Source organism: Gardnerella vaginalis (genome assembly GCF_001546485.1).
In the GTDB taxonomy this organism is placed as follows: Bacteria; Actinomycetota; Actinomycetes; order Actinomycetales; family Bifidobacteriaceae; genus Bifidobacterium; species Bifidobacterium vaginale_D.
Genome location: NZ_KQ956830.1, coordinates 120366 through 178036, shown reverse-complemented (window position 1 = coordinate 178036; position 57671 = coordinate 120366). Strand labels below are relative to the sequence as shown.

Annotated in this window: 46 protein-coding genes and 2 tRNA genes (1 of these 48 only partly in view); 12 read left to right on the top strand and 36 right to left on the bottom strand. The window is 43.0% G+C overall.

Annotated elements, in window-relative coordinates; genetic code table 11:
- From fbaA to HMPREF3208_RS00995, 3 genes are all read right to left on the bottom strand, one after another.
- Positions 1-283, bottom strand: partial view of a class II fructose-bisphosphate aldolase gene (gene fbaA / locus HMPREF3208_RS01005; RefSeq protein ID WP_032814715.1) — the 5' portion only. Its footprint begins 773 nt before the window's first position; the window shows 283 of its 1056 coding nt (coding positions 1-283); it begins with the start codon at positions 281-283; its stop codon lies beyond the left edge, outside the window.
- Positions 284-420: 137 nt separating this feature from the next.
- On the bottom strand, positions 421-765 hold the full coding sequence (locus HMPREF3208_RS01000) for a chorismate mutase (RefSeq protein WP_064346778.1): 345 nt from the start codon (positions 763-765) through the stop codon (positions 421-423).
- 7 nt (positions 766-772) lie between these two features.
- The gene (locus HMPREF3208_RS00995; RefSeq protein WP_016636503.1) at positions 773-1234 is read right to left on the bottom strand and encodes an Lrp/AsnC family transcriptional regulator; all 462 of its coding nucleotides are present in this window, start codon (positions 1232-1234) and stop codon (positions 773-775) included.
- Positions 1235-1788: 554 nt separating this feature from the next.
- Here HMPREF3208_RS00995 and HMPREF3208_RS00990 point away from each other — a divergent pair.
- Positions 1789-3003: a pyridoxal phosphate-dependent aminotransferase gene (locus HMPREF3208_RS00990; RefSeq protein ID WP_064346777.1), complete on the top strand. Its 1215-nt coding sequence runs from the start codon at positions 1789-1791 to the stop codon at positions 3001-3003.
- Between the two features lie 82 nt (positions 3004-3085).
- On the opposite strand, the gene rho is transcribed toward HMPREF3208_RS00990, so the two are convergent.
- The 7 genes from rho to gatC all read right to left on the bottom strand — a co-directional run bounded on the left by rho (position 3086) and on the right by gatC (position 11837).
- Positions 3086-4984: a transcription termination factor Rho gene (rho, locus tag HMPREF3208_RS00985; protein ID WP_064346776.1), complete on the bottom strand. Its 1899-nt coding sequence runs from the start codon at positions 4982-4984 to the stop codon at positions 3086-3088.
- Positions 4985-5300: 316 nt separating this feature from the next.
- A complete protein-coding gene (locus tag HMPREF3208_RS00980; protein WP_064346775.1) occupies positions 5301-6920 on the bottom strand; it encodes an NAD(P)/FAD-dependent oxidoreductase in 1620 nt (539 codons plus the stop codon).
- 91 nt (positions 6921-7011) lie between these two features.
- On the bottom strand, positions 7012-7326 hold the full coding sequence (locus HMPREF3208_RS00975; protein ID WP_004105898.1) for a DUF2469 domain-containing protein: 315 nt from the start codon (positions 7324-7326) through the stop codon (positions 7012-7014).
- The gene (locus tag HMPREF3208_RS00970; RefSeq protein ID WP_064346774.1) at positions 7323-8240 is read right to left on the bottom strand and encodes a GNAT family N-acetyltransferase; all 918 of its coding nucleotides are present in this window, start codon (positions 8238-8240) and stop codon (positions 7323-7325) included. The genes HMPREF3208_RS00975 and HMPREF3208_RS00970 overlap by 4 nt, the downstream gene beginning before the upstream one ends.
- 220 nt (positions 8241-8460) lie before the next feature.
- Positions 8461-9960, bottom strand: a complete 1500-nt coding sequence (gene gatB, locus HMPREF3208_RS00960; RefSeq protein WP_064346771.1) for an Asp-tRNA(Asn)/Glu-tRNA(Gln) amidotransferase subunit GatB — start codon at positions 9958-9960, stop codon at positions 8461-8463.
- Positions 9961-9992: 32 nt separating this feature from the next.
- Positions 9993-11534 carry an Asp-tRNA(Asn)/Glu-tRNA(Gln) amidotransferase subunit GatA gene (gene gatA, locus HMPREF3208_RS00955; RefSeq protein WP_016636496.1) on the bottom strand — a complete coding sequence of 514 codons (1542 nt, stop codon included), beginning with the start codon at positions 11532-11534 and terminating at the stop codon, positions 9993-9995.
- Between the two features lie 6 nt (positions 11535-11540).
- Complete coding sequence (gene gatC / locus HMPREF3208_RS00950; protein WP_004126322.1) at positions 11541-11837, bottom strand: Asp-tRNA(Asn)/Glu-tRNA(Gln) amidotransferase subunit GatC; 297 nt, start codon at positions 11835-11837, stop codon at positions 11541-11543.
- 522 nt (positions 11838-12359) lie between these two features.
- On the opposite strand from gatC, the gene HMPREF3208_RS00945 reads away from it, so the two are divergent.
- A complete protein-coding gene (locus HMPREF3208_RS00945) occupies positions 12360-13910 on the top strand; it encodes a thiol-activated cytolysin family protein (protein ID WP_064346770.1) in 1551 nt (516 codons plus the stop codon).
- Between the two features lie 148 nt (positions 13911-14058).
- On the opposite strand, the gene HMPREF3208_RS00940 is transcribed toward HMPREF3208_RS00945, so the two are convergent.
- From HMPREF3208_RS00940 to clpB, 10 genes are all read right to left on the bottom strand, one after another.
- Positions 14059-15048 (bottom strand): ABC transporter permease subunit, encoded by a 990-nt coding sequence (locus HMPREF3208_RS00940; RefSeq protein WP_064346768.1) that lies wholly within the window; start codon positions 15046-15048, stop codon positions 14059-14061.
- Positions 15045-16064 carry an ATP-binding cassette domain-containing protein gene (locus HMPREF3208_RS00935; RefSeq protein ID WP_064346766.1) on the bottom strand — a complete coding sequence of 340 codons (1020 nt, stop codon included), beginning with the start codon at positions 16062-16064 and terminating at the stop codon, positions 15045-15047. The genes HMPREF3208_RS00940 and HMPREF3208_RS00935 overlap by 4 nt, the downstream gene beginning before the upstream one ends.
- Positions 16065-16210: 146 nt before the next feature.
- Positions 16211-17017, bottom strand: coding sequence for a TrmH family RNA methyltransferase (locus HMPREF3208_RS00930; RefSeq protein ID WP_064346763.1), 807 nt, complete (start codon positions 17015-17017; stop codon positions 16211-16213).
- 56 nt (positions 17018-17073) lie between these two features.
- Entirely contained in the window at positions 17074-17922 is an 849-nt protein-coding gene (locus HMPREF3208_RS00925) for a type I phosphoribosyltransferase (RefSeq protein ID WP_064346762.1), read from the bottom strand.
- A gap of 58 nt (positions 17923-17980) precedes the next feature.
- Positions 17981-19321, bottom strand: coding sequence for a DNA recombination protein RmuC (gene rmuC / locus HMPREF3208_RS00920; RefSeq protein WP_016636774.1), 1341 nt, complete (start codon positions 19319-19321; stop codon positions 17981-17983).
- A gap of 54 nt (positions 19322-19375) precedes the next feature.
- Positions 19376-20107 (bottom strand): hypothetical protein, encoded by a 732-nt coding sequence (locus HMPREF3208_RS00915; protein WP_004136512.1) that lies wholly within the window; start codon positions 20105-20107, stop codon positions 19376-19378.
- On the bottom strand, positions 20097-21191 hold the full coding sequence (locus HMPREF3208_RS00910; protein WP_064346814.1) for a hypothetical protein: 1095 nt from the start codon (positions 21189-21191) through the stop codon (positions 20097-20099). The genes HMPREF3208_RS00915 and HMPREF3208_RS00910 overlap by 11 nt, the downstream gene beginning before the upstream one ends.
- A 533-nt stretch (positions 21192-21724) precedes the next feature.
- Positions 21725-22492 (bottom strand): ABC transporter ATP-binding protein, encoded by a 768-nt coding sequence (locus HMPREF3208_RS00905; RefSeq protein ID WP_064346759.1) that lies wholly within the window; start codon positions 22490-22492, stop codon positions 21725-21727.
- A 47-nt stretch (positions 22493-22539) separates the two neighbouring features.
- Complete coding sequence (locus HMPREF3208_RS06945; protein ID WP_269146675.1) at positions 22540-22668, bottom strand: hypothetical protein; 129 nt, start codon at positions 22666-22668, stop codon at positions 22540-22542.
- A gap of 293 nt (positions 22669-22961) precedes the next feature.
- Positions 22962-25556 carry an ATP-dependent chaperone ClpB gene (gene clpB, locus HMPREF3208_RS00900; RefSeq protein ID WP_016636778.1) on the bottom strand — a complete coding sequence of 865 codons (2595 nt, stop codon included), beginning with the start codon at positions 25554-25556 and terminating at the stop codon, positions 22962-22964.
- Between the two features lie 339 nt (positions 25557-25895).
- Here clpB and HMPREF3208_RS00895 point away from each other — a divergent pair, with 339 nt between their 5' ends.
- Entirely contained in the window at positions 25896-26711 is an 816-nt protein-coding gene (locus HMPREF3208_RS00895) for a fumarylacetoacetate hydrolase family protein (RefSeq protein WP_064346757.1), read from the top strand.
- Positions 26712-26760: 49 nt separating this feature from the next.
- On the opposite strand, the gene HMPREF3208_RS00890 is transcribed toward HMPREF3208_RS00895, so the two are convergent.
- The 4 genes from HMPREF3208_RS00890 to HMPREF3208_RS00875 all read right to left on the bottom strand — a co-directional run bounded on the left by HMPREF3208_RS00890 (position 26761) and on the right by HMPREF3208_RS00875 (position 29906).
- A complete protein-coding gene (locus HMPREF3208_RS00890; RefSeq protein WP_064346755.1) occupies positions 26761-27561 on the bottom strand; it encodes a YggS family pyridoxal phosphate-dependent enzyme in 801 nt (266 codons plus the stop codon).
- Between the two features lie 33 nt (positions 27562-27594).
- Positions 27595-27903, bottom strand: a complete 309-nt coding sequence (locus HMPREF3208_RS00885) for a hypothetical protein (RefSeq protein WP_032814559.1) — start codon at positions 27901-27903, stop codon at positions 27595-27597.
- A gap of 35 nt (positions 27904-27938) precedes the next feature.
- On the bottom strand, positions 27939-28988 hold the full coding sequence (locus tag HMPREF3208_RS00880; RefSeq protein WP_064346812.1) for a glutamyl-Q tRNA(Asp) synthetase: 1050 nt from the start codon (positions 28986-28988) through the stop codon (positions 27939-27941).
- Positions 28989-29174: 186 nt separating this feature from the next.
- On the bottom strand, positions 29175-29906 hold the full coding sequence (locus HMPREF3208_RS00875) for an MIP/aquaporin family protein (RefSeq protein ID WP_032814561.1): 732 nt from the start codon (positions 29904-29906) through the stop codon (positions 29175-29177).
- Between the two features lie 802 nt (positions 29907-30708).
- Here HMPREF3208_RS00875 and HMPREF3208_RS00870 point away from each other — a divergent pair.
- Entirely contained in the window at positions 30709-32946 is a 2238-nt protein-coding gene (locus HMPREF3208_RS00870) for an RNA degradosome polyphosphate kinase (protein ID WP_016636786.1), read from the top strand.
- 88 nt (positions 32947-33034) lie between these two features.
- Here the strand turns inward: HMPREF3208_RS00870 and HMPREF3208_RS00865 are convergent, their stop codons facing one another.
- Positions 33035-34402, bottom strand: a complete 1368-nt coding sequence (locus tag HMPREF3208_RS00865; RefSeq protein WP_064346753.1) for an ATP-binding protein — start codon at positions 34400-34402, stop codon at positions 33035-33037.
- Between the two features lie 510 nt (positions 34403-34912).
- Here HMPREF3208_RS00865 and HMPREF3208_RS00860 point away from each other — a divergent pair.
- The 3 genes from HMPREF3208_RS00860 (at position 34913) to upp (ending at position 37726) form a co-directional block, all read left to right on the top strand.
- Positions 34913-36082, top strand: coding sequence for an NUDIX hydrolase (locus HMPREF3208_RS00860; protein WP_064346752.1), 1170 nt, complete (start codon positions 34913-34915; stop codon positions 36080-36082).
- Between the two features lie 46 nt (positions 36083-36128).
- The gene (locus HMPREF3208_RS00855) at positions 36129-36782 is read left to right on the top strand and encodes a hypothetical protein (RefSeq protein ID WP_016636790.1); all 654 of its coding nucleotides are present in this window, start codon (positions 36129-36131) and stop codon (positions 36780-36782) included.
- A 305-nt stretch (positions 36783-37087) separates the two neighbouring features.
- On the top strand, positions 37088-37726 hold the full coding sequence (gene upp / locus HMPREF3208_RS00850; RefSeq protein WP_004114100.1) for a uracil phosphoribosyltransferase: 639 nt from the start codon (positions 37088-37090) through the stop codon (positions 37724-37726).
- Between the two features lie 154 nt (positions 37727-37880).
- Here the strand turns inward: upp and HMPREF3208_RS00845 are convergent, their stop codons facing one another.
- The 7 genes from HMPREF3208_RS00845 to ftsY all read right to left on the bottom strand — a co-directional run bounded on the left by HMPREF3208_RS00845 (position 37881) and on the right by ftsY (position 48407).
- On the bottom strand, positions 37881-39230 hold the full coding sequence (locus tag HMPREF3208_RS00845; protein ID WP_064346750.1) for an ATP-binding protein: 1350 nt from the start codon (positions 39228-39230) through the stop codon (positions 37881-37883).
- 279 nt (positions 39231-39509) lie between these two features.
- The gene (locus HMPREF3208_RS00840; protein WP_064346748.1) at positions 39510-40307 is read right to left on the bottom strand and encodes a type 1 glutamine amidotransferase; all 798 of its coding nucleotides are present in this window, start codon (positions 40305-40307) and stop codon (positions 39510-39512) included.
- Between the two features lie 5 nt (positions 40308-40312).
- Complete coding sequence (locus HMPREF3208_RS00835) at positions 40313-41731, bottom strand: Mur ligase family protein (protein WP_064346746.1); 1419 nt, start codon at positions 41729-41731, stop codon at positions 40313-40315.
- A 6-nt stretch (positions 41732-41737) separates the two neighbouring features.
- Complete coding sequence (dnaB, locus tag HMPREF3208_RS00830; protein WP_016636794.1) at positions 41738-43210, bottom strand: replicative DNA helicase; 1473 nt, start codon at positions 43208-43210, stop codon at positions 41738-41740.
- A gap of 100 nt (positions 43211-43310) precedes the next feature.
- On the bottom strand, positions 43311-44675 hold the full coding sequence (locus tag HMPREF3208_RS00825; RefSeq protein WP_064346810.1) for an MATE family efflux transporter: 1365 nt from the start codon (positions 44673-44675) through the stop codon (positions 43311-43313).
- A gap of 508 nt (positions 44676-45183) precedes the next feature.
- Positions 45184-47025 carry an ammonium transporter gene (locus tag HMPREF3208_RS00820; protein ID WP_016636796.1) on the bottom strand — a complete coding sequence of 614 codons (1842 nt, stop codon included), beginning with the start codon at positions 47023-47025 and terminating at the stop codon, positions 45184-45186.
- A 179-nt stretch (positions 47026-47204) separates the two neighbouring features.
- Entirely contained in the window at positions 47205-48407 is a 1203-nt protein-coding gene (gene ftsY, locus HMPREF3208_RS00815; RefSeq protein ID WP_155639942.1) for a signal recognition particle-docking protein FtsY, read from the bottom strand.
- A 178-nt stretch (positions 48408-48585) separates the two neighbouring features.
- On the opposite strand from ftsY, the gene HMPREF3208_RS00810 reads away from it, so the two are divergent.
- Positions 48586-48846, top strand: a complete 261-nt coding sequence (locus tag HMPREF3208_RS00810; RefSeq protein ID WP_016636798.1) for a mycoredoxin — start codon at positions 48586-48588, stop codon at positions 48844-48846.
- Between the two features lie 71 nt (positions 48847-48917).
- Positions 48918-48990, top strand: a tRNA-Lys gene (locus HMPREF3208_RS00805).
- Between the two features lie 250 nt (positions 48991-49240).
- On the opposite strand, the gene HMPREF3208_RS00800 is transcribed toward HMPREF3208_RS00805, so the two are convergent.
- Entirely contained in the window at positions 49241-50656 is a 1416-nt protein-coding gene (locus HMPREF3208_RS00800; protein WP_032814303.1) for a DUF4032 domain-containing protein, read from the bottom strand.
- Positions 50657-50910: 254 nt separating this feature from the next.
- Positions 50911-52038: an ABC transporter ATP-binding protein gene (locus HMPREF3208_RS00795; RefSeq protein WP_032814294.1), complete on the bottom strand. Its 1128-nt coding sequence runs from the start codon at positions 52036-52038 to the stop codon at positions 50911-50913.
- A 240-nt stretch (positions 52039-52278) separates the two neighbouring features.
- On the opposite strand from HMPREF3208_RS00795, the gene HMPREF3208_RS00790 reads away from it, so the two are divergent.
- On the top strand, positions 52279-53193 hold the full coding sequence (locus tag HMPREF3208_RS00790) for a DsbA family protein (protein WP_032814291.1): 915 nt from the start codon (positions 52279-52281) through the stop codon (positions 53191-53193).
- 95 nt (positions 53194-53288) lie between these two features.
- On the opposite strand, the gene HMPREF3208_RS00785 is transcribed toward HMPREF3208_RS00790, so the two are convergent.
- Positions 53289-54275: a DsbA family protein gene (locus HMPREF3208_RS00785; RefSeq protein WP_016637551.1), complete on the bottom strand. Its 987-nt coding sequence runs from the start codon at positions 54273-54275 to the stop codon at positions 53289-53291.
- A gap of 129 nt (positions 54276-54404) precedes the next feature.
- The gene (locus HMPREF3208_RS00780; protein WP_016637552.1) at positions 54405-56153 is read right to left on the bottom strand and encodes a serine/threonine-protein kinase; all 1749 of its coding nucleotides are present in this window, start codon (positions 56151-56153) and stop codon (positions 54405-54407) included.
- Between the two features lie 163 nt (positions 56154-56316).
- On the opposite strand from HMPREF3208_RS00780, the gene HMPREF3208_RS00775 reads away from it, so the two are divergent.
- Positions 56317-56393, top strand: a tRNA-Thr gene (locus HMPREF3208_RS00775).
- Between the two features lie 522 nt (positions 56394-56915).
- A partial coding sequence (locus HMPREF3208_RS00770) for a ubiquitin-like domain-containing protein (protein WP_155639944.1) occupies positions 56916-57671 on the top strand: 756 nt, incomplete at its 3' end.

Here is a 57671-nt window from a genome sequence, read left to right as displayed (position 1 = left end):
TGTGAAGAGCAATAGTTATATTTGGATATTGTGCTGCAACTTCATGCGCAAAAGCAGCAAAAGCAAGAGAGCCTATTACGCGATTATTCACAGATTGCCCAGAAAAATAAGCAGAACCACCAACAGATACTTGAATAATGCCGTCAGACTCAGCCTCTGCAAATCCCTGTAGAGCTGCATTCAGCGTTTGGGTGCTCGTAACATTAATAGCTGGGTATGCGTAGCCGCCTCGACTTGCGGCATCAAGCATATGCGCATAACGTTCAACAGTTGCAATAGTCATACTTGTATTATCCGCCTTTATGCTCCACAGTGCCAATATATGCACAAAAACGTTACATATACGTAGCGCACACGCACAGCGCATGCACAAATATACGACACAACATAAGCTACAGCGATATGCGCGCCACAGTAAGTCTAATTTTGATTCAACAGCTTATGACGTTTTTTGGCTTCTGTAACGACAAATTCGTGATATTGCACGGCAATCGAAGCATCTAATCCGGCTGTTTTTGCAAGGTCTAGCAGCCGATTCACCTGCGTATGCTCACGGCGAGTATCCGCAGGAGCAAAACCAGCTTGAGCTTTAATCTCACCAATGCGTTGGGTAATTTTAAAGCGCTCAGCTAACAGTGCAACAACAGCACCATCAATATTATCAATCGATTGACGCAACGCAATAATCTTTTCTGCAGCATCTTTGCAGCATGTATTTGACGAATTATCGCGAGCGTCAATCGTTGTTTCAGAAAAATCACACATATTATAATTAATCGAAATACGTTTGCAAGACCATAGTAGTTTCGGTACTCACTGGCACAATACGGTGAATTGTGTTAATAAGTTCTTCTAGCTTACTTGGAGTTGCTACACGCACTACCAACATAAAACTCGGACTACCAGTAATCGAATAACATGCTTCAATCCCCGGTATGTCACGCAGTTTTGTAGGAATCGTTGCCTCTTGACCAAAATCAAGCGGCGTAACTGACACAAAAGCACTTACCGGTAAACCACGACGCTCGTAATCAATCAATGCACGATAACCAGTGATAATACCTTTACGCTCAAGCTTCTGCACACGCGATTGTACCGCGGAAACAGACAGACCTGATGCTTTTGCTAAACGCGTTAATGTTGCACGACCATCATGTTCGAGAATATCTACGATAATTCCGTCAGTTGAATCCATCACCATGTTAACTTCAGATTTATGAGGATTTCCGGTCATACGTCCTCCATTCTCCCATCGACGCTGAATTGAGAATCTATAAATGAATCTAAGCTAGCGCCACCTTGCAGTCACTCCCATAGTACCGTATTTTTTACAGAAAAAGAACAAAGTTATACAAAAAATAAAGTTTCTACGACAAATAACGAACACATGAAACAATAAATTTGTGAAGATTTTACCCTATTTTTCCAGGTTTGCACAGGAAATATAGTTTCTTCATAAGAAAGATTGAGAAAAATTGTGCGATATACAAGAAAATTTTCACATTCTATTTTATTAAGATTTTTGCAAAAATAATCACTATTGAAACTTCGTATACAGAAAATATTGTTCCTTAATGCTTGATTGCTTGACTCTTGTTGCCTACCTAGTATTTGCAAACAATCATTTTTAATTATGTATGATTAGCATATGAGCATACTCTTGTAAGCAGTACTGGTATTATATTTCATAATCAACATAAAAGATGCAAACAAAGCCTATAATACCAACAATTAACTGTAATCATCTTCATAAAAATCAACAATTAACTATTACAGAAGGAGCACAATATGGTTGCCGTAGCAAAACACGCAACCTCGATACCTCGCTCAGGTATTCGAGACGTATTTGACCGCGTAGAACAAATACCTGATGCCATTTCGTTATGTCTAGGCGAACCAGGGGAAACTGCTTCTTCACACATTGTTGACGCAGCATGCGAATCTCTGCGTGCAGGCAAAACAAAATATACAGACGTGTTAGGAATACCGGAATTTCGTAATGCTGCTGCCTGCTATACACAACGCGTAAAAGGTTTAACGTATGACGCAAATTCTGAAATCCAAGCCGTTGATGGCGCAACCATTGGTTTATATTTAGCTATTAAAGCTGTAGTGGATCCAGGCGATGAAGTTATTATTCCATCACCATATTTCACTTCTTACGACGCAGAAGTATTAATGTGCGACGCTACACCTGTCACAGTTGCCTTACAACCAGAGCATGGCATGCATATTAATGCAAACGAAATTCGCAAGGCAATTACCCCACATACTCGCGCAATCATTATCAACTCACCATGCAACCCAACAGGCGCTGTTACTAGTGCAGAAGAACTCGCAGAAGTAGCAAAAGTATGCCAAGAATTTGATTTGTGGGTAATTTCCGACGAAGTTTATCATCCGTTTGTATTCGCAAGCAGCCCCGAATCCGAACCAATTGGCGAAGCGGTAGCACCCTCTATTGCAGCTGTCGAAGGTATGAAAAATCGCACTATTATTGTAGAGAGTTTATCAAAAACTTATGCAATGACTGGTTGGCGCATTGGCTATCTGCTAGCACCAAGCAATATTATTGAGCAAACCAGCAAAATTGCAGAAATGATGCACTCATCTGTAAACTCCACTGCACAATACGGCGCAATTGCAGCGCTCACTGGACCGCAAAATCATGTGCGCGAAATGCGCGAAGAATATCGTACAAAGCGCAGTTTAGTTTTGGAAGTACTGGCAGATTGTAAAGCTGTGCGCCTTATTGAACCACAAGGAGCATTTTATGTTTTTGTTGACATACGACCTACTGGATTAACTTCTGAAGAATTTAGTAGAAAACTTTTGGAAGAAGAAAAAGTTGCTGTTGTTCCTGGTGAAGCATTTGGCGCAGAAGGAAGCGGATTTGTGCGACTCTCTTACGCAGGCAAAGCAGAAGAATTACGCGAAGGAGTAGAAAGAATGCGGCGTTTTGCTGAAGTGCACCAAGCAGCCCAAGCCGCAAATAGTAATTAGTAACTCAATAATTTGTATTACGTTGTATTACACAAATAATTGCCCCCAACGCACGCACTGGGGGCAATTATTTACTCATTCACTAAGCAATAGTTGATGATGAAGTATTAGCAGCACCATTAGTTTGTTGAATTATTGCAGCTAAGAAATCACGATTTGAAGCAGTTTTCTTCAATCGTGGAATCAAAGTCTGATATGCTTGCTCTGCTTCAAGACCACCAAAGAGGCGACGCAAACGATAAATAACCGGCAAATCAGCAGCTGGCGTAATTAATTCTTCACGACGAGTACCCGAAGCATTAATATCCACCGCTGGGAAGAGACGCTTATCAGCCAAATCACGACTCAAACGCAGTTCCATATTGCCAGTGCCCTTAAATTCTTCAAAGATTACTTCATCCATCTTGGAACCAGTTTCTACCAATGCTGAAGAAATAATCGTCAAAGAACCACCATCTTCAATATTTCGAGCAGCTCCGAAGAACTTCTTCGGAGGATACAATGCTTGAGCATCCACACCACCAGAAAGAATACGGCCGGAAGTAGGCGCAGCAATGTTATAGGCACGCGCCAAACGGGTCATCGAATCCAGTAAGACAACAACATCCTGTCCAAGTTCTACCAAACGCTTGGCACGCTCTATAGCAAGCTCAGCAACCGTAGTATGGTCAGAAGCTGGGCGATCAAAAGTAGAAGAAATAACTTCACCCTGCACAGTACGTTCCATATCAGTAACTTCTTCTGGACGCTCGTCTACCAGAACTACCATAAGATGCACTTCAGGATTGTTAGTTGTAATAGCGTTAGCAATATTTTGCAGTGTAATCGTCTTACCGGCTTTCGGCGGCGACACAATCAAACCACGCTGACCCTTACCGATTGGAGCAATCAAATCAATCACACGGCCTAACATGCGATTAGCAGTAGTTTCTTGCTTCAATCGTTCTTGCGGATATAGTGGCGTCAATTTTGCAAATTGAGGGCGAGACTGCGATTCCTCTACGCTCATGCCATTAATGCTGTCAATTGCTTGCAAAGGCACGAATTTTTGACGCTGATTTCTACGATCTCCCTCACGAGGAGCACGAATGGAACCTTGTACAGCATCACCTTTACGCAAGCCATATTTTTTAATTTGACTCATTGAAACATAGACATCATTAGGACCAGGCAAGTAGCCGGACGTGCGAATAAATGCATATGATTCTAATACGTCAACAATACCTGCTACTGGAACTAATTCTTCCTGAATTTCTTCACGTCGTGATTCTCTCGAATCGCGTTCTTCGCGACTCATACGCTCATTACGCTCACTACAATCTGTACGACGTTCATCTCGCTCGTCACGGCTCATACGGTCAGTACGCTCAGCATAATCTGCACGCGTATCATCATAATCACGAGAACGACCACGCATACGACGTTGGAAACGATCTGCGCGATTGGCTTGATCTTCGTGATCATAATCACGGGAAGAGCCACGTTGACGACGCGACTCAGTATCAGCACGAGCCTCATCACCTGGCAAAGTTGCTAAAATCTGATCTAAATTACGCGAATCCATGCTTTCTTGTCGACGATCACGATTATCACGTTCATCTGCATTATGACGACGCTGGAATGTATTGCCGCGATTGTTGTCACGTCTATAATTTTTTGCACCAAAATCTGCTTCATCACGATAGCGACGCTCCGAAGTAGCATTTGGAACTAACGTCTCCAAAGCTTCTAAGTCCTCATCGTTCGATGCCTGAACGTCTTCATTTTCCACAAGCACATCTGCAGCTTTATTAGTATTCGCGCTATTGCGAGGAATACGAACACTCACTCCAGCAGGCGCTTCTCCCCCATTGCGCGCAGCTGTTAATGTAGCTAACAATTCAGGTTTGCGCATCGTCGACGTACCGCGCAAACCCATTTGCTTTGCAAGATCCTTCAATTCTGAAAGCTTCATTTTTTCAAGATTCTGGCCTGTTGCCACAATTTTACCTTTCCTTAACTCGCGCGGAATAGAATACCGGCAAGCCTTTACATGGAAGATTACGGAAAAATCCGTCACGAACTCGTCATTATTACATAACAATGTACATAACAACAAACAGTATGTATGCTACTACAGCTCAACGACGCTATACGACACGACGCGCCATAAGTTTAATATTTTTTAGATTATAAGTTAAATATTTAAATAAATAGCGTCAATAATGATGAACAATGCCACCATTATTGACGCCTTCTTACTTAATGCTACAAATTATGCGCTCATTTAAACAAAAGTTAGCGCATATAAATACTTACTATTTCTTTTCGTGATAAGACTTTTCAGTATTCACAGACCACACATTATCTTTAGAAGTTTCACCAGTACGAATGTCTTCCACCGCTTCGATTGCGGTTGCCATGGAATGATCTTGATTATTGTAACGATGCTGACCATTACGACCAACACAATACAAATTACCAAAACTATCTAAATACTTAATAAGTTCAGGCATTTGTGCATATGTATCAAAGTACGCTGGATAGGCTTTTGGCACTCGCTCACGATGCGCATCCAAAACATCGGACTCACCATCGATAACTTGCATACGAGTCAATTCATCAATTGCCATCTTGCGGGCTTCTTCATCACTCATATTCCAGAAGTCGTCGCCCTCTTCACAGAAGTACTCAAGACCAATCCAAACAGTGTTGTCAACATCCTTAACAAGATATGGGCTCCAGTTGTTGAAAATTTGTAAACGACCAACCTTATAGCCCGGATCTTGCACATAAATCCAACAATCCGGAACGATTGGTGGATTACCAAGTGTTGGAATAGTTGTAGTATTACGCAAACGCATACGTTTAACGAGCAAACCAACTGTAACAAAGTCACGATAAGGCAAACCTTGAGCCACACGCTGCATTTCAGCTGGAACCTCAACATTTGCGTCACCATCAGCGCCTTGTTCAAGGGCAGCAACTAAATCCTTAATTGGCATAGAAGATATGAATTGATCAGCATGCAACTCAGAACGTTCACCATGAACATCCTCGATAATAACGCTGGCAATTTTACCTTCAGCTTGCTTAATAGCAACTACTTTAGTTCCCACGCACACAGTTGCACCATTTTCACGGCAGCGACGCTCAACCGTTTCCCACAACTGTCCTGGACCAAGTTTTGGATACCAGAATTCCTCAATTAAAGAAGTCTCTACTTCCTTCTTCTTACCATTCTTCTTAGGCATCAACTTAGAAAATGCATTCTTCAGCACTTCTACAATGCTTAAACCTTTAACACGTTGAGCACCCCAATCAGCAGAAATCTGACTTGGATGGCGACCCCAAAGCTTTTCAGTGTACCCCTCAAAGAACATAGAATACAATTTCTTGCCGAAACGATTAATATAGAAGTTTTCAAGATTCGTTTCTGGAAGCTTATGAATCATTGACCATAAATAACTAAAGCCAACTTTCATGGTCAACATAAAGCCCATAGATCGCAAGGTTGCTGCAGAAAGAGAAATCGGGTAATCAAAGAAATGATGATTCCAGAAAATACGCGAGACACGGTGACGCTTCAACATCACCTCGTCTTCAACTTCAGGATCAGGACCGCCAGCTTCTAAATCGTGATGACGCCCAAGCTTTTTGTCATCATAAGAAGGCGCACCTTGCAATGGGAGCATATCTCGCCACCACTGCATAATACGATCATCTTTCGAGAAGAAGCGGTGACCGCCAATATCCATACGATTACCGTTATACCTCACTGTACGTGAGATTCCACCAAATTCACGTGTAGCCTCAAGCACTGTTACGTCATAGTGCTCAGATCCGCCATTTTTAACGAGTTCCCAGGCCGCCGTCAACCCTGCCGGACCGCCACCAATAATTACCACAGATTCCTTTGGGGATTGTGTATCCGTCACTTGTCCTCCATATTTTCATACATCAATTTTTACTAAAACACTTTGCAATGTTAAGTAAAATCTCTATATATCCTTACTAAGCATACGCGCATCACGCGATAGACTCAGGAATATCAATATCTGTTTTCTGCACTTCTTCAACATTGACATCCTTAAAAGTTACAATGCGAACATTTTTAACAAAACGCGAAGGTCTATACACATCCCAGACCCAAGCGTCAGTAAGCTGCACATCAAAATACACATCTTGACCTGCAGAACGAACATTAAAATCAACTTTATTAGCTAGATAAAATCGTCGTTCTGTTTCTACAACGTACGTAAAAAGTTTAATAACATCACGATATTCTTTATATAACGCAAGTTCGGCATCAGTTTCATAGTTGTCGAGATCTTCGGCGCTCATTGCTTCCCTTCCGTATTAACATTACGTTTGCGACCGCGTCCTATAATACGCCACCACGCTCGCTTTGAAGAAGTTCCTTCCGCAGTACTCGTATTATATGGCCACGCATCATCAAGATTATCACGGCGCACAGGTATAGCCACCGAATGTTCATGAGCACTCAATGCTTCAACAACACCAGGATTTTCTTCAATCACGTGTAATCCAAAAGCATCGAGTGAACGGATGGCATCATACTCATCGACAAGCGTATCCATAACTACAAAATCTTGGTATTTCTGGTTTTGAGCATCCCATAAAGCATCGCGCGCAGTGCCAGTTTTCATAAAACCAAGAGACTGGTATACAGAAAGTGAACGCGTATTAGTCGCAGGAACACCAACCCAAATACGATGTAATCCAAGACCTGCTGGCTCTGATGCAAAGCCATAAGTCATTACTCTAGGCATAGCGTCCCTAGAATATCCACGTCCTCGATAATCCTTACCAAGCACAACTTGAATACGCGCAGAACGCGACCATCCATCAATATCAATCAAAAAAATCATGCCAATAATGGCACCAAAAGTATTCTCAACATCATCTAACATGTCTGGCACAATTGCCCAGGCAATGGTAGGACGAGATTGCACATCACCAGCAAAACGACATAATTCAGATAATTTACTGTCGCTAAAACCATCATGAGACCATTGAACTGAACGCTCAACCCAAGCATGCACCATTGCTCGCTCTGACTGAGAATCTTTACCGGTAATAACCGATGCTTTATCGAAGGCACACAGTTCATCCATTCGTTGCAAATCATCGCAAGTTGCAGGACGCAGCTTTGCCATTTCACCACGAATTGGAGGAATTATTATCGATTTTGGTAACTCACGAGAGTTGTTCACACCGTCACTGGTTTGTTGCATACTCACCTACTTGCATTGCGCCTTTGGGCACCAAACCCACTCGCATAATATATGGTAATCTACAAAGGAGAAGGCACACAGAAGTGCCATTCAAAAGTAAATTCTGCGCACCTGCCGCATAACAAACTCAATTTGCTCTTGCAGCAAGCACGCAGCACTTACTTTTATGCATCAATCGCATCTTTTGTGCATAGCAACAACACTTTTGATGCTATTGTTTTCAGTTTTTAATTTTTGCCATTACGATCTTGGTAACAGCCTTAGCATCAGCCTGACCTCTAGTTGCGCGCATAACAGCACCAATAATTGCACCCATCGGCTTCATATTGCCTGCCTTAAGCTTTTCTGCAACTTCAGGATCAGCTGCAAGAGCAGCGTCAACAGCGGCTTCCAAAGCGCCATCGTCGTTCATAACCTTGAATCCGTGCTTATTAACAACTTCATCAGGCTTGCCCTCACCAGCCAAAACGCAAGCAACAGTTTGCTTAGCAAGTTTATCGTTAAGCTTACCGTCTGCAATGAGCTTTTCAACTTCAGCCACGTCTTGCGGAGTAATAGGCAGTTCTTCCAAAGTCACACCACGAGTGTTTGCTTCGCGAGCAAGCTCACCAAGCCACCACTTCTTAGCACCAGCAGCACTTGCACCAGCCTTAACGGTTTCTTCAACTAAATCGAGAGCATCCGCGTTCAAAATATCACGCATTTCAAGATCGCTAATACCCCATTCGCTTTGCAAACGGTTACGACGCTCGCGAGGCATTTCTGGCATCTCTGCCTTCATGCGCTCAATATGCTCTTTCGTGATATGAAGCATAACCAAATCTGGATCTGGGAAGTAGCGGTAATCGTCAGCATCCGACTTCACACGACCGCCAGCAGTGGTTTGAGTTGCTTCATCCCAGTGACGAGTTTCCTGCAAAATCTCGCCGCCTTCGCTCAAAATAGCAGCCTGACGACGAATCTCATATTGCAGCGTCTTTTCAATACCGCGGAATGTGTTCACATTCTTAGTTTCGGAACGCGTACCAAATGGATCGGTTGGCTTGCGACGAAGCGAAACGTTTACGTCAGCGCGCATATTGCCCTGCTCCATGCGAGCGTGGGAAATATTAAGAGCGCGAACAATATCGCGAATAGCACGCATATAAGCACCAGCAATTTCTGGAGCACGCGAACCTGCACCTTCGATTGGCTTAGTTACAATCTCAATAAGCGGCACACCTGCACGATTGTAATCAACCAAAGAATGGTTCGCACCCTCAATACGACCGTCAGCACCGCCAACGTGCGTATTCTTACCAGCATCATCCTCAATATGAGCGCGCTCAATCGGCACACGGAACACGGTGCCATCTTCGAGCTCAACATCCAAGTAACCATTGCCATTAGTAGGCTTATCGTACTGGGAAATCTGGTAATCGCGAGGCATATCCGGGTAGAAGTAGTTCTTACGAGCGAACTGGCTCCACTCGGCAATCTCGCAATGTAATGCCAAACCGAGCTTAATAGCGTAATCAACTGCAGTCTTATTCACAACTGGCAAAGAGCCTGGCAAACCAAGACTTACAGGAGTTAGCTGAGTATTTGGCTCGCCACCAAACGACACTTCTGCTGGGCAGAACAGCTTAGTGCGAGTGCAAAGCTCAACGTGAGTTTCCAAACCGAATACTGGATCAAACTGCTCCACAGCATCGGCATATTTCATAAGTTTTTCAGCCATGAGAATCCTTCTTACTTAAGCTTTACTTAACCTTACTTAGCCAATGAATCGAGCCAGCCGGCTTTAAGTGACTTCCAAATTGGACCGCCCCACTGCTCTTCGAGCGCTGCTTCCAACGCTGCTGCAGGCTTGTACATCTTTTCATCATGGCATTGCGGAGCAATAATCTGAATACCAACAGGCAGGCCATCGTCGCTTAAGCCAGCTGGAAGGCTCAAAGCTGGAACGCCAGCCATGTTTGCAGGAATCGTAGCAATATCATTCATGTACATGGAAAGCGGATCGTTCATCTTTTCGCCAAACTTAAATGCTGTTGTAGGGCTTGTTGGAGAAACGAGAACATCTACCTTCTTAAACGCTTCTTCGAAATCGCGAATAATAAGCGTACGAACCTTTTGAGCAGAACCGTACCATGCATCGTAATAACCTGCGGAAAGTGCGTAAGTGCCGAGAATAATACGACGCTTTACTTCGTCGCCGAAGCCAGCTTCACGAGTTGCAGCCATCATATTCGCAGCTGTCTGAGGCTTATCGGCTGGTGGCATTACGCGCAAACCGTAACGCATACCATCGTAACGAGCCAAGTTGGAGCTTACTTCTGAAGGCATAATAATGTAGTATGCAGCCAAAGAGTACGGGAAATGAGGACAGGAAACTTCTGTAACCTCTGCACCCATATCCTTAAGCAGCTGCACAGCCTCATTAAAGCGTGCTTCAACGCCTGGCTGGAATCCGTCGCCACTAAGCTCCTTAACTAAACCAACTTTCAAGCCCTTCAAATCACGGCGAGATCCTTCGCGAGCCGCTTGAGCCATTGGAGGAACTGGAGCTGGAATAGAAGTGGAATCGCGCTCATCATGACCACCAATAATTTCCTGCAATAAAGCAGAATCAAGAACAGTGCGAGAAACAGGACCAATCTGATCCAAGGAGCTTGCCATAGCAATTGCACCAAAACGGCTAACGCCGCCGTAAGTTGGCTTTGCGCCAACGGTACCAGTTAGAGCACCTGGCTGGCGAATAGAACCGCCCGTATCTGTACCCAAAGCAATAGGAGCTTCGAATGCGGCAACAGCAGCTGCTGAACCGCCACCTGAGCCGCCTGGAACGCGCTCAGTATCCCAAGGGTTGCAAGTCGTCTGATAAGCAGAATGTTCAGTGGAAGAACCCTGAGCAAACTCATCCAAATTAGTCTTGCCGAGAATTGGCATACCAGCTGCCTTAAGTTTTTCAATAACAGTAGCATCGTAAGGCGGAACCCAGCCTTCAAGAATCTTAGATGCTGCAGTAGTAGGAATGCCCTTAGTGACAATCATGTCCTTGATTGCAATTGGCACACCAGCTAACTCAGGCAAACCTTCAGTTTCACCCTTAGCATTCTTGGCATCAAACGCATCTGCCTGCTCAAGAGCCTGATCTGCAGACACCTGCAAGAACGCCTTAATTTCTGGTTCTGCAGATTCAATGACCGACAAGTGAGCTTCAACAAGTTCGCGACTAGAAACTTCTTTAGCTTTGACTGCTGCAGCCATTTGAGCAGCAGAAAGCTTCACTAAATCTTGAGTATTAGTCATGTTATTTTATTCCTCCCCCAAAATGCGAGGCGCTACAAACATGCCAGACTCGCTCTTAGGAGCGCCAGAAAGCGCTTCCTCCTGAGTTAATGGCGTAGCAGGCACATCAGGGCGCAAATACGCTTCAAGAGGCACAGGATTTGCAGTAGGTGGCACATCTTCGCCAGCAACTTCCTGTACTTTATTAATAGATTCTGCAATGACGTTCAATTCGCCCTGCAAGCGACTAATTTCTTCGTCGCTAAGCGCAATCTGGGAAAGAACTCCCAGATGCTCAATTTCTTCGCGTGTGAATGTAGGCATAACCTCAACTATATGTGTGATGCGTGACCTTCGCATAACAGAAAAAGTAATGTGGATAAAAGCTTTACACACATTATTGCAGCAATATTTTCCTGAAATGCGCACTAGATTATTGATCCATCTTTTCAAGAGAACATTGTATGACGATATTTAAAAAGAGAGTCGGTTATCACGCAGATATTGATTATTGCATACATTTACATATATTTTCACAAAATTATCACGTATAAAAATGGCGAAATTTGCAGTTCATTCTATCCCAACACGCCGTAAGCTCAAAAATGGCGTAATGGAAGAATGTTGGTATTTCAGCAATATTTAAGCATTTGTTTAAAGTATGAAAATTTATTTTAGCTCTCTATCGCATAAATAAAAAAGTATGTAATAATCAGGTGATGTGAGATGCTAAAACTAATGCAGAGAAGCATATCATGCACAGAAGCAAATAAATTACAGCCTCTCACAAGAACAATAATCTGAAAAATAATAATCGAAAATATTTTAAAAAATAGAAGGAAATATATGAAGAAGATAAAGTTCTACCGTAATGCAGCAATGTTGTTGCTTGCCGGCGCAACTATTCTCCCACAAGGTTTGGCAGCGCCAGCAATGGCTGCTCCTGCACCAAAAGCCCCAGAACCAACCCCATCCTGCGCAGCTAGCAAGGATGCTCTGAACAATTATTTGTGGGATTTGCAATACGATAAAACAAATATTCTCGCACGTCATGGCGAAACCATTGACAACAAATTCTCAAGCGACAGCTTCAACAATGGCAGCGAATTCGTTGTTGTTGAGCATCAGAAGAAGAACATCACAAACACAACTTCAAACTTGTCGGTTACTTCCGCCAACGATGATCGCGTATACCCAGGTGCTCTTTTCCGTGCTGATAAGAATTTGATGGACAATATGCCAAGCCTGATTTCTGCAAACCGCGCTCCAATCACGTTGAGCGTTGATTTGCCAGGATTCCACGGCGGCGAAAGTGCTGTAACTGTTCAGCGCCCAACCAAGAGCTCTGTAACTTCCGCTGTGAACGGCTTAGTTTCCAAGTGGAATGCACAATATGCTGCAAGCCATCATGTGGCTGCTCGCATGCAGTACGATTCTGCAAGCGCACAAAGCATGAATCAGCTCAAGGCTAAGTTCGGTGCTGATTTTGCGAAGATTGGCGTTCCGCTGAAGATTGATTTCGACGCTGTGCACAAGGGTGAGAAGCAGACTCAAATTGTGAACTTCAAACAAACTTACTACACAGTAAGCGTTGACGCTCCAGATAGCCCAGCTGACTTCTTCGCACCATGCACTACAGCAGAAAACTTGAAGAGCCGCGGCATTGATAGCAAGCGCCCTCCAGTATATGTTTCAAACGTATCCTACGGTCGCTCTATGTATGTGAAGTTTGATACCCGCAGCAAGAGCACTGATTTCCAGGCTGCTGTGGAAGCCGCTATTAAGGGTGTTGAAATTAAGCCAAATACCGAGTTCCACCGCATTTTGCAGAATACTTCTGTAACCGCTGTAATCCTCGGCGGTAGCGCTAACGGTGCAGCTAAAGTTATTACTGGCGATATCAATACGCTGAAGTCTTTGATTCAGGAAGGTGCTAACTTGAGCACCTCCAGCCCAGCTGTACCGATTGCTTACACTACTTCTTTCGTTAAGGATAACGAAGTAGCTACATTGCAATCCAATAGCGACTATATTGAAACCAAGGTTTCTTCTTATCGCGACGGTTATTTGACTTTGGATCACCGTGGAGCTTACGTAGCTCGTTACTATATCTACTGGGATGAGTACGGCACTGAGATTGATGGCACTCCTTACGTGCGTTCTCGCGCTTGGGAAGGCAACGGCAAGTACCGCACATCTCACTTCAATACAACTATCCAGTTCAAGGGTAATGTACGCAACCTTCGTATCAAGCTGCAAGAAAAGACCGGCTTAGTTTGGGAACCATGGCGCACCGTGTACGATCGCTCCGATTTGCCACTCGTTCGTCAGCGCACCATTACCAACTGGGGTACGACCTTATGGCCACATGTATCTGAAACTGTGAAGAATGACTGAACTCATAGCACATAATTAAATATAGAAAAAATAAATATAGAAAAATAGAAAAGTAAATAAAATAAGGGCTTTATCTTGTAGCCAGTTACGAGATAAAGCCCTTATTTTATTTGTTAAATTTTATTTGCAAAATATTATTTGCAGAGATTTAAATATCGCGATGCTTTTCAACAACGTGGCCAATTGCATACATGATTACGCCCCAAGCGAGAACCACCAAGCCTGATTGCCACCATGTGAAAATATATGCGTTTGGTGGAAGCTGTGCACCCGAATTAGGGGAGCCGCCCAAGAATTTCTCTACCGCTGCGGCTGGCAAAAGCTGCATAAGTATTGAATTCCACTTCGCGAAATTGCTCGCAAACATAATAATGCTAACAACACTAGGCAAAATCATCACGGCTCCAATAACGCACATAATTCCGCCAGCAGTTGACTTGCAAATCATGCCAAAACCGTACGCCATTGCTGCTACAACAACCATAATTGCAGGAGATCCAAGAAACAGCGTAAGAGGCAATTTCCACGCGCTGCTTCCAGATAATCCGGAAATGTTATCTCCCATAAAAGCTAATTCTGCAGCAGCTAACGAAACTGCCATTGCAATAAGTTGCACTACAAAAACGTAGATTGCAACCGCTATAAACTTAGCCGTAAAGAACATACCCCTTCGAGGTACGGCAGTAAGAGAAGCCTGAATTGAAGTCGTAGAATGTTCCGCGGTTACAGCAAGCACTGCAAAAATCGCCAAAACAATCAAAGATACAGAAGCAAAACTAATAACTAAGTGGAAAATGCTATCTTGAGATGCAATAAGGCTGCTTTTATTGCTTGGCCCAACAGTAATTGCAGCGCTTGATCTACCTTGATTTGCTCCATTCTTAATGTCAACTTTAGACATTGCTTTTTGCACAATCGCGATAATAAAGCTAAAGATTACTGGCAAAACAATAGCTAATGCCATGCACCACCATGTTGACGCGAGTCCGCGCAACTTAACAATCTCGGATTTAAGCGTGTGCATAAATGTTAGGCGCAAGTGTTGAGCGTTCATGCTGCGGCCTGTTTTGTACGCGTTGGATTGGTGTGCATTGAACTCAGAAGATTGCACTTGTTGGTTTGCTACTTGCTCACTCATTTTGCACTCCCATCATTGTTAGATTGCGTTGCGCTTTGCTCAGTAGTCTTTTGTTCACTTGGCTTCGCGCCGCTGCTAGGAACAGCCTTCGTTACGTACTGCTCTTGACCATGCGTAAGAGCCAAATATGCTTCCTCAAGTGATGCGTGCTCTTGATCTAGCTGATATACCAAAATTTGATTATCCGCAATTTCGCGAGCAAGCTGATTAAGCTCACATCCTGTTATTCTAAAAAGCTCGCCTTCTTGAACATCTTGAGGAGTGCGAGTATCTTGCAAAATCTTGCATTCAGGATTGTTTTGAGCAAGCACTGACTTTAGTTTTTCACCTTCTGGAGTTACAAGTCGCACAGCGTGCTGCGAATGTGCGTCAACAAAATCTTGTACTGTTGTGCGCTCCAAAATTTCGCCATGCGCAATAATCACAAGGTTATCTGCAGTAAGCGCAACTTCGCTCATTAAGTGCGAGCTAAGTAGTATTGCGCGGCCTTCGCTTGCGTAATACTTGCATAATTCACGAACCCACTTAACGCCTTCTGGATCTAAGCCGTTAATTGGCTCGTCCAAAATAAGATTGTGTGGGTCTGCTAAAAGCGCTGCAGCAATGGAAAGACGCTGGCTCATACCGAGCGAGAAGGAGCCTGCTTTGCGGGTTTTAACACTTGATAAACCAGTAATATCAATCACTTCATCAACGCGCTTTTTTGATATTCCGTGAGTTAAAGCCAGCGAATACAGGTGATTGTAAGCCGTACGACCCCTGTGAGCAGACTTTGCATCAAGAACTGCTCCAACTTCCGTCATTGGAGAGGCAATTTTTGCATAAGGTTTGCCGTCAATAAGAGAAGTGCCACTACTGGCATGAATAAGATTTAACGCACAACGCATGGTAGTAGATTTACCAGCGCCGTTAGGGCCCAAAAAGCCCGTGACTTTACCGTCTTCGGCGACGAAAGAAACGTCATTAAGCGCTGTTTTTTCGCCAAAACGCTTTGTAATATGTTGGAATTCTAACATAAATTAACAGTATCACAAATAAAAAAAAAATACACATTAAATGTAAACGTTTATGAGTACATGCTATTGCGTTTTAATTAACATTACTGATGAGATTCTGCTGCTGAAATTTTAATTAAGATTTTAATTAAGTTTTTAATTAAGACTCAGCAATTTGGTGCTGCATGCTGCGCAATCCACGCGTGCATGGAAACAGCCGCAGCAGCTCCTGCATTTAGCGAGCGAACAGAGCCGAATTGCGAAATATAAACAACGTCATCCGCCATTTCTAGTGCTTTTTTAGAAAGACCTGGACCTTCTGCACCAAAAAGCATAAGACAACGTTTAGGGAACTTGTAGTTTTCCATAGCAACAGCGCCTGGAATAATATCGAGCGCTATAACGCGAGCGTTTTTAGCGTCTTGTTCCTTGATATTTGCGATTTTTTCGGCTTCTTTATTGCCTTCTGCTTGTGCTTTCAGCAAAAGTTGATGCGCTTCTTCTGCTTCTTTAAGCATATCTTCGCGCCAATTAGTCACTAGAGTTTCAATCGTTGGGCAGCACTCAACGTATTGGTAAAGCTCAGTCATTAACGAGCCTTTGCGATTCCATTTATGAGGCCCTACGATATACACTTTTTTCGCAGTAAACGCGTTTGCAGTGCGAACCATAGAGCCTATGTTGAAATCGTGAGTCCAATTTTCTACAGCTACTTCAAACTCATGACGGCCTTTAGAATCGAGATCCGCTTTTATAGCTTCTACTTTCCAGTATCGGTAGCGGTCTAAGACGTTACGCTGGTCGCCTTCGTCTAGTAATTCAGTGCTAAACCGCGCATCATAATTTGGCGATTCTGGATTATCTGGACGAGGCTCACCTGGGTGTTCTTCTTCCCACGGGCCAACTCCTATAGGTCGAAATTCTGGCTCATCGGAAGCTTTTGCAGCCAAAGTAATTGGATTCGGTTCGTGCATGTATAAGTTTTGCTCCGTTAATACTTTTGCTTAGTATTGGCATCTAGTCTTTGCAACTAGTCTTGGCAGCCGTCAGTTGCGCAATCTCCTGTGCAACCTGACTTGCAGTGACCGCCACAGCAGTTATCCTCGCAGCAAGGCTCAGTGCAACCATCATGAGCACAATCACCAGTGCACTCTACCTTGCAATGGCCACCGCAGCAGTTATCTTCACAGCATGGCTCAGTGCAACCATCATGAGCGCAATCACCCGTGCATTTAACCTCACAATGACCACCACAGCAATGATCGTTGCAGCAATCTTCGTGATCTGCATCTGCACGTAATTCTTCTTCACCGAAAGCTTGAACAAATGCCATTTTAGTACTCTCCTCACTTATTGGATTTACTAATTGAAGATGCCTTGTGCCTTGTTCGTCGGCGTCAACACCACCAATTAATGCAACTATAGCAAGAATTTGCGCGCCTTGCTGATGAACAATACCAAAATCAAGACTTAATTCATTTCCGTGTCGTAAAGTCACAAGCGAAGAAGTTTGAACATACGATTTTTCAGAAAGCCAAGAATCAAGCAACAGCACTCGCTTGCCTTTAACAGATGGACCTTTTGTTGCAGGGAAAACAAAATCCATAACAAAGCCGTCGAGTGCAATTCCTTTACGTTCTGCAGCATGAATAAGCGCAAAAACCATCGGCACAGCAGCAGCAGTTAACGCACCAACAGCGTCAACATCGCGCTCTAACGAATACCCAGCTTTCTCAATTGCATCAAAAAGAACATCACCAACTAGCTTAGAGCCGCGCTGAGCAAATGTAACAGAAAACAGTTCGCTAAATGGTTTCGCACTCATATCCGAACAAAGCATGCGTTTAAGTTCCGCGCGTTCCTCTTGTAATTCTGCCATTTTTGCACTCCTTAGCGTTTAGAGTTGTTCAATTTTTGATGCTTTAATGTTTTTATGCTTAACGATCTTCTACTGATACTTCTGGAGCGCTCAGCTCTTTAACATCAGCTTTATCAGAGTCAATAAGATCTATTGAAGCAATAACTTTACTTTGGTCTAACTTCTGAAGTTTACGCGCTGTTACCAACACTCTAGACTCAAGCGAAGAAGCAAACTTATTGTAAGCTGCAACTGTTCTTGCCAAAGATACGCCAAGTTTTGAAGCATTTTCTCCAAGAACCGCAAAGCGATCGTACAATTCTCTAGATAAATCGAAAAGTTCTTTTGCATCATCTGTAAGACTTTGCTGCTGCCATGCGTACGCAACAGACTTAAGCACAGCCCACAAAGTAACTGGTGAAGTAAGTGCTACTTTTTGCGCAAAAGCATCATCCATAAGCGTTGGATCCGCTTCAAGAGCCGCCTGAAGCAACGCTTCGTTTGGAATAAATGCAACTACAAAGTCTGGTGCTGTTTCAAAAGCCTGCCAATACGCTTTAGCTCCTAATACTCGCACGTGTTCTCGCAAAGCCTTAGCATGCGCTTTGAGAAGCTCGCTCCTTCTAGCTAATTCTTCGTCACTTGCATTATCTGGGATTTCGCAAGCTCGCTGATAATCCGCATACGGAACTTTTGCATCAACTGGAATTGTTTTGCCTCCTGGCAGATGCACAACCATATCTGGCCTCTGCTGCTCGCCATTTACTCCAGTTACAACAACCTGCGTATCAAAATCAACATGCTCAAGCAAGCCTGCAGATTCCACAATATTCTTTAGTTGAGCCTCACCCCAAGCTCCGCGAACCTTATTATTTCGCAATGCTGCAGAAAGCGAACTTGTTTCGCGGTCAAGCCTTGTTTGCTGCTCACTTAAGCCTTTAAGCTGAGTGCTCAGCACGCCCATTTCTTGCTTACGCCCTTCTTCAATCTGCGAAACTTTATTCTTCAATGCTTCGAGATTGTCTTTTACTGGAGCAAGCGCTTCCAAGACTTTACCTTGCTCTTTCAAAGTTTTTTCACGATTTAACCGTTCGCGTTCTTCTCGCTCTGCGCGCAATTGTTCTTCGCGATTCACTCGCAATTGCTCTGCTTGCTGCGCTTTAACAAGTTCTGCTTCAACAAACTTTAATCGCTCAGCAAGCTGCTCTGCTTGCGTGCGATACCGTATAGCCTGATTGCCATTTTCTTGAGCTTGAGCGCGCGCTTGTTCATACTGCGAGCGCAATTCGTTAAATTCGCGCTGGTTTACGCCATTAGCGCCTTGCGTTCCAGAGTTGTGCTTAACAATAGCCAGCACAATAACAGCGGTTATTGCTACAGCAACCACCATTAAAACAAACATCACAATATTATCGAACATACGTTCTATTAAACACTATTGAGTTGACTTTTAAAACATAATTAAACACGCATTTTAAGCACGTTCAAAATAAAGCAATCCACGTCCACACGTGCCACTCCATAGGCAAACTGCAATTACAGTAAGCACAACAATGACGTATAACAATATGGATTGTCCAGGAATTACAGGCAAAGTTCCAGAAGGATACCATCGCAAAATCAACCCAATTTTACTTTGCAAACCTTGTGTGGCAATGTTCATCACCGCTAAAAAGACGCCAAATGCAAGGCCGTAAAACCTTCCAAAACATGCTAATCCAATCATTATTAGCACAATATCAATCCACGCATTACCTAAAATCATCTGCAATGTACTCAATAACTGCAAGTCAATTATACGAACAATTAACACTGAAGCGCCGAATGAAACAAACAAACACAATAAAGCAGCACTCAATGCATATATTCGCAACCTTTTCATCACGAAACGTTCCCACGATACCATAATCGGAGCAAGGCAAACGAATGCCGCGGCAATAAACCCAACTACAATAACTTCATACAGAGGAACAACAAAATTAACAACACTACTACCAGATTGACATTGGAACGTTATACCTTCTACCGCATTATGCACATTAGCAGAATCTGGCAAACAAATATAACCAACATAAACTGGCAACTGCGTTACAAATGATCTGAATATAACAAGCATTAAAGAGGGAAGGACTACGGACAATAAGATTGCAACGATTGCAACAATATAATGCCTACCTTCAAGCCAAGCGCGAAAATTATTTTTCATGCTTATCACCAAGTTCCGATAAGACTTGTTGTGGAGTTATGAGGCATTGATTAAGTTCTTTAACATGATTTTTTACAAATTGTTTCAGCTTAGCATCATCAGCATTATTAATACTCATAGCCACTTTATCGTTTGCTTCACCTGGAATAAATCCGTATGACCCATACACATCATTACTTATACGAGAAGGAAGCTGAGCAAGCAAAAATGCTGTAACAGAAGCGTTTGAATCAAGATTCTTTTTTACATATACTTCTTTCATAGCACTTGATGCACATTTTGCAGGCACAAATCTTTGTAACACTTCTTGAGCGATACCAGTCATATCACCATATTTCTCAGAACGCCTAACAAATGTATCTGTTTGTTGTTGAATAACAGTAGCTTTAAGATTACGTAACTTTATTAAACCACTATTAGTAAGATTCCAAGATTTTTCAGTATTTGTTGGAGTAAACGCATTTCCAAGCACAAGCACAATTCCTTTGCCTTGCGAATCTCTCTGATTCTTAGGAAACCAAGAAGCAACAGTTTTCAAATGTTTAACAGCACGAAGTTTACGAATATAAGCTTCTTCAGGATGTACACAAACAGAAAAAGCAGTATCTTTAAACGTCGTACACTGAGGCACAAAAGGTCCAGAGCGAATCCAAGGTTTTGGACCCCACATAGCTATACAACAAGCACATACTATTGGCATAATTAAAGAAAGACTTATTGCTTTTATGCGCCAATAAGATCCCTTTTGCCAAAAATATCTAATATGCGCGCAACAAAGAATGCATGAAACGATAACAACACACACAAAGAATATGCGCAAAGTCACCAACCATGGGTTCATACGCAAACCAGGCTCAGCACCAATACCAGCATCCGACACTGGAAGTATTGCGTATAAACTACTACCCCAATATCTAGGAAAAATATCTCCCTGAGGTATGGCGCCATTACGCATTATAATGACGCCATAAATACAGCACCAAATTATTGCAAAAGATAATAAAGCTGAGAATACAATTGCCCAACGATTGCCAATAATTACTCCTAAAGTAAAACCAATTGCAAAAAATGCACTTGGCGTCACGCCTCCACATAATAGTGGAAAATACGGGAAATTTGTAATATTTACATCACTCTGAATTACTGTTGGCAATATACTTACGCAATATAACAAACTGCACAGTATAGCGCCTTTTAGTATAGGAATAGCGTAACGACTGGCTGATTTTCCTGCACACCACGCAGGATTAACCAAACATCTGGGCGAGCAAGCTTTACATGAACACCATGCGCCAAAAATGCAAGCAACAATATCAGACAAACAATGCATCCACGTGACATCAATTCTTAACCAAAGCGCATAATTATTATTATGCGCTAAAAAATTTGCCACACCCAAAAAAATAGGATATGCAATCAAAAATAAGCTAAAAACACAACTGCTTATTAGAGATAATGGGGACATAATATGTGAAACAATTGTGCACTTCTTATGATTTTTCGTAAAAAATCTGAATTCAGTTAAAAAGTTAGAATATTGACGCATATTTAATCACATCCCTACTTGCTACCACATTAACAAAATAAGAAACCATACATATCTAGTTACTGCTACTACTAATTTTTATGAAATTTAGATAGCAAATGTCTATACCCTGATTCCCATGGAGTTACCATAAGATCTTCACGATTAGCATATTGAAGAAGATTATCCATTTTCCCATCAAGCAATATAATTCCTTCATTAAGAACTATAACCCGATCCGCAATTACTGCTAAATCTTCTACTAAATGTGTACTGACAATAACAGTATGCTTTTGCGAATAAGACTTAAGAAAATTACGAATATCAATACGCTGCTCAGGATCTAAACCAACAGTAGGCTCATCAAGTATTAGTACTGCAGGCTGACTAGCAATCACACAAGCAATACCAGCACGCTGACGCTGACCTCCTGATATTTTAGCAACGATGCGATGTGCTTGTTTTTCCAAGCCAACCTGTTTGAGAGCATTCCAAGCAGCTTGATACGCAGCGCTCCACGATAAACCTCGCGCCCATGCGGCATATTGAACATTTTTTAACACACTCGATGCATTCATAAGTTCAAATGATTGTGGCAAATAACCAATATTTGACCGAGCTTTAGCCCTTTCCGCACGACAAGTTACATCAAAGCCATGAACAAAAAGTTTTCCACTAGAGGGAGCATAAATCGTCGCTATAACGTTAAGCAGAGTAGTTTTCCCAGCACCATTTGGCCCCAAAAGACCACATATGCCAAAAGATAAATCTATAGAAAGATTATGCAAAATTTGTTTTTTCCCATACGAAAAATTCACATTAACAAGTTGCACACCTGAGCCCGTATATGATTCTTGCATATCTCCCCACTTAACGTTATAGCAATTTGATATTTATATCAACTAGACTAATTACTTCCAACTTCCATGGTGACAGGGTTGCCACTAGGAGTATCATTAACCCCAAAAATACAGCCACCAGAATATTCAACGCCATCTTTTATCCAATTGGTATCTCCATTTTCAATCTGCTTCATAACGTATTCAGCCCTGAATACGTACGCTTATTCTATAATAATTCAATATAAAAAAATAGATTTTTACAAAAACCAATTAAAATTTTAAAAGATAGGCATATCCTATAATGCCAATTATCAGCAATAACTCGAAAAATTAAGTGGGAAATCCACCTTTTCATTACAACTTCATTCTACAAATATTTTTTATTCAGATACAAAAATAGCGTGCTGCCTACTGGAAAATAATCCAATAAACAGCACGCTTTGTTTTATTTGACTACATTATTTGACTACATTAAATAATGCATATATTACGCAATCTTGAGAGTCACATGGTCGTCGCTCTCTGCACAATCCGCAACTACGCGAGCACCATCATGCACCTTTCCAGAAAGCAGCAATCGCGCAAGTTGATCGCCAATTTCTGTCTGAACCAATCTACGCAACGGACGAGCACCATAAACTGGATCATAGCCATGCTCTGCAAGCCAAGCGCGAGCAGAATCACTCACATCCAAGCTAATACGGCGGTCGCTCAAGCGTGCAGCCACTTGACGAACTTGAATATCCACAATTCCACCAAGCTCTTCGCGGCTCAACGGATGGAACATAACAAGCTCATCCAAACGGTTGATGAACTCTGGCTTAAACTCAGCGTGAACAGCATTCATAACAGCCTTGCGTTTAGCAGCATCGTCCAAGCCTTCTTGCACAAGGAATTGCGAACCCAAGTTTGATGTCATAATCAAAATCGTATTCGTAAAATCAACTGTTCTACCTTGTCCGTCAGTCAAACGACCATCGTCCAAAACCTGCAGCAAAACGTCGAATACTTCTGGATGTGCCTTCTCAACTTCGTCGAAAAGCACTACAGAATACGGACGTCTACGCACAGCTTCAGTAAGCTGGCCGCCTTCCTCATAGCCAATGTAACCAGGAGCAGCACCGATTAGACGTGAAACGGAAGCCTTTTCCATGTACTCGCTCATATCAATGCGAACCATTGCACGCTCATCGTCAAACAAGAAGTCAGCAAGAGCCTTAGCAAGCTCCGTCTTACCAACGCCAGTAGGACCCAAGAATAGGAACGAACCAGTCGGGCGATTCGGGTCTGCAATTCCAGCACGGCTTCTGCGTACAGCATCCGCTATAGCCTGAATTGCTTCGCTTTGACCGACCACACGCTTAGAAAGCTCCTTTTCCATGTTGAGCAGCTTCTCATTTTCGCCTTGCATCAAGCGACCAACGGGAATGCCCGTCCATTCGCTAACAACTCCAGCAATAGAATCAGCATCAACCTGGTCTGGAACCATCGGCTCTTTTGCTTCACTCTTAGCATTAGAAGCCTCGGACTCCGCTTCTTCCAAAGCTTTTTGAATGCTTGGAATTTCGCCATACAAAATACGGCTTGCTTGTTCCAAGTTGCCTTCACGCGTGAATTTGTCGGCTTCTACGCGCTTAGCGTCGAGTTGTGCTCTCAAATCACCAACCTTGTTGTGACCAGCCTTTTCCGCATCCCAACGCGCTTTCAATCCAGTAAGCTTTTCGCGCGAGTTAGCTAATTCTTCTTGCAACTTTTCTAAGCGTTCGCGCGCAGCAGCATCTTCCGCCTTCTTTAATTGCATTTCTTCCATCTCAAGACGCGTAACTTTACGCTGCAATTCGTCGATTTCTTCTGGCTGTGAATCAAGCTCCATACGCAAGTGAGCTGCCGCTTCATCTACCAAATCAATCGCCTTATCTGGAAGCTGTCTGCCAGTAATATAGCGGTTTGAAAGCGTTGCTGCAGCTACAATTGCATCGTCACTAATCGTCACCTTGTGGTGCGCTTCGTAACGTTGCTTAAGTCCACGCAAAATCGTCACAGTATCTTCAACAGACGGTTCGCCAACAAACACTTGCTGGAATCTGCGTTCAAGCGCCGAATCCTTTTCAATATGCTCGCGATACTCGTTAAGCGTAGTTGCACCAACCAAACGCAGCTCACCGCGCGCAAGCATTGGCTTAAGCATATTGCCAGCATCCATTGAACCTTCTGCAGATCCTGCGCCAACAACAGTGTGAATTTCGTCAATAAACGTAATAATTTGACCGTCTGATTGTTGAATTTCCTTCAACACTGCCTTTAAGCGTTCCTCAAACTCGCCGCGATACTTTGAACCTGCAACCATCGAAGCCAAATCGAGACTGATAAGACGCTTGTTTTGCAAAGTCGTAGGCACATCTCCTGCCACAATTCGCTGAGCCAATCCTTCTACAACTGCCGTTTTTCCAACGCCCGGCTCGCCAATTAGCACAGGATTGTTCTTCGTGCGGCGAGAAAGAATTTGAATCACGCGGCGAATCTCCTGGTCGCGGCCAATTACTGGGTCGAGCTTTCCTTCGCGAGCGCGCGCAGTCATATCAACAGAATACTTTTCGAGCGCTTTGTAGTTGCCTTCAGCATCCGGACTCGTAACTTTCGCACCTCCGCGCACAGTTGGCACAGCTTTTCGCAACGCGTCTGCGGAAACGTTGTGCTTTTTGAAAATATCCGCAACAGCGTTTGGCGCGCTTGCAACTATGCCAATAAGCATGTGCTCTGTAGAAACGTATTCGTCTGCCATTGCGCGCATTTCTTTTTCTGCCTGGCTTAGCGCAGCCAAAAGCTGACGGCTTGCGTCTGGCTTAGTTGTAGTTGAGCCAGTAGATGAAGGCAACGCCACTAATGCGTTACGAATTTCAGCACCGATTTGTTGCGCGTCCGCCCCCGCCTGAGCAATAAGCGCGCGCACAACGCCCTGCTCTTGGCGAAGTAAAGCATCCGCCAAATGCAAAGTGTCAACTTGCGCATTGCCAGCAGCCGCTGCACTTTGCACAGCGTCGCTTAATGCGTCTTGCGCTAAGGTTGTAAACTTTTGTTCCATATCTACCTCATTTCCACGAAAGCTCTAAAACACATTTCAGTTAAGTCAAATCGCTGCAACTTTTATTGCAACTCTCGTTGCAACTTTTGTTGCAATTTCAAGCTTTTTGACGATACTTTCGAGTTCTAACGAGCTTTCACTTTCATGTATCTGATACGTATAACAGATTTTCCTATAACTTTATTCCTAAAACTTGAGTGTACTAGACTCAAGTTTTGTTTTCAAGAACTTTCAATCGCAAATAATTTACGCAAATAATTTAATTAAGCAGCAAGCAAAGTTTAGTTAAGTATCGAGCAATGCTTAATTAAGTAGCAAATATGTCGTAATCTTAAAAACATGAGAATTGCACGTTTTTCCTATAATGAAGTTCCTCAATACGCTTTCGTTCAAAAAGACGAAACCGACGGTAAAGATTATTTAGTAGCGCTTGAAGGGCATCCTTTAAGCCCGCAAGGAGTTAAGCCAACTGGTAAACGTTACGCGTTGGATGCGGATGGCGTGCGCTTGCTTGTGCCTGTAATTCCTTCAAAAGTGTACGGATTGGCGAAAAATTACGATACGCGTTCCGATGATGAGCGCGCTGCTTCTTCTGCGGCATCTTCGCATACTGCTGCAGATATGGTGATTTTTACAAAGCCAAGCACTTCTGTAATTGGTCCGGACGATCCAATTGTGATTCCTGCTTGCTCAAACGACATGAATTTTGAGCCAGAAGTGGCAGTTGTTATGGGCAAAATCGCCAAAAATGTGACGGCAGATACCGCAATGAATTACGTTTTTGGCTTTACTTGCGTAAACGACGTAACTTTACGAGATTGCGCAGGTAGCGACCCAATGTGGACGCGCGCAAAAGGTTTCGACACTTCTTGCCCACTTGGACCTTGGATTACAACCGAGCTAAATTGGCGCGATGCACATATTTCATTTACGCTTAATGGTGAAAATGTGCCAGAAGCCGACGGCACTACAGCTCGACTTATTCACAGTATTCCTGAACAAATTGCTGCAATTTCAAGCTTCTCAACGCTTCTTCCAGGAGATGTGATTTTGACAGGAACTCCATACCCAGCTGGAACTTTACGCGCTGGTGACGAAGCGATTGTGCACGTAGATGGTATTGGCTCGCTGCGCAATGTGATTGTGCATGCATAACGGCAATAAAAGTAAAAGATAGCAATGAGAAACTAGGCAAAACTTAAGACTACACAAATGCGCGTGGGCCAAAGATTGCCGAACCAATTCGGACCATCGTTGAGCCTTCGGCAATCGCCCACGCAAAATCGCCGGACATTCCCATCGAAAGCTCTAATTTTGCAGAGTTTCCATCATGATCTTGCGCGAGTTGTTCACTCACACAATCTCTAATTTCTCGCAATTTTGCGAAACCACTTCTCACTATTTTTTCATCATCCACGCGCGCTCCGAGCGTCATAAATCCGTGCAAATGAAGCGCCGGAAGACTAGATATAGCGAGCGCTTCGTCAATCGCACGTTCTGGCGCACATCCGGATTTTGTAGCTTCTCCCGAAACGTTCACTTCCAACATAACGTCTACACCAAGTCCCAGATTTTGCGCGCGAGCAGATATTTTTTGCGCAAGATCAATGCCGTCAACCGACTGAATACCATTTGCAAGCGGCAAGACTTTGTTTATTTTATTGCTTTGCAACTGACCAATTAAATAGAGCGGAATTTCGCCGTTTACACCAACGCTTAAACGTTCTCTAGCAGCTTCCGCGCGTAAAATTTCGGCTTTTGCAACGATTTCTTGCGGGCGATTTTCCCCAATTACACGCACTCCGGCTTTAAGCGCTGCCATAATTTCGCCAACATCTCGCGTTTTAGTCGCGGCAAGTAGCGTAACAGATCCAGCTTTGCGCCCATAATGCGATTCGGCTTGAGCAATGACGTCTTGCATGCTGTGCACACCGTCGGCAATTTGACGCGCACGAACACAATCGACCCCAGTATTCGCTAAATCTTTTTGCGTCATATATGCCATTTATTGCCCCCAATCTAATCTCATAAAAAATAGTCACACTAATTGAGGAATTTTATCACTATATTTACGACGTGCAGCTTCTGCAGTAACTCCAAGTGCGCGACCTATTGTATTCCAAGACTGACCATTTTTGCGGCTTTTGTACACAGCCTCATTTATCTCTTTTTCAATTGCGTGACGGCGATAATTCAATCTGCTCAATTCACGAGATGGATCCCAGCGAGAATCCAAAGTTGGATCTCCTGGATCTGGTTCCGATTTTGCTTCCATTTCTCTTGAAATAATCTCGCCATATTCCGCAAGATCTTTTTGCTCTTCTTTACTCAATTCACTAAATTTCATTTCAACCCTTCCTTTTCCCATTTTAAATACATAGTTTAGTCAAGGAAGGGCACGGATTTGTCGGCTAGGTTTGTGTGAACAGAATCCCACGGCGTTTCGTCGCTTTCAAATAACGCGAGAGCATCGGCAGCACTCATATCTACCGGTTGATTTTGACTAGGCTTTTTGTATCCCAAAAGATACATGCAGTAGCCGATCATGCGCTCTGCGCTCCAGCCAGCTTCTCGAAGCGCACCAACATCAAGCGAATGTTTACTTTTGGCAAGCCTCTCGCCTTGAGCGTTATCAATTAGCGGCAAATGCGCAAATTGCGGACGCACATAATGCGTACCGTGAGCCGCAAAAAATCCCGATTTTTCAAGCAGCTCACCAATCCAAATCTGCAACGCTGCCGAACGCAACAAATCACGTCCGCGCACAATGTCATTTACTCCGCTCAAAACATCGTCAACAACAACCGCAAGCTGGTACGAAAAAACGCCATCAGCGCGGCGAATCACCATGTCCCCCAAATCGCGATTAATATTAAAAGATTGCGTACCAAAAATCGCATCTTCAAAATCAATATTTGCTTGCCTCGAATCAGTCGAGGGAACAGCAAGCCTTAAAGAATGTTGCTGATTATTTTGCAAACGCTTTTTGATTTGCGCCAAACCTTGCGCGTTTTTACGAAGATTTCTGCACGTACCCGGGTAACGTATAAAACCGTCGCCTTCCTGCGGAGCTGCGATTGCGCGAATATCGGAACGCGAGCAAAAACATGGGTAGATTAGCGAATTTCCGTCGTCGTCTTGCAAAGATTCTAGGGATTCAAGAGCTTCTTGGTAGATTGCAGTGCGCTCATGCTGATAAGTTGGCTCGCCAACCCAATCAAGCCCAACCCAACGCAAGTCGTCAATCACTCGCGCGCTAGCATCCTTTGGCATGCGCGCAATATCAAGATCTTCCAAACGCAAAATCATGTGGCCGCCTTGCGATTTTGCAGAAAGCCAAGCCGCAAGCATAGCAACCATGTTTCCAATATGCATACGCCCGGAAGGAGTAGGCGCAAAACGCCCAATTGCAATAGTTGACTTAGAAAACATGATTTCGTCTTTCTTAAAATCTTTCTTAATATCTTTTCCAATATCTTTCTTAATAAGCACAAGTTTGCAAAGTATAAACTTGCAAAACAAAAAGCGCGTAACGCATTCATACTAGCATTACGCGCTTCTTACAATCGCAATAAACCGCAATCAATCATAATCAATCACAGTTACAAGCAAATGGTTTTATGCAAATAACGACTTATACATAACCACACCCAAGATTGCGCCGGCAATAGGAGCAATAACCGGAATCCACGCTTCACCCCAGCGAGAAGATCCCTTATGCGGAATTGGCAAAATTTCGTGAAGCAAACGCGGCATAAGATCACGAGCAGGATTCAAAGCAGGACCAGTTGGGCCGCCCATAGAAGTCACCAAACCCCAAACAACGAAGCCAACAACGATTGAAGCACCGGCCAAATTCTTCTCACCCCAAGGAGAAGTAAGGCAGCAAAGTGCAGCTAGAACAAGCACAAGCGTGCCGAAGAATTCGTTAAGGAAGTAGTTAAGTTTGTTGTTATAAGCATCCGTAGTGCAGAAAGTGCCAAGAATAGCTCCTGGCTCCTCAGTTTCGTTGTAGTGCGGTAAATAAGTTACGTACACAATAAGCTGGCCAACCAATGCACCCAAAAGCTGTGCAACAATATATGGAAGTACGTTTGCCCAAGGGAACATTCCGCAAACTGCTTGCGCAATTGTCATAGCAGGATTGATATGCGCGCCGGAAATTCCGCCAAACATGAGCACTGGGAACATAACACCAAAACCGTAGCCCATAGCAATATTTAACCAACCAGCATGGTGTCCTTTAGTATTTTTTAATTCAACGTTTGCAACAGCACCGTTTCCGAAAATCATAAGAATAGCAGTGCCAATAAATTCTGCAGCCAACGTTGCCATAAACGAATGTTGCATGGTCTTTCGATCCTTCTTACCTGTTTCAAACTCCACACACGTAATCACGCGTATAAATAACGACTCGTCGCTTAACAATCGTCCAACAACTCGCAATTGCGATTAGCACAGCATGGAACACAATATATTCTCATTTTCAAAGAAGCTAAGAAAATGAATTCCAACAATTATTCTTTGATAGTTTCCCTTATGCGTGCGACAGCCTGCATGAGCAGTAAAATCGCCCCCACATCAAAAGAGGCTCGCCACTTTGACGAGCCTCTTATCTACAAAAACAATATCTGCGGTTTCATCTGCACAACATCCTCGTTGCAACGGTTCAAGTCTTAAATATCCCGTCCAACGTCCACGGATTCTATATCCATACACTTTTGTGGGTTACCGCTATCTCTTTTTTGTTTTTGTAATTATTATTATCATCGTTTTTCGCCTAATAGTAAAGAGCAAATTAGCCTTTGTTAACATATTGTCACTACTGTTCAATTGCACACGAAAAATCGCAACTCTTGCGGCATTTTGTGAACATGCAAAGGTTGTCATGTGAATTTACGTTCACATCGCACAGCCATCGGCGTGTTGCGATACGATCTAAGAGCGGCGGCGCAAAGGTCAGTTTATCCTTTGCCGTCCTCTTGACAATGACGCGCCGTCGCACTCAACTAGCAATACTCCTCAAAAATCAGTCTTATTAAAAATCAATCTCAACTCGACTTCAAATTGTAACGACATTGCAATTAAATACCCTCTCACAACATCGACACTCAGTCGCGCACTTCTCTTACAGCGCATACAATTACAGAGTATGGTACAAATTTTTGACGCTCCCTCAAAGGCGATTCTGCGCGGTCAAATTGCAGAGCACATCGCCGAAGACGAAAAGGCAGAAAAACGTGAAGCTCGTGAGGGCGAGTTACCGTTGCCAAAAGATCGGTTCTTTGATCGAGAATTAAGCTGGTTGAAATTTAATCGCCGCGTGCTTGAGTTGGCACAAAATACCGATTTACCACTACTTGAACGCGCTAATTTTGCTGCTATCTTTGCGTCAAATCTCGACGAATTCTTTATGGTTCGAGTCGCAGGCTTAAAGCGTCGCATCGATTCCGGCATAGCAGTAACTGCAGCATCTGGATTAAGCCCTCGTCAGCAGTTGCGCGCTATTAGCGAGGTTACTCACCGCCGCCAAGATGAACATGCACATTATGTGATTGATCATATTCTCCCTGAGCTTGCGAAACAGCGCATTGTTTTGCTCAGCTGGGATAAGCTTACGGACTCAGAAAAGGCTCGCTTGTCTGATTACTACAAAAAGCAAGTTTTCCCTGTTCTTACGCCTCTTGCAGTGGATCCTGCTCACCCATTCCCATACATTTCCGGCAAGTCTATTAACTTGGCTGTTATCGTCGAAAATCCAAATTCTGGAAAGTCGCATTTTGCGCGTGTAAAAATTCCAGATAATTTGAACCGTCTTGTACCAGTTGACGATTTAACAGACGAAGAAGGTCGCGAAGAGCGCTACGGCTTCATCACTATGGAAAAGCTGATTGCAGCACACTTGGAATCGCTTTTCCCAGGCATGATTATTAAGGAAGCTCGTTCCTTCCGCGTTACACGCAACGAGGATATTGACGTTGAGGAAGATGACGCAGAAAATCTGCTCAACGCTATGGAGAAGGAACTTCTTCGCCGCCGCTTTGGACCGCCAATTCGTTTGGAAATTTCTAACGAGGCCAGCCCATTCCTTTCTCAGCTTCTTGCAAATCAACTTCGCGTAAGCCCTGAGGAAGTCTATCGCTTGCCTTCGCCGCTTGATATGACGGTATTGTTTGAATTGCAGGCGCTTGATCGCCCAGATTTGAAGTATCGTCCGTTCATTCCTACTACGAACCGTCAGATTGCGGAAGTTGAAACTAGCCACGCGCAAGATATTTTCGCTTCTATTCGCGAGCATGACATTTTGTTGCATCATCCTTACGATTCGTTCTCTACTTCTGTGCAGGCATTCCTCGCGCAGGCTGCTGCGGATCCAAAAGTACTTGCAATTAAGCAGACTTTGTACCGTACGTCTAGCAATTCGCCAATTATTGACGCTCTTGTTGACGCAGCCCACGCCGGAAAGCAGGTACTCGCGCTGGTTGAGATTAAGGCACGATTTGACGAGGACGCAAATATTGCTTGGGCTCGTAAGCTTGAGCGCGCAGGCGTTCACGTTGTGTACGGCATTGTTGGTTTGAAGACTCACTGCAAGCTTTCACTCGTGGTACGCCAAGAAGCAGAAGGGTTGCGTCGCTACTGCCACGTTGGCACAGGTAATTACAATCCTAAGACTGCTCGCCTTTACACGGATTTGGGATTGCTTACTTGCGATCCTGTAGTCGGACAGGATTTGACTCGCTTGTTTAACCAGCTTTCCGGTTATGCTCCAAAGTCAAGCTTCCATCGCTTGCTTGTAGCTCCACGAACAGTTCGCACTGGCATTATTCAGCGTATTCACCGTGAGGAAGCCGCAGCACTTGCTGGCAAGGAAGCATGGATTAAGATTAAAGTCAATTCCGTAGTTGATGAGCAAACTATTGACGCTTTATACCGTGCTTCTCAAGCTGGCGTGAAGATTGATATTGTTGAGCGTGGAATTTGCTCACTGAAGCCTGGCATTGAGGGATTGAGTGAGAATATTCGCGTTCGCTCTATTCTTGGTCGATTCCTTGAGCACAGCCGTATTTACGCATTCGCTAATTCTTGTGGCCCGCAGATTGGTGACGGTCCTGCAAGTGGTCCAGAAGTGTGGATTGGCTCTGCAGATTTGATGCACCGCAATCTTGATCGTCGAGTTGAAACCCTAGTTCGCATTACTGCGCCTGATCAAGTTGAAGCATTAATTCAGTATGTTGATTTGCAAATGGCTAATTCTACAGTTTCCTGGTGGATGGATGGCGACGGCACGTATACCTTGCATTCTCGCGATAAGGAAGGCCGTCCGCTCGTTGACAGCCAGGCTTACTTGATTCATACTCACACGCGTAAGCCTCGCGGTGCGAACTAATCGCAAGTAATTAACAAACAATAAACAAGAGTCAGATTCAGTAACATGTTTCTGGCTCTTGTTGTGTTTATTATTCCTTCTAAACCGCCTAAATCTCAAGCGTTCCAGCGGCCAAATTGCCAGCCACAAACGGCATGAAATAAAATGGCATGGTCGCAATTTTCTGATTTGCGTCATAACCATAATTATTTTTAGAAACTTTTATTGCGAACTCAAACTTGTTATGCATTGCAAACTTATTTAGAGAATTAAGTGTTCCTCTGCCTTTTTTAACATCAATCGGGAAAAGTTTGTTATTTGATTCAACTATAAATTCCAATTCTGAATCTGATTTTCCGCGCCAATAAAACAGTTTTAAACCATTTGCGCTAAGTTCGTTTGCAACGTAATTTTCGAAGAAAATGCCAGATAGCGTATTGTCTCTTTCGTTTGAAATAAAAGATGCTGCATTCACTCCGCTTTGATACGAGAACATGCCGATATCGCACAAAAATAGTCGGAAATTGCTTTCGTTTTCTTGCATAAGTGGCATAGTTATATGCTCTTTGAGTTGGAACGACTGATTAACAATATGAGTCATAAGCAGCCACTGAATAGACGTTGCAAAATCTCTAGTCCTACCGTCTTTTTTAATAAGACCGGCTGAAAAGTTTTTTGACTCCTTATTAAGCTCCCTAAAAATATTTTCAAATAGAAGCCGAGATCTTAAAATTGACTCACTGCTTGCCTGATACAATTCCATGTCCGCAAGATAATTGTCATACAGCGAGCGCAAAATCTCACGCGTTTCTAGTAAATCTTTGCGCTCAATATATGCTTCTACCGCTTCTGGCATGCCTCCAATTAGCAGATATTTATACACTTCATTTAACGCAAGATTGTGAATTTCTGTAGGCAGCGCCTGCTTAGAATCATATGCTTCGCGCACCTTTGTGTAGAGAAGACTGTTGTTATTTAGTAGGAATTCACCAAAAGTCATTGGATAGATTGTTATCTGGTCGATTTTTCCTACAGGAAAAAGGAATTGGTCTTTTGCTGTTTTTTCAGCATTCTGCTTGCGAGATTCGCGATGCAATTTAATACGCACCATTGAGCCCGTTGCAATTACGTGAATTTTTCTAAAATCTTGGCAAAAATATTTAAGCGACGAAATAATGTTTGGACATTCTTGAATCTCGTCAAAAATCAGCAACGTGCTTTCATTTATAGGCTTTGAAAATCGCAAAGACAAGTATTCGATAATTTTTTCTGCGTTTGCTGTGCTTTCGCAAAAGTTACGAACCTCATCTTCTTTTTTAAGATCGATGTAAATATAACTATTTTTATAATATTTTTCCGCAAAAAGTTCTTTTACTAGATATGTTTTACCAACCTGGCGCGCACCCCATATAATTAGCGGCTTACGATTCGGTTTTATGTTCCAGGCGATTAATTTTTGTAATGCTAGTCGTTCCATGGCTTACTCTTTTTATTGTTGCTATTACAGCGATTATACCATTATTTGCCAGTTTTAGGATGTTTTTTGAGCAATTATTTGCCAGTTTTGGCATGTTTTTTACAACACCATTTGCCAGTTTTGGGAATTTTGGGTTACATAACAAAATATCTGATTTATTCAGCACATCTGCATCACAGTCATAAATGGGGTATCACAGTCACGGAAGTCAAAATGACTGTCATAAGTCTACGCATCTCGGTCAAAATACGTAAGCTCACTGTCAAAATATAGTAAATCATGTTCAAAATCGAAAAAATGACAGTCATGCATATGAAATCACTGTCATAGACGAGAAAAATGACAGTCACAGCACTTTCGTCACAGTCATAACCGTAATAAACGTAAGCAGCGCAAATATACGAAAATCAGCAACTAAATTGACTCTAACCAAATGGGCAAATAATCGAATTGCAATAAATAACCAAGCGCAACTAAAATTCGCGAAAGAAAAACGCTAAAATAGTGAATATGAGTGCAGTAACGACGCAATACGTTGAAGCAGCTGGCGGGATTATTTATCGCAAGCGCAATAGTACAAACAGCTCAAACGCAGGCGAAGATGCAAAAACAGGCAGCAGTGCAATAAAGCCTAGCGACGACGACTTTGAACTTTGCCTTGTTTACCGTCCTAAATATGACGATTGGAGCTGGCCAAAAGGAAAGAACGAGCCGAACGAATCGCATCGCCACACAGCTGTGCGCGAAGTTGGAGAAGAAACAGGATATTCAGTCGCGCTCGGCCCGCACATCGCCAAAATAGAGTATCCACTTGAGCATGAAGGCAAAAAACAAGCCTCTAAAAACGGCAACGCATCACGCAATTCTCAGCCGGAAGTAATAAAGCGAATCCACTACTGGATGATGCGCTTAATCGATAAGCCAACTGCAGCGAAGCGTCTTCCTGCTTTCGGACCAATTAAGCCAGCTAAGCCTACTGAAATTGGCAATGTTTTATGGCTTACTCCTTCTCAAGCGCGCAAAAAACTTACTCACGATAGCGACCGCGAAGTGCTGGATGCTTTCTTAGAAAAGCTCCACGCAGGTCAAGCAGAATATAGCACGCTGCTTCTGGTGCGTCACGGAAAAGCTGAGTCTCGAAAAACTTGGCAAGGAAGCGAAGCCACTCGACCAATCACACCTCTTGGAGCAGCCACCTCCTACGCTCTAGGTCGCGAACTTGCCTGCTACGCGCCGAATAAAATCATATCGTCACCTTGGAAGCGTTGCGTTGAAACGGTTGCGGCTTTTGCGCACGACTCTTCACTTCCAATAGAACAAGTTGCGGAACTTACTGAAGATCATCACGAGAAACAACCAAAATCTACGCTATCTGTGCTTATAAAAGAAATACAAAATCTTGAGTGCAACGCACAAAATACAAGCGAAACTAGCAATGTAAGCACAGCCAACAGCACAAGCTTAGCCAACAGCGCAACAGTCATATGCTTGCACCGACCGGTTATTGGCACTTTCTTCGATTATTTGCGCGAAATAACAAAACCTAGAGCTCACAAGCGCATACTCAGTCAAAAATCTCCATACATGCCTACAGGAAGCGCAATAGTTTTGCACATAATTAATACCCCTAAAGGTGCTCGCATTATTGATATTGAAAAGGTTCTGCCAAGTGTCTACTAGTTTAAATTCACAATCGAGTTCTATTCATTCAAGCAGATCTGCTTTTATGCCAAGCCCTACTGGAGCTGCCCGTCCAAGCCGGCCTGCACAAATGGATCCTGCAATGCTAGCACAGATTGAAGGCGGCACAGACCCGCAGGTTGTAAACGAAATTAGCCACACCTCCGCCGCCGTTTTGCTTAACCGCGTTCATAAAACGCAGTCACCGGAAATCGTTGAACGCGTGCTGAATTTGGTTGAGAATGAAGGCATTGAAGTTATTGCAGATTTGTGGAGTAGCGCTGAAGCGGAATCTATTCCTGGAATGTTGTGGCGACTGTATTTACTGCGCATGTCGCTACGAAAACAGCGCGAAGCTTACGCTGAGTACTGGAGTCTTGGCGAGCCTGAAACAACAAGCGCTTCAGCTATTACAGGAATTGACGACGCTCCTACTGGAGAAGACATTGCACGACTTGCAGATTCTATTCTTTCTGGCGCTTTTACAGGCGATTTTGCTGTAGCGCTTTACCGATCTTCAGCTTTTACTTCGATTATTGCACGCGGAATGCGAGTTTACGCAAAAAAGTTAGACGAGCAAGCAAATACAATACACACGCAGAAAATTGCAAAGATTTTGCACATATCCGCGAATATGAACGCACTTTCGTTATCTTTTGCTCATGGTGCAAAATTGTGGCGCGCAGGAAAGTTGGAATAAATTATTTGCGATTAAAATTGTGCGGCGCGTGAAAACAGAAAACAAGGTATACTCAAAATGATGCTGGCTTGTGTTTAAGCCCCGGGCTCCATTTTTTGCCGCTGCGAGCGGCGTTTGCGCCGACAGGCGCTTTCGCAAGTCAGTATCGTTTCTGTTCTGAGCCTTGAATTTTAAGTTTCAGATTTTAGATTTTGCTAAATAAGTTTAAATAAAATATATTTTTACTCAACATTTGTTTATATTTCGTGCAAAAATAACGGCACGCCGATAGCTTAACATGCCATGCTTGCATTACCCTAGAAAGTATGGATCTTCATGTTTTACATCATCCGCTGGTGGACCACAAGCTCACCGTTTTGCGTGATAAGAATACACCTTCTAACATTTTCCGCGAGTTGGTTTCCGAATTGGTAACCCTCGAAGCATACGAAGCAACCCGCAATTTGGAAGTTAGCGATCGCGAGATTGAAACTCCTATTTGCAAGATGACTGGCAAGCATTTGAACCGCCCACGCCCAATGGTTGTGCCGGTTTTGCGTGCTGGCCTCGGCATGCTCGATGGCATGACTCGCCTTCTTCCAACCGCTGAGGTTGGATTCCTTGGCATGAAGCGCGACGAGCAGACACTCGATATTGTCACTTATGCCAACCGTTTGCCAGAAGATTTGACCGGTCGTCAATGCTTCCTTCTTGACCCAATGCTTGCCACTGGTGGCACTCTTATTGCTGCTACGCATTATTTGGCGGAGCGCGGCGCTAAGGACGTTACTGCTATTAACATTTTGGCAGCTCCAGAAGGCTTAGAGCGCTTGGAGAAGGAGATTGATCCTTCTATTGACTTTAAGGTTGTTGTTTGCGCTGTTGACGAGCATTTGAACGACAAAGCTTATATCGTTCCAGGTCTTGGCGATGCTGGCGATCGCTTGTATGGCTTAATCGACTAATAGTCACTAGCTAAATCAAACGAAAACTAGAATCAAAAACTAAAATTCAAAACTACAAAACAGCCTGCTGATTTGCAACACTTTGCAAGTTCAGCAGGCTTTTGTGTTTATCAATCAATAAAAAAACCTGTTTGTTGTCAGGTTAAAAGGTAACTCACACGTTATTACAGGTTTTTTCTTTCAGAGCAAGTTCTATAAGCTTATCCGTGTAATCAGCCATAAATAACGGAATATTCAACATGTCATCATCTAGTTTTAGATTATTCAGCGAGAATCGTATACGTAATTTCGTTTGATTAGGGAATAATTCTTTAAACTTTTTCAAACTTCTACTATTAATATTTGCTTCAGATTTAACCTCAATAGGGAAAATATCATTTTCTCGTTGAATAAGGAAATCCACTTCATACGGCGGATTTGTTTGAGACCAGTATCTAGGCGTCACTTCAAATTGAGTAAGTAGCGCTTGCAAAACATAATTTTCTGTTAAAGCACCCTTAAACTCAGTAAACAGCCTATTGCCTTCCTTAAATGCAGTAGGAGCAAGTTGTGCTAATCGCCTTAACAAACCAACATCTGCCAGATAAATCTTAAAAGCAGATATATCATCATAAGCAGCAATAGGTAAATTCGGCGTAGTATTTCTATAAATTTTATACACCAATTGTGCCGACACAAGCCACTGCAAAGCGTCTTCATATTCTCTTGCCCGTGCACCATTTTTAACAACTTTATACAAGAATTTTTTGTTTTCACGCGCAAGTTGAGATGGAATAGAATTCCAAATCATTGATATTTTTGGAAATTCACTAACCTTAGGATGTTTTGCAAAATCTCGTTCATAAGCTGTTATAATCTCAAACAATGTCTCTTGCATTGCGTTCACATCTCGCGCTTTAGCCCACATCAAAACTGACTCAGGCATGCCTCCTGTAACATAATACATTTTTAATTTCTCGTATAACGGGTTAAAAAATGCGTCTGGAATCGGCTCTATTTTATCGATTTGTTCAATAAACTTCGCTAGATTTTCATCTCCATTAGCAAGTAAAAACTCCGTGAAATTCATTGGGTTTATTTGCATAAAATTAACTTTTCCAACTGGGAATGAAGATGGTTTTGCAAGCGTTATTCCAAGCAACGATCCAGCGCAAGCAACATGATATTGCGGAGCATTTTCACAAAAATATTTCATCGAGTTTATTACTTCTGGACAGTCTTGAACCTCGTCAAATATAATAAGCGTGTTTTCTGGTTCGATTTTTTGACCACTTGCAAGCATTAGGTTTTGTAAAATTCGCTCCACATTTTTAGTGGTTTCAAAGAATTGCTTATATTCTTTGTTTTCGTCGAAGTTAAAATAAGCAATATTTTTGTAGTAAAGCTTACCAAATTCTTTTAGTACCCAAGTTTTACCAACTTGACGCACGCCTTTTAATATCAATGGTTTACGATATGGTGAGTTCTTCCATGCTAAAAGTTTGCTCATAATCAGCCTTTTCATGATTACTCACCTTTCATCTTGCGTTACGCTATTAGATATTGCAGCCGTATTAACGCTTGGCTGTTTCTACGCTTAGCTTCACTGATGTTCCGTTATATTTTGCGTTAACTTTTATCGTGTATCACATTATTATATATGTTTTGGTGCATTTAATCACATAATTATACATATTTTAGTGTTTTTTATCACATAACTATACGCATTGAGTAACACTCAGCATAAAATAAAATAAAATAATCAATCAAATTTCTACTAAATCATGCATACACCTATGTTCATTCACCGCGGACGAGTTACAGCCACTTCGCGAGCACGCTCGGCTAATTCGTCTAGTTTAGCGAGCTCCGCGCGTTGAGCATCAGTTTGCTTGGGCGAAAATTCGCCGTAACGATTTTGCACAGCAGTACGGATTAAAAAGTCAGCCAGACGCGGATTTTTCGGCAAAACTGAGCCGTGCATATACGTCCCAATAACGTTGTATTTGCGCGCTCCTTCCGTGTGATCTTTGCCATTATTACCGCAATTTTCACTATCAACCAAGCCAAGTGGCTGCGTTCCATCTTCCAAGCTTGTGCGCCCAGAATGGTTCTCGTAGCCCACAATATCGCCAAAATCGGCGCTATGCTCCACAAGATTTCCAATCATGCGCACATCTTGACCAACCGTATGCTCTCCAAGTATGCCAATTCCTTGAAGTTTTTGTCCTTCAACGGTTTCAAAATACTCTCCAAAAAGCTGGTAAAGACCACAAATCATAAGCATTGGAACACCATCTTCTGCAAGCCCACGAATCGCGTCCGCGCGCGCAAATAAATCTTCCGTAACTCTGCTCTGACCATGATCTTGACCACCTCCGCCAAGAATCATATCCACGCGCTCTGGCCATAAATCACCAACGTTGTACTCGTGTAGCACAGGCTTGTAACCGTACAATTCCGCTCGGCGCATAATCGTAAGCACATTGCCATAGTCGCCGTAAATATTCATGTCTTTTGGATATAGCGACACAATATCTAGCACGCGATTTTCGTTTTCAAAAGTAGCATTTGCTTTACTAATATCACTGGAACCATTCATGACTATTACTTTCCAACTCCAACGTCTTTAACTTCCGCAAGTTGCGCTAAAGCCGCGCGCACGCGAAGCATTGCAGTATATGTGCAATATATACGCTTAGCGTTTTTAGCATTGCCACTAAAATCGCCATTTACAAAAGCTTTAGTATCTTCTTCTAAATCCGTATTCACATTGCGAGCCGAGACTTTATCGTATTGCAGCCTCAAAGCCATATCCCATGCGCGAGTACCAGAAACACACGCAACTCCAGTACCACTAAAGCTTGCAAAATCAACGTCCCACAGCCAGCTCATGTCTCTACCGTCAGCGTATTCGTCACAAATTGCAATCATGGTATCGTGATTTTTCGGATGATCCGAAGCAATCGCAAGTCTAAAACCAATAGGATTCTTCACTAAAACAAGCTCAACAGGAGCGCCATTAACTTCAATTACTTCGCCTCTACCAAAAGCAGGAGTTACGTGAGAAATCGCTTCCATAAGCGCATCGTCGTCGAATTTTTGCAGCGTAGAATTTTGTTTTGCAGCGTCCGCCAAGATAGCACGAACTACCGTTGCTGCAGCAGCAGCGTTGAAAATATTGTAAGCGCCGTCGAGTTTTACAGATGTGGTTTTACGCTTGCCATCAAGTATAAACTCAGCCTCATGATCTCCAACTTTTGAAAGCACAACGTCTGCTTTAGGAAGATTGTTAGCCTTGCTTTCTGCAACATCTTCGCAATTTTCGCTTTTTTCAGAACTATTGTGCAAATCATCATCCGTCGGGAACATGCTTTTTACAGCGTCATCCAAACCAAAATATTGCACGCGAGTGCCGGAAGGAACAAAGCTTGCGAGCGCGCGAATACGCGGATCTTCACGATTTAGCACTACTGTTCCTTCGGTTGCAGCAGCTACGTTGCTTAATAGTTTTGCAGTTGTATCAATTTCGCCAAATCGGTCGAGTTGATCTCGCATAACGTTTAGCAATAAAGAGTAACGAGGTTTGACTTGATTTACAAAATGCACTGCGTACGCTTCGTCGAGCTCTAAAACTGCAATATCCGCATTTAGTTTTGTGCCAAAAGCCGGCATTGTTTTTGCAAGAGCTGCCACTACTCCTCTAGTAAAGTTTGAACCGGTTGGATTAGTAAATACGTTAAGTCCTGCGTCTCGCAGCATAGAAGTTACCATACGTGTTGTAGTAGTTTTGCCATTAGTACCAGAAATCAACACTATTCCGCACGGCAATGCTGCAAGAGTGCGCGCTAAAAAGCCAGAATCAAGACTCTCAATAACTTTACCTGGCAATGCGCTTCCACCATGGTGAAGCAGCCTAGAAAGCGCGCAAACAAGTTTACCAACAGCAGGCATGGCAAAACTGTACCAATGCTTACGTAAATCTTTGCGAAACTTTTTATGCGATTTGCAATCACCGCTTAACATACTCAATCACACTCCCGCCTGCTGGTAGTCTTGCGGCATATCCATAAACTTGGAAGTTGCACCAAGGAACGCAAGATTAAACGTGTCTGTAGGGCCGTTACGATGCTTTGCCATAATAATATCGGCTTCGCCTGGGCGATCTTCCTTATTGTAAAAATCAGGGCGATGTACTAGGAACACCACATCGGCATCTTGCTCGATAGAACCAGATTCACGCAAATCCGAAAGCTGCGGCTTCTTATCGTTTCGCATTTCTGGCCCACGGTTAAGCTGACTTAGAGCAACAACCGGCACTTCAAGCTCTTTAGCAAGCAACTTCAGCGCACGCGAGAATTCCGAAACTTCTTGCTGACGGCTTTCCACACGCTTGCCAGAACTCATAAGCTGAAGATAATCAATAACTACCAGTTTCAAATCATTCGTCTGTTTGAGCCTACGACATTTTGCACGAATTTCCATCAAGCTCATATTGGGACTGTCGTCAATAAAAAGCGGAGCGTTCTGCATTTTTGTCCAGAAATTATTGAGAGTATTCCAACGATCTGGAGTAATATCTTCTGCTCTTCGCATGGCAGCGAGTGGAATATTAGTTTCTGCAGCAATAATACGTTGAGCTAATTCTACTTTGCTCATTTCTAGAGAGAACACAATAGATGTCATATTGTGGTGAAGAGCAGCTGAACGAGCGAAATCAATGCCAAGTGTTGACTTACCCATAGCTGGGCGACCAGCAACAACAATCATTTGACCCGGCTGCAAACCCTGCGTAACTTCGTCAATATCACGAAATCCTGTTGGCACACCCTGCTCAAGCTCATGATTTTGTAATTTATCGAGTTGATCAAGAGTATTTTGTAAAACTGGGCCGATAGCAACATAATCTTGACGCACTTTGCCAGCGCTCATTTCATACACTTCTGATTGCGCAAGATTCACAATATCTTCCGCTTGAACACCAGAAGCAGAATAGCCCATTTGTGCAATTTTAGTGCCAGCAGTAATAACATTACGTAATATGGCATTTTGGTGCACAATATCCGCATAATACATTGCGTTTGCAGCTGTTGGCACGGAAGCTACTAAGCTGTGCAAATAGTCAGCTCCACCAACTTTATCGAGATTTCCATCCTTCATTAATTCGTTGGCTACCAGCACAACATCAACAGGTTGGGATCCTGCAAAAAGCGTAAGAATAGCATCGTAAATTGTTTGATGCTGCGGTTGGTAAAAATCCGCTGTTTCTAGTACCTGCGATACTTCGCCAATAGCATCTTTGCTCATCAGCATTCCACCAAGCACTGCCATCTCCGCATCAGCATCGTGTGGAGGAACTCGATCAAACAAGGTAGCACCACTTGTTTCATCAGCATTACGAGACGCACCAGAACCATATATTGGGGCGCCAACATTGCCACCGCGATTACTTCCAGAGTGACTTACATTGCCCTTAGTAGACTGCCACATATCATTATCTGCCATAAAAACGAGTATAAGCGCGCGCACGTATTACAATACAAAACTATAAGCCACCCACGAATACTCTTAATAAAAATATTGTTGGTTGCCATAGAAATTTTCTTTATAATTTTAGCGCAGAATCCATCCACGCATCATTTCTAATACGCAAACTATTCCCCACTGCACGACCACCAATATAAGCGATATTCAACACAACCCATAATGCAGTAGTTCGTATTACGTCGTTCGTATGAAAAACAATGTTACTAACGCTTGCAAGCAGCAATGCAGATAAATATACAACAGCCATTGCCGAACATGCCTTTGCCAAATAGGGGTGGTCTCCAGCGCCAATTAATACACCATCCAATGCCCACATCCACCCCGCAAGAGGTAAAAATAAACCCAGAATTGTCATACCAATGGAAACAAGGAGTTGAATATCTGCGCGTGGGCTGAACAGCGAAGGACAACTCCAACCCACGATAATCATGAATAAACCGACTGCCACACTACTTAAAGCACCAACTTGTGCACAAATACGCGTAATCATCCCTGCTTGCTTACGAAGACCTGCTCCAAGTGCCGCTGCAACAATAGTTTGCGCTGCAATACCAATAGCATCTAAAATATTCATAACAAAATTCCAACAGGAATTAGTAACCTGATACGCAGCAAGAGTATTGGTACCGAGTCTTGCTGCCGTAACTACCGTAGCCACCATGCACGTACGCAACGCGAGCGTACGAATAAAAAGCGGCACACCACTTCCAGCAGAATGCAAAATTTGTCGAAAATGCGGTCGAAGTCGCGCACCACTCTGCACAGCCCACATAACTGCTGGAACAGTAAGCACAAAACCCATATACCATTGCGCAATCATAGTGGCAATACCAGAACCAGCAATACCCATCTTGAGGTAAAAAACTGCGATTATATCAAGAATAGTATTAAGTATGGCACCACTTATTGCTGCGAATAATGTAATACTTACCTTACGTAAACCACGAAATATGCCATTTGCAGCATATACAAGCAGCATCGCAGGCAATCCAGGCATAACCATTTGTGTATACACAATAGCATTTTGCAATGTAGATCCGCGCGCGCCTATTGCGTAGCATAACGGTTCAGCGGCAAAAATAAGTATGACTGTAAGAATTACACCAAGAAATAATGCAAGCCACAAGCCATCCATCCCAACACTAAAACCTTCTCGACGTTTACCTGCGCCTAAAAGACGCGCAACTTGCGAAGTCGTATTATATGCCAAGAATAAACAAAGACCGGTGGTTGTAAGCAATACTGTTGAGCCAATAGAAAGCCCTGCGAGTGCACTTCGTCCAATATGGCCAATAATAGCAGTGTCAATAAGAACGAATGCCGGTTCAGCAACAAGCTGACCAAAAGTAGGCAGTGCAAGTAACCAAATATTGCGAAGTACCTCTCCTCTAGAAGATGCAATATCACTCATTGCAGGAGACATGTGCGAATGAATAGTCGATAAATGCGTATCTTGAGTATGCGCATGCAGCGCAGATTGCGATGATTTTGGAATATTGCAAGATATTGTGTCAATATCTTGATTATTTAACTCCCGATTAGTCATAATGCTTTCATTCTACAGGCATGTTTCTTCAAGAAGTTGCCCCCACTTGTATAATCAATTTCTCAATTATCTAACATAAATATTATGAAATCGCAAGTTGAAATACCAATTCAGAGAAGTTATCCGCAGGATATCCACATTGTTATCCCCAATATGTGGACAATTTTGCAAAATATCCACTTAGACACGCCTAGAATGTGGACAACTCCTCTTTTTATGCACATCACCTACTTCGTGCGTGTCAAAAATTCTTTTTACCCACCAAAAAGATTCTGTGACAAATCTCAACACACAAAAACCGCATATCTTAAATAAGACATGCGGTTTATCATCTGTACGTATTCTTGTGAAATATTCTGATACGCACTATGGATTGGTTTAATGGCTAATTTGTTGCATTGTTACGAGACTTATGAGATTTTTTCTTAGCTTGTTTAGCTTCATCTTCTCCCGCAACTTTCTTATCTGCCGCGACTGCAGATTCTTCTTTGATATCAGAATCACCATTATCTGATTTTTCATCATCAGAATCATCATTATCCGCTTCCGCATGATTATTCTCGACATCACACTCTTCATCTTCCGCGGTATCTGCACCTGTAGTATCGGATTCTTCAAACTCAGGAGCACTATCAGGAGCACTATCATCCATCGTAATATCCACTGAAGTAAGAACAGCCATCTGCGTTTTACTTGAATCATCATCAGTAAGCGCAACAACAGCGCCTTCATGGCTTTGCGCGATTGTCGAGAAATCATAAGCACGTTCGCCTTGATCTGCTAAATCGACGCCATTACGTTCCTTATCTTCAGAAATACGCCATCCGAAAAGTTTTTCAAGAGCAAAAGCAACAACAGCTGTTACAGCACCCGAGTAAAGCACTGTAATACCAATTAAGCAAAGCTGCGCAACAAGCTGATGCCAATCGCCAACTGCAAGCAAGCCAGAACCGTCCGCGAAGAAGCCTACTGCAAGCACGCCAATAAGAGCTGCCACACCATTCACGCTCATTACGTGCAAAGCTCCGTCATAACGCATAAAAGTACGAGAATGCGTTACCAAAGAAGTAATAACACCAACAAGAATACCCAATACTAAAGCCCATAGCGGCGCAATAACATCTGCTGCAGCTGCACTAGCAGACAAACCCGCCATAACTCCAGACGCAGCACCCACAGCTGAGAAGCAACCAGAACGCAAACGCTCAGTTACACCCCAGGCCAGCATTGATGCAGATGCAGTAATCGTAGAACTTATCCAAGCATAACCAGCAACACCTGGCACACCAGCAGAAGAACCAATCATTAAACCGAGCCAGCCAAACCAAATTAAGAAGATTCCTAGCATAACAAAAGGCACATTATGCGGCTGACGAACAGCATCATTTTCAACGGATGTCTGAGCAGAGGAAGATTCAGCAACTTCAGCTACAGTAGCAACTGGGGAAACAACGGATTCCGCATCAGAATTATCCTGTGCTTTAGCAACATCAGCCCACAATGCTCGGGATAGGCGACTTTTAGCATTACGGGAATTAGTTTTAGCAGATACCAAACCTGCTCCCGTTCCAACATGCGCCACATTCTTAATATGCAACACTAAACGCCCCAACGGGAAATGAGCGTGACCACCGATAATCATAACAATTGCGAAAGCAGAAACAGCAGCAGCAATATGCAGTAAAGATCCGCCAGCAAAATCATGCACCTGAATACCTAATGCCTGCGAAATAGCACCATTAGGAGATAGCAATCCTCCACCGCAAACCATATGCGCAAGCGGAGCAAATACTAACGTAACCCATACAGCAACAAAAATAAGCCAAATAGCGTAACGTACACGTCCAGCTAATGCTCCAGTAATCAAAGCAACTGCAACAACTGCACAAGCCAAACGAAATGCAGCAGGAATTCCACCCGCCAAGCCAGAATTAGCATCCATAGATGTAAATACACCATGATCTGCAACCATAGAGTCGCGGAACAGCAACCCACTTAATGGATCGCCAACAATACCGCCAACCATATCTTTACCAGCAAAAGCTAGTGACCACCCCCACAAAGTCCATACAAGCGTTGTAACAGCGATAGCGCCAGCAGATAACATCATCATATTTACCATGGAAGTAGCGCGTTCACGACCGCCATAAAATAGGGCAATACCCGGCGTGATGATAAACACCAATGCGCCAGCCAACAACGCCCACTGCGGATCCATTGTGGTCATTTTTCACCTCAATTATTTTAAGCATCGCAACAATATATCGTCGCAACTGAAGTATTATGTTTAATAACTATTGTACCGAGAAATTCATATTGCAAAAATCACGAAATTCAGCAAATATGACATCCCCACTTCTGCAGAAAAACCGCTACATAATAGGTAGTCATTCTCTGCTGATTAGTTTATGCCAATAAACCATCTACGAAACTTTGTGCATCAAATGGCATTAAATCATCTGGGCCTTCTCCCAAACCCACTAGCTTCACTGGCACACCTAGTTCACGCTGTACAGCAACAACAATGCCGCCTTTGGCAGAACCATCAAGCTTAGTAAGAGCTACACCAGTAATACCAATAGCCTCAGCAAATACTTTGGCTTGAGATAAACCATTTTGACCAGTCGTAGCATCCAGCACCAGCAATACTTCGTCAACAGGGATAGTTTTTTCTACAACTCTACGAATTTTGCCAAGTTCATCCATCAAATTTGCTTTATTTTGCAGACGACCAGCGGTATCTATAATCAGCACATCTGCTTGTTGTTCTGTTGCTTTACTTGCTGCAACAAAAGCAACAGATGCAGGATCAGCACCGTCTTTATCTGCACGCACAACTGGCACATGCACTGCAGAAGCCCAAGTTTCAAGTTGATCCGCTGCAGCAGCGCGGAATGTATCTGCTGCAGCACACATTACTGAACGATGCTGAGCCACAAATAATCGTGCTAATTTACCAGCCGTAGTGGTTTTCCCGGTTCCATTAACACCAACCATCATAATAACACTTGGATGATTCGCTTCCGGCTTGTCTGCGTTCAGACGACGATCCGTATCCTCACCTACTACTTCTAGAAGTTTTGTACGCAATGTCAAACGTACATCTTCAGCACTAGCAGTACCGGAAATACGTGCATCTTTACGCAGTTCTTCTACTAATTCTTCACTAGCTTGGGTGCCAACATCAGCCATAAGTAACGTATCTTCTACATCTTCCCAATCTTCTTCTGAAAGATGGTCTTTGCTGATGATATTAAAAAGCACGCGTCCAAACGGATTCCTGCTACGAGATAAATGTTCACGGAGACGCTTCAAACGAGACGGTGCGCTTTCTGGCAGAAGTTCAGTTTCGGTTTCTCTTGCAGTCTCTAGTTGCTGCTTACATTCTTGTCCTGACTCTGTTACAGCCTTTGATTTCAGTTCCGACTTAGATTTATTGGCTTCAACGTTATTGGTTTCATCCAAATTACCAACACTTTTAGGAATTGACGGTCCATGATTATTGCCAAAAATACGCAAAATCACCGCAGCAGTCACCAACAAGATAGCAACAATTACAGCCGCAACTACAAACCAAACTACCATGTTCATATCCATAACCATGTTCATGACATTAAGCCTATGAAAGTCAAGGGACAGTGGCAATACATTTCACTATTTTTTCTCATCTTTATTACATTGCATAATAAACTATCGCAGCATCGAAGAATCTATTACACTAATAAAAGCAATTGATACTGCACTAAGCAAGTGAATTTCACATTCGCGATTTACACTAAGGAGCACTATGTCAGATCAAATAACCGTGGAAGTATATGGCGCAGATTGGTGTGGTGACTGCAAAAGAGCTAAGTCTGCATTGAATCAATATGGCGTGGCATTTACTTGGCATGATATTGAAACAGAAGCAGGAGCTGCAGATAAAGCAGTTGAGATTAGCGGTCAAAAGCATATTCCAGTAGTTACTTTTGCAGACAATACTTTTATGGTGGAACCATCCGCAACACAAATCAAAACAAAACTGGAATCACTTGGAATACTGAAATAATTTGTTTATAACACGCCAAATATCCATGAGATTCACTTCGTCTCTTCAATGTAGTATACTTGGCGATTGTTGCCCCTTTAGCTCAATTGGCAGAGCAGAGTCCTTTTAAGTCTTGGGTTGTGGGTTCGAGTCCCACAGGGGGCACTTTGTGGTGTCTCAGCAGATATGTCCTCGCATTCCGCTGAGATTTTTTATTTTCTATCATATGTCTCAGCGCATATCTCCGCTTTTGCGTTTATTTCAAATGGTAAACTAAGTTCGTTTTTAATAGTTTGAAATGATAGAAAAAACGAGGGAGCCGAAGCTCCCTCTGCAAAATCTGCTTAAAAATCGAAGACGACGACATGCGTCGACCTTATTGAGAATTAGCTTTTAATTATATAACATTCATTATTTAACTCGCCCAAACACTAGCATCTTGATCGTATTCATCAGCAGTAACTTCGGCATTATTTGATTGTGAATATGTATATTCATCATCAATAACACCAGAATCAGCATCAGCATTAATAGCAGCAAGGACACGCTTATCCATTTTGTACTGCGGAAGAACATTTTTAATGTAACTCGTCACAGCATCTTGCATAGCAACATCATGACCAACTTTTTCTGCCATAAACCAGCGATGATCAAGTACCTCGTGGAAGAACTGAGCTGGCTCAATTTGCGAACGAAATTCAGGAGGAATCATACGAACTGTTGGCTCAAAAATTTCACGCATCCAATCGGTTGCAACAATTTCTAATTCTTCGCCTTGTCTCCACGTTGAAGTGCGATACGCATCCAAATCGTTTAACAACCTTCGAGCCTGATTCTCTTGAACATCCAATCCAGTAAGACGAAGAAGTTTGCGGGAAGCATAGCCAGCATCCACAACTCGAGGTCGAACCAAAACCCTTCGACCATCTTCTGAAGTCTTCATCTCCAACTCATCAACATCGAAACCAAGCTCATTGAGACGATTAACACGACGTTCAATTCGCCACATCTCATCAGGACTGAACTTATCAACGTCAGTAAGCGTACTCCAAAGCGAGTGATAACGATCTACTAGACGATTGCCTATGCTGATCTCATCTACTTCTGTCGGCAAGAGCTGACCAGAGCTCAAATCCATAAGCTCACCAATAATATTGGTTCGAGCTAGATCAATATCGTATTCTCGTTGACCCTCTGTTAAGCTCCCGTGCAAATCACCAGTTTCCGCGTCAACTAGGAACGCAGAAAAAGCATCTGCATCTCGCAAAAACAGCACGTTAGAAAGCGACACATCACCCCAATAGAAGCCAGAAAGATGCAAACGTACCATAAGAACAGCGAGCGCATCGATAAGACGCTCTGCAGTATCAGGACGTAATGTGCGAGCAAATAACGCTCGATAAGGCAGTGAGAATTTTAAATGCCTTGTTACTAACATTGCCTCAAGCTTTTCACCATTAGCATCATGGCGTCCTGCAACAACAGCTATAGGAGTAACCGTAGGCAATTCAAGTTTACGGAGTCTACGCAAAAGCTCATATTCTCGTTCAGCAACTTGCCGAGTAATTTCCTTCATTGCATACACTTCGTCACCAACATGAACGAAGCGCACAACGTGACGCGAAATACCGCGTGGCAAATTCACAAACAAATCAGCAGGCCATTGGGATAATGGTAATTCCCAAGGAAGCATAAACATTTTTGGGTTTGAACTAGCCGCAGTAATCTTAAGCGTCTGCGGTTCTTGAGACGACGCACTCTCGTCCTGTGCAGAAACCGAAGTCGCCTGCACAGCGCGCGGGTCTAGCTGAGGAGCGTCATTCCATTCCATAAAGTTCATGTACCAATCAAGCTCATGTCAACAATGCCTCTTGCATTCCATATGTAACGCAGATTCATTGCCGGCGAATTATTGATAACAACTATACATAATAGGCTATGCATTGTAACGATACGTTGATGTACAACCTTTGTGTCACTTTTTGCTGGCAAAAACGGGGTTCGCGTTACGTTGCGAACCCCGCTATACCTTTATACCAAAACTTCGCTTACTATGCCTTTATAGAAAGCAAGCAAACTTCGCTTTTAATTCAAACGCAACTCGGTAGAAGGTGCGAATAGATGCATCTTGGATGGATCAATCTTAATCTTTACTGTGTCACCAACCTTTGGCAAAGCACGTGGATTCACGCGGATTGTCGTAAGTTTATTCTGATCAGACATCATAGTTGATGCTTCTTCAGGCGAACCATCAGTAATGATATTGCCATAAATATAGCCGTCAGAACCAAGATCCTCTACGTTCATCACCTTCAAGGAGAATGCATTTGGATCATCTGAAGTTGCCAAGCTTGCGTCTTCTGGACGGAAGCCAACGATAATCTGTCCATGATCTTCTTCAGTAAGCATGTCAACCGCTTCAGAAGGAAGAACAATAGAATCCTCACCAATCTGAGCACGACCATCAACCACTGGATGCTGGTTGATATTCATAGATGGGGAGCCAATGAAGCCTGCCACGAACACGTTCGCCGGGCGATCATAAAGCTCAGTTGGAGCACCAACCTGCTGCAAAACACCGAGCTTAATGACGGCGATGCGATCACCCATGGTCAAAGCTTCGGTCTGATCGTGGGTCACGTACAGGGTAGTAACACCCAATTGACGCTGCAAAGCAGCAATCTGCGTACGAGTCTGGACACGGAGCTTAGCGTCAAGGTTTGAAAGAGGCTCATCCATAAGGAAGACCTTTGGTTCACGAACAATAGCGCGACCCATAGCAACACGCTGACGCTGACCACCAGACAAAGCCTTTGGCTTACGATCCAAATACTCAGTCAAATCCAAAACTTCTGCAGCTTTTTCAACGCGCCTACGAATTTCTTCCTTAGGAACACCTGCAATCTTCAAAGCGAAGCCCATGTTGTCCGCAACAGTCATATGAGGATACAACGCGTAGTTCTGGAATACCATTGCAATATCGCGATCTTTTGGCTGCATAGTAGTAACATCTTGACCGCCGATGAGGATACGTCCTTTGTTAACCTCTTCAAGGCCTGCCAACATACGCAAAGTAGTTGACTTACCGCAACCAGATGGACCGACGAGTACGAGGAACTCACCATCTTTAATAGTCATGTTTAAATCGTCAACCGAAGGCTTATCGTTGCCTGGGTAAATACGAGTCACATGATCAAATACAACTTCTGCCATGATATGTCCTTTCATCGGCAGGTACGTGCCGAACGATCCGTAGTGAAGGGTGTGCACTCATGACCCCAATTCCTACATCGGCGGGAATCAATCGTCCACAGTTTACTTACCTGGTCCATTGAAGGTTCTCTTCGTTGAGCCATGCCTTAATATATCATGTTTAGCTTAGAAAAACAGCAAAAAATCAGCATTTTGCATAAACTCGGCGTGTCGAGCAAGGCACACAAAAGGAGAATAACTATGGATCAACAACAAGAAACAACAAACAATAAAATGCAAAAATCAAATGCCTCTTATAATAAAAACTTAATTGGCATCGTAATAGCATTAATTATTCTTGCATTTGCTGCAGGAGCTGGATTTATGTCTTATTACAATTCAATCAATAAATCGCAAGTAAAAACTGAGAATATAGCCGACTCCCAAACAGCCAAAAAATTGTCTTCTTCTGAAATTCCAACAGCATCTAATTTACAAGGCGGAATCCTTCTTAGTAAGAGTGGATATGGCAAGAAAGCTTCGGGCGCTCCTACAGTCGCTACTTATTTTGATCCTTTGTGCCCTGGCTGTGGATCCTTTAATCGTAATGTTGATGAAACTTTAATTAAAATGGTTGAAGCAGGTCAAATTAACCTAGAACTTCACCCTATGTCATTCTTGAATCGTTTTAGCTCAGATCAATATTCTTATCGCGTCTCAGGCGGTATTGCTTATATCGCTTCGCATGACAATGATCCAAAGCATTTGCTCAAGTTCATCAATAGTATTTTTAGCGAAAGATTCCAGCCGGAAGAAGGCGATGGATACCAAGCAACACCAAATAAAGCTCTTATTGATTTAGCTGAAGATGCTGGAGTTGCAAATAAGATTGCAAATAAAGCCTTTAACCTACAGTATGTTAAGTGGCAAGAAGTTATTAATGCGAGCATTCCAGAAGAAAAAGCTTTATGGAATGTTTCTGGCTCTAATAAAGGCACTATGACAACTCCAACAGTAACAATTAACGGTAAGCTAGTAGATCTACACGCAGCTTCTGAAAAGCAGATGGATTATTTGGAAGCTATATTAAAGTCTTTGGGAATCGATAAAAAACATGTTGGCGAATCTGGTTATATGCCGCAAGTTACGCATAAGAGTAAGCCACTTGATTTATAAATAAAATTAAGTAATTTCTATACAAAAACGGACGTTAAGAATACACTCAACGTCCGTTTTTATGTAATAATTTAGATTTCTATAATTTAGCTTATTTACAATGCAATAGGGGAACTAGTGTCAGACACTTTAGGCATTTGACCTGCAACGCCAACTTGGTTTTTATTCAAACCGATGCAATGCAAAATTGCATCAAGAATGCTCATATTCTTGCTACTAGCAGCATTAATATCAAGCAACTTTCCATTGATAGTTACAGTTGGCGTTGTCATCGAACCCTTACTAGAACCAGAAACATTCAACAACTCCACGAAATCAGGAGTGTATTTGTTAATCAAATTCTGCCACTCTAAGTATTGGCGATCAAAAGCCTTACTAGCAACAGAATCATCTACCCCAGCTTTCTTAGCTTGTTCAATCAACTTTTCATTGCTTACAGGCTTATAGCCATCACCCTCTTCTGGCTGGAAGTCTTTTGCAAAGATGTTATTAATAAATTGCAGTAAATGCTCTGGATTCCTGTCATTATTAGCAATATAAGCAATAGCGCCAGCTACACGAGTTGAATAATTATCACTAGAAATCCTATCCAAGAATGACATTGGGTGTATTTCCAAATTAATTTGACCTGCACGAACCATTGAAATCAGCACCCCATCTGCTTCACGATTAAAGTTTCCACATCCTGGGCATAGCGGATCAAAATAAGTTGCAACCGTTGGAGCTTTAGCAACAGGCTTATTGTAGCCAAGCTTGCTAATAAAAATTCCACCCCTAGCATTTACAACTTCCGGCTTGTATTTAGCACCAAGTTTCTTTAGTTGCCTTTTAGCCTTATCAGAGCGTTCAATTTGCGTTTGTTCAGCATTATTTTGCTGCGGTGCATAAAAAGCTTGATAAGCAGTAACACCAACTGCAATGAGCATAGCCATAACAATAATCACTACAACAATTCCAACAATGGTTTGCTGACGACGCTCACGAGCTTCGCGCGCAAGACGTTCACGATTTTCTATGGTTCTTTGTAGGCGAGTAGCAGATGAATCTCCCTGCTTATTATCACGCATCTGAATTTTAGGCATTGTTATCCTTCAACATATTGTGCGCTAAGACTTATTCCCAGCAGCATACTTGTTAATGAAATAGTAACCTCACCATAGTTTAATAGGTGGTATCAACGGAAAATGCACATCAGTCATTGTATTATTTTTTTATTTTTCAGATGATTTTCCAGCACCCAGTAAGGCACCTAGTCCCAAGCAGAATTTATCAGTATTCTTAGTAATTGCCAGAATAACCCACGCGGCAATACAACCAATTGCATAGCCGATAGCAGTTTGCGACAAAATACTAGGCGAATAAGTTGGGAAAGGGATATGCAAAGAGCCAAGTTTCAAAATTTGTAATTCTGGGCTACTTCCCAACAATAATGGATATGCCGCAGCCCCCATTAAGCTAGCAATCGCAATAACAACAACACGCGGCAACGCATACAACAAACCACAAATCGCATGCCACGGTAACGCCGCAATGCGCATAACTGCGTCATGCTGAGGAATAATACCGCCATTAAGCTGTTGTCTATATAAACATGCCGCAATATTATACCCTGCTGTCGCACTAATCCACATAATAGCAATAATCAAACCAGCAGCATCGAGCACATTGATACAAGCAGTAACAGCACAAACCGCAACACAGCATATTAGCGCCCACATGCCTCGATATTTATACGCATATTGACTACTTGTATGCGATGATTCAGATGCTTTACCAATATTATTTTGTTCTAAATCTTGCTGATTGAATGGTTCCGTTTCTTCTGAAAATGGTTCAGCAATATGCGTATCATATTCCTGCTCTCCACATTGTTGAGGCAATTGTGGCATAACGGTAGTAGAACGCATAGGCACAGTTGATAGCATAGTTTCATTGTTCATATCTACTGTGCGTTTTACATCGGAAGAAGCATTCTGCTTCAGAATAACTGTCTGTCCCTGCAGAGTTTCACGATTTGTTTCACATGCCGTTTCACACGCTGTTTCACGCCACATCGTGCGCGTAGCCACGCACGAAATTTGATCAAAAGGGCGGCTCGCCTCCGGCCATGACAGTGGATTCATAGCATCATCACTGATTGCATTTGCTAATACGGATAAAGAGCAGCGTTGCTGACGAATCGGATGTAAAGCACTGCGAAAAGCAGCCATAGTTTTGGGAGGCAAACCACTCAAATCAGCATTCCCGGATGCTGCACGTTCCAACACCGCCATCAATGGTTTGGTACCAAAAACAGGTTTGCCGGTTGCAGCAAACGCCAACACAGCTGCAAGTGACCACCAATCAGTCAACTCATCGGAATCTCCACCTTCAATAATTTCCGGAGCAATAAATCCAGGAGTTCCCATAACTAAACCAGTACGCGTAACATGACTCTCGTCTGTTCCCATAGCAATACCAAAATCCACTAACACTGGTCCTGTAGCAGCAATCATAACATTTGTTGGTTTAATATCACGATGAATAATACCAGCTTGATGCACTGCTTTTACAGCCTCAATGAGTTTATACGTAAGCCGTTCTAAATCATCAGCAACATAAGGACCATTCTCTGCAACATCCTCTCGTAGATTACGCCCCTCAATCAGCTCTGTGACGATAAACGCAATTGATGCATCAAGTTCCATATCTACTATGCCGCACACGCCAGCGTGATGAATACGTTGCAACGCTAGAGCTTCACGTTTAAGTCGCAATCTTGCACACGCTTGATCAGCATCTTCCTCATCGTTTGGATTAACACTGACGCAAGAACGTAATATTTTCATTGCATATTGATTACCACCGTCATCACGAACTCGCCAAACGGATCCCATTGCACCGCCGCCAAGCCTGTCAATAAGCGTATATCCACCCACATTATTGCCAGATTGTAGATCGAACATGCTCATATCACTCATACTGCATTATGGTAATGCCTTATATTGCCAAATGTTGCCGTACGCGATACATAAGCACAATACGATACATGCAACGACACCACAATTTTGTAATGACGTGGGATATGGTACACTAATCAAGGTCTGCATAATGCATACAGATGGCACGTGCAGCGTAACCAACGCCTCCTTAGCTCAGATGGCCAGAGCGGCCGCCTTGTAAGCGGCAGGTCGCCGGTTCGATCCCGGCAGGAGGCTCCACATTGGATAATGTTTTTGTATGATTCTGCTTCATATTTACAAAATGTTCGCAAAACGATAATTTTTGTTATCTTTCGTATCGAATATAATGACGTGCAATGGTTAGAGCAGGGAGATTAGATAGTGCTGAATGGCTTACATAGTTTCGTTTTGTACTATCTTATATTTCTGAAGGGAATTCATTCTGCAATACGATAATATTGCGTTTTTGGGTTACCTAGAATAGAAAAGATTGTTGATTTCACATCTAACGCCAACATTATGACGTATGATGAAAGTAAGACATGATTTTCTTCTGTACAATCATTGTAGAACAAGACTTGTCGCGAGTAAGAACTCGGGAACCTTCCCCCAACTCAGGGTTTCCGAGGTGAGAGTGGAGCGTCCCCCAACCAGCTCCACCTCATAAGGGGGCGGGAATATCCCCTTCTCTCCCGCCCCCATTTTTTTTGTTAGCTCGCGTAGCCAATGCAGCATAGAAGGTATAATAAAAGCCAGTCTTACAGTGAAGGGAGTGATTATATGGCACGTCGATGGACACCTCGACGCTTAATCGTAATGCGACGCACTCGTATTCTTGCCTGCATTCTGTCTCTATCACTTGCAGCATCATGCATGTTCGCATTCACAGCCCAAAAATCAATAGCATTAGTAGTAAATGGCAAAACTCGAGTTGTTCATACTTACGCAACTACGTCCGCGCGTCTTCTAGAAGAACAGCACATACCAGTAAAAACTCACGATCAGGTTATATCTTCTTCAGGCGATATTCTCACTAATCATGCTACCGTTACTGTACGCAGCGCTTATCAAACTTCTATTACTGTAGACGGCGTTACTATACCATTTTGGACAGTTGCAACCAGTGTCGATCAACTTATTGGATTTTTCCGAGCTAACGCGCAAAAAGCCTCGCGCATTACAGTAAATTTGCAAAACATTTACGATAAACTCACTTGCGGATTATCAATTAATAAAAAAGGGCCAATTACTGTTATTGCCGATGGTAAAACACGTATCGCTCCAGATGGCAGTTTGCCAGCAAGCGCTATCCTCGACGCGCAGGGCATTGTGCTCGGCAAAGAAGATCGCGTTAGCGTAGAAGAAAATGATGGTAAAACTATTTTACGCATTTCACGAGTTACTCACGGCAAAGAAACTCGCATGGTTTCACTTCCTTTTGCTACGCAAACTGTCGTCGATCCTCATCTTCCTGCAAATGCGCGAGTAGTGCAGCAAGTCGGCGTTAATGGCGAACGAGAAGATGTATATAACGTG

Bases quoted from the DNA above. Each gene is read 5' to 3' on its own strand.
- HMPREF3208_RS01000 (WP_064346778.1), bottom strand. From the start codon at position 765: ATGTGTGATTTTTCTGAAACAACGATTGACGCTCGCGATAATTCGTCA.
- HMPREF3208_RS00995 (WP_016636503.1), bottom strand. From the start codon at position 1,234: ATGACCGGAAATCCTCATAAATCTGAAGTTAACATGGTGATGGATTCA.
- HMPREF3208_RS00990 (WP_064346777.1), top strand. From the start codon at position 1,789: ATGGTTGCCGTAGCAAAACACGCAACCTCGATACCTCGCTCAGGTATT.
- HMPREF3208_RS00975 (WP_004105898.1), bottom strand. From the start codon at position 7,326: ATGAGCGCCGAAGATCTCGACAACTATGAAACTGATGCCGAACTTGCG.
- HMPREF3208_RS00970 (WP_064346774.1), bottom strand. From the start codon at position 8,240: ATGCAACAAACCAGTGACGGTGTGAACAACTCTCGTGAGTTACCAAAA.
- gatB (WP_064346771.1), bottom strand. From the start codon at position 9,960: ATGGCTGAAAAACTTATGAAATATGCCGATGCTGTGGAGCAGTTTGAT.
- gatA (WP_016636496.1), bottom strand. From the start codon at position 11,534: ATGACTAATACTCAAGATTTAGTGAAGCTTTCTGCTGCTCAAATGGCT.
- gatC (WP_004126322.1), bottom strand. From the start codon at position 11,837: ATGCCTACATTCACACGCGAAGAAATTGAGCATCTGGGAGTTCTTTCC.
- HMPREF3208_RS00945 (WP_064346770.1), top strand. From the start codon at position 12,360: ATGAAGAAGATAAAGTTCTACCGTAATGCAGCAATGTTGTTGCTTGCC.
- HMPREF3208_RS00940 (WP_064346768.1), bottom strand. From the start codon at position 15,048: ATGAGTGAGCAAGTAGCAAACCAACAAGTGCAATCTTCTGAGTTCAAT.
- HMPREF3208_RS00935 (WP_064346766.1), bottom strand. From the start codon at position 16,064: ATGTTAGAATTCCAACATATTACAAAGCGTTTTGGCGAAAAAACAGCG.
- HMPREF3208_RS00930 (WP_064346763.1), bottom strand. From the start codon at position 17,017: ATGCACGAACCGAATCCAATTACTTTGGCTGCAAAAGCTTCCGATGAG.
- HMPREF3208_RS00925 (WP_064346762.1), bottom strand. From the start codon at position 17,922: ATGGCAGAATTACAAGAGGAACGCGCGGAACTTAAACGCATGCTTTGT.
- rmuC (WP_016636774.1), bottom strand. From the start codon at position 19,321: ATGTTCGATAATATTGTGATGTTTGTTTTAATGGTGGTTGCTGTAGCA.
- HMPREF3208_RS00915 (WP_004136512.1), bottom strand. From the start codon at position 20,107: ATGAAAAATAATTTTCGCGCTTGGCTTGAAGGTAGGCATTATATTGTT.
- HMPREF3208_RS00905 (WP_064346759.1), bottom strand. From the start codon at position 22,492: ATGCAAGAATCATATACGGGCTCAGGTGTGCAACTTGTTAATGTGAAT.
- HMPREF3208_RS06945 (WP_269146675.1), bottom strand. From the start codon at position 22,668: ATGAAGCAGATTGAAAATGGAGATACCAATTGGATAAAAGATGGCGTT.
- clpB (WP_016636778.1), bottom strand. From the start codon at position 25,556: ATGGAACAAAAGTTTACAACCTTAGCGCAAGACGCATTAAGCGACGCT.
- HMPREF3208_RS00895 (WP_064346757.1), top strand. From the start codon at position 25,896: ATGAGAATTGCACGTTTTTCCTATAATGAAGTTCCTCAATACGCTTTC.
- HMPREF3208_RS00890 (WP_064346755.1), bottom strand. From the start codon at position 27,561: ATGGCATATATGACGCAAAAAGATTTAGCGAATACTGGGGTCGATTGT.
- HMPREF3208_RS00885 (WP_032814559.1), bottom strand. From the start codon at position 27,903: ATGAAATTTAGTGAATTGAGTAAAGAAGAGCAAAAAGATCTTGCGGAA.
- HMPREF3208_RS00880 (WP_064346812.1), bottom strand. From the start codon at position 28,988: ATGTTTTCTAAGTCAACTATTGCAATTGGGCGTTTTGCGCCTACTCCT.
- HMPREF3208_RS00875 (WP_032814561.1), bottom strand. From the start codon at position 29,906: ATGCAACATTCGTTTATGGCAACGTTGGCTGCAGAATTTATTGGCACT.
- HMPREF3208_RS00870 (WP_016636786.1), top strand. From the start codon at position 30,709: ATGGTACAAATTTTTGACGCTCCCTCAAAGGCGATTCTGCGCGGTCAA.
- HMPREF3208_RS00865 (WP_064346753.1), bottom strand. From the start codon at position 34,402: ATGGAACGACTAGCATTACAAAAATTAATCGCCTGGAACATAAAACCG.
- HMPREF3208_RS00860 (WP_064346752.1), top strand. From the start codon at position 34,913: ATGAGTGCAGTAACGACGCAATACGTTGAAGCAGCTGGCGGGATTATT.
- HMPREF3208_RS00855 (WP_016636790.1), top strand. From the start codon at position 36,129: ATGCCAAGCCCTACTGGAGCTGCCCGTCCAAGCCGGCCTGCACAAATG.
- upp (WP_004114100.1), top strand. From the start codon at position 37,088: ATGGATCTTCATGTTTTACATCATCCGCTGGTGGACCACAAGCTCACC.
- HMPREF3208_RS00845 (WP_064346750.1), bottom strand. From the start codon at position 39,230: ATGAAAAGGCTGATTATGAGCAAACTTTTAGCATGGAAGAACTCACCA.
- HMPREF3208_RS00840 (WP_064346748.1), bottom strand. From the start codon at position 40,307: ATGAATGGTTCCAGTGATATTAGTAAAGCAAATGCTACTTTTGAAAAC.
- HMPREF3208_RS00835 (WP_064346746.1), bottom strand. From the start codon at position 41,731: ATGTTAAGCGGTGATTGCAAATCGCATAAAAAGTTTCGCAAAGATTTA.
- dnaB (WP_016636794.1), bottom strand. From the start codon at position 43,210: ATGGCAGATAATGATATGTGGCAGTCTACTAAGGGCAATGTAAGTCAC.
- HMPREF3208_RS00825 (WP_064346810.1), bottom strand. From the start codon at position 44,675: ATGTCTCCTGCAATGAGTGATATTGCATCTTCTAGAGGAGAGGTACTT.
- HMPREF3208_RS00820 (WP_016636796.1), bottom strand. From the start codon at position 47,025: ATGACCACAATGGATCCGCAGTGGGCGTTGTTGGCTGGCGCATTGGTG.
- ftsY (WP_155639942.1), bottom strand. From the start codon at position 48,407: ATGAACATGGTTATGGATATGAACATGGTAGTTTGGTTTGTAGTTGCG.
- HMPREF3208_RS00810 (WP_016636798.1), top strand. From the start codon at position 48,586: ATGTCAGATCAAATAACCGTGGAAGTATATGGCGCAGATTGGTGTGGT.
- HMPREF3208_RS00800 (WP_032814303.1), bottom strand. From the start codon at position 50,656: ATGGAATGGAATGACGCTCCTCAGCTAGACCCGCGCGCTGTGCAGGCG.
- HMPREF3208_RS00795 (WP_032814294.1), bottom strand. From the start codon at position 52,038: ATGGCAGAAGTTGTATTTGATCATGTGACTCGTATTTACCCAGGCAAC.
- HMPREF3208_RS00790 (WP_032814291.1), top strand. From the start codon at position 52,279: ATGGATCAACAACAAGAAACAACAAACAATAAAATGCAAAAATCAAAT.
- HMPREF3208_RS00785 (WP_016637551.1), bottom strand. From the start codon at position 54,275: ATGCCTAAAATTCAGATGCGTGATAATAAGCAGGGAGATTCATCTGCT.
- HMPREF3208_RS00780 (WP_016637552.1), bottom strand. From the start codon at position 56,153: ATGAGTGATATGAGCATGTTCGATCTACAATCTGGCAATAATGTGGGT.